This is a genomic window from Hyphomonas beringensis (assembly GCF_000682755.1).
Taxonomy (GTDB): Bacteria; Pseudomonadota; Alphaproteobacteria; order Caulobacterales; family Hyphomonadaceae; genus Hyphomonas; species Hyphomonas beringensis.
On record NZ_AWFF01000027.1, the window covers coordinates 1 to 56,484 of the forward strand.

Here is a 56,484-nt window from a genome sequence, read left to right on the forward strand (position 1 = left end):
GGAAAGAAATCGATCCAGTGAATCGATTTCCCGAGGCAGGCTTGGGGCGCAAGCGTAGGGCAGGCGTCCCTCCCCCTGAAAGGGGCAGGACAGGTGGGGGCCATACCACAATTGCTAATATAAGGCGCGAACCTCAGAGCAAAGGAAATACAATGACAAAGACAACTGGCACCCCGCCCGGAAAACCGGTAAGGCCCGTGCATGCAACCATCGCAGACATACGATACCATCGTCGTTGGAGCGGGGGCGGCGGGGCTGGCTCACGCAGCCATGTCCGGCCGCAATGGCCGGCGCGTTCTGGTGCTGGACCACGCAAAACGCCCGGCTGAGAAAGTTCGCATTTCTGGCGGCGGGCGGTGCAATTTCACCAATCTGGAAACGCGCGCCGACCGCTTCCTCAGCCAGAACCCCCATTTCGCCAAATCCGCCCTGGCGCGCTATACGCCCTGGGACTTTATTTCCCTGATGGCCGCTCACGGCCTCACCTATACCGAAAAGCACAAGGGCCAGCTCTTCTGTGATCAGAAGTCTGGCGCCATTATCCATATGCTGCTGGATGAAGCCGCGAGCGTCCATGCCGAAATTCGCCTGTCTACGGAGGTTTCCGCTGTCCACCATCGCGGCGGCCACTATGAGGTGGAGACATCCGGCGGCCCTGTTCAGGCGACGCGTCTTGTTATGGCAACCGGCGGCCTGTCCATTCCCAAAATGGGCGCGAGCGGCCTTGCCTATGACATCGCCCGCCAATTCGGACATGATATTGTTGAGACCCGCGCCGGCCTTGTGCCCTTCACCTTTTCTGGAGAGCTGGGCGAGAAATTCGCGGCGATCTCTGGCGTTGCCACGCCTGTGCGCGCCAGTGTTTCCGGGGCCAGCTTTGACGAAGACCTGCTGTTCACCCATCGCGGCCTCTCCGGCCCGGCAGCGCTGCAAACCTCATCCTATTGGCAACCGGGGCAGGCCCTCACCCTCAGCCTGCTGACGGAGTCTGACCTTACCGAAACCCTGCGCACCGCGAAACAGACCCGGCCGAAACAGACCCTCGCCAAGGCGCTGGAAGACCTCTTCCCTGCCCGCCTCGCCGCCCTGGTGGCCGGTCTCGTCCCGGTCAGCGCGGACATGCGCCTCGCGGACCTCTCCCATGCCGCGATTGACGATCTCGCCGCCTTCACCCGCGCCTGGACCCTCACGCCCATGGGCACAGAAGGCTATCGCACAGCAGAGGTCACCGTGGGCGGCATCTCAACAGATGGGCTGGACCAACGCACGATGGAGAGCCGCCATGTGCGCGGCCTCTATTTCATCGGCGAATGCGTGGACGTCACCGGCTGGCTGGGCGGCTATAATTTCCAATGGGCCTGGGCCAGTGCCCACGCCGCCGCGCAGGCGGAATAATCAGGGCACCCACCGCGCGCGCAGAACCAGCCAGTCCCGCTTGCGCTGACTGACTAGGTCTGGATGGTCCAGCGCAATCGGCGCACCTTTGGTCGTATCGATCTGCTGCATGGCCTCCGCCAGACGCTGATGGAACAACGCGTCGGCCTCCACGCGGATTGGGAAAGGATGCTCCAGAATGCGGGAATTGTTCGGATTGGTATTGATCTCGTAGACTTCTATCCGGCCATTCACCATGGCAAAGTCAGCCCGGCCAAACTCGACATTGGCGGCGCGGAAATACGCCTCCATAGCGGCGCCATGGCGGTTTTCCTTCACGGCGCTCAATTCGTCCTTGTACAGCTCTTCTGTCGCAACGCCTTCATGCCCGAATTTCGCATGCCAGGTCGCATCATGAACGGACATGGAGGTGACCACCTTACCGCCCACACAATAGGCCGCCAGCTTTCGGAACAGATTCTCTGCCACCGGCTCAGCGCAATATTCGACAAACATCAGATCAGACAGGCAATAGCCCTGATCGGTCAGATCCTGCAGCGCAGCCGCCGCCTCCTCCGCTGTGTTCAGCAGCTCCGTCAGCGTGCCCCGGTGCGCAGCGCGCGTACGCAGGAACACGGGAAATCTGTCCGGCAGCCCATCGCTCGCGGCGTCCCACACCTGAAAACTGTTCAGGCCTTCCGCCTTGAGGTGTTTCAGCATCGCCATCCGCGTCAGACAGGTAGCCGGATCATTCAGCACATTTGCGCCCCCGGCCTGCAAATTGCGGAAAGCCTTCGCAGCCAGTTCCAATTGCCAGAAATCCAGACGGTCGAAGTCCGTAAAAATATAGGTCGCCTTCGGCAATTGCTTCGTGCGCAGCAACCGGTTGTAAGAGATCAGCTCAATGTCCGGCATGCCCGGAACATCTATCAAATCCCGTACGGCGTATTTGTGCGCCCCGGAGGTTACAAAACAGATCATACGTCTCTTTCCCGCTTCCCTCAGGCCGGTTCCGGCAGGATGTCATCATGGCTGCGGAACCATTTCAGGGCGCTCTTGATCTCGTCGATCTGACGTCCGGCTGCCAGCCACATCAGCCCCGCATAAATCGCGACGCCTGCCGTGACCATAACCGCGATGATCGCGGCCGCAGGCCAGTCAGCCGGCAGGACAATCGGCAACAGCATCACGCTTGCGAACATAACAAGCGAGCAGAGAAGGGATCTCCAGCCGACCAGAAACTGGTGCCGCGCCGGATAGCCTGCTGCCCGCTCTACCAGCGTGGCAGACAGAGGCCAGGTCAGGAAGGTCCGCAAGGCAATCATGGCTGCAATTCCCGCCACTCCATAAGGCATCAACACCGGCGCCAGCGCCGCCAGCAGCAGAGTGCCTACAGACAGGATAAGAATCGGTGAGCGGGTGTCGCCCACACCACGCAGAATGGAAATGTTGAACGTGCCCGTCGCATCCCGGATCCCCAGCACCAGCAGGATCTGCAAAGGCAGGACAGCACCCTGCCATTCCTCACCGAACATCAGGGGCACCAGGAAAGGGACAATCGCCGCAAGGCCCAGCGTTGAAGGATAGAGCAAAGTTGTCGTCAGCGTGAACACCCGGTCCAGCAGGTCACGCAGCATCCTGCGATCTGACTGCAGGCGCGCAATCACATTCATGGCGATTTCATTGAACGGTCCCATCAGCATGCCCGTCAGCATGCCGCTGATTGTATGCGCGATAGACAAGAGGCCCACGGCCCGCTCACCCCCAATGATACTCAGCAGAAAACGCGGAATGGCATTGTCTACATAGCCAATCAGGTAAGTGAGGATCGTATCGGTATTGAACGCAAACAGGTCCAGAAAGGCTTGCCGGCTGATGCGGAACCCGGGGCGCCAGCCCGACAACCAGAAAGACCCAACCGTCATGATCATGGTACTGATCGCCATATTGGCGACAAGAGCCCACACACCAAACCCCGCCCAGGCCAGAAAAAGCGCAACCAGCGTAGCGATCATGCCGGCCCCTGCCCCGAGCATAACAACTTTATGCTGGTGCAGGTTTCGCTCCAGAAGAGCGCCGGGAACAGCGCTGATACTGCCGATAACCATAACCAGGCTGAGGGCAGGAAGAATCTCGCCCACTTGCTCTGAACTGACCAGAACCGACAGCGGCCCTGCAAAAACAACGATAGGAATGGCGAACAGCACCGTCAGACCGCTATTCAGCCAGAAGGTCGTATCCAGATGGTCCGGCGACACCTCTTCACGTTGCTGAATGGATTCCGTCAGCGGCGCGCCGACAAAAATACCAACCACACCAAAAATCAAGGCGGCCAGCGCCATCACCCCATAAGGGTCTGGGCCAAGGAACCGCGCCATCAGGGTAAAGCTGACCAGTCCGAACAGCGCAGAGCCCCAAGTATCCGCAAACATCCAGATGGCGCTGCGGACGGCGCGCTTTATGACCGATGGCGATGTCATATCATGCAGACTGGAGGGTGGCAGCCTGCCCCGACATGAAGCCTGTCATGGCGGCCAGCACGTTCTGCCCCGTCCGGGTCAACCGGCCTTCACGGCGCACAATATCGGCGGATTCACGCTGAATGGCTTCCGTCTCACGCAAGGTAGACTCAAGCCTGCGGCGCTCCAGCCAGGAGAAATCTTTGCTCTCCTGCATGCGGCCCAAGACCCAGACCATCCGGGCAGATACGAAAGACGCATGAAAGATCCCTTCCAGCGGGCGCTCTGTACCTCGGATAGGTGACCAGTAGCGCTCGGAGTCAGGGTTCTCGACCAGCATCTCCTCCTGGCAGGCTCCGAACAGGGCGGCATGGCCTTCTTCATGCGCCAGCGTGACAATCAGGTCTGCGAATGAGGCACGGCGCTCCGCGTTAAGCGCAACAGCGCCCCATAAACGGAAACACGTGCCGCCTTCAAAAGTAGCCTGCCCTTTGGCCGGGCCAACAAGAACAAGATCTCGCAGCAGCGTATTCATCTCACCGGAGAGTTCCGGCACGTTTGCATCAATCCAGTTGATGGCTTCGCGCAGTTTCACAATGAAACGCTCTGCCTTGCGCGGGTCCGGCGCGGTCACACCGGCAACACCGGTTTCGGGCGCGCCCATGAATTTCTGAATAATCGCCATCTCGCGCTCGGAATAGTCCGGCCCGAGGATGCGGAGTTTCACACCCTGAGGGGCAGCGGCCTGCTGGAAAATATCTGCAAGCAGGGAAAGACCTGTGTGGGTGTCATCGGCCTGAAGGGCTTCGACGGCTTCATAATATGTCCCAAAAACGGAGGGCGGCAGATTACTGCCAATCGGCAATCTGCTGCGCCAGGCCTGATAGGCGTTCTGCAATCCGGCGTCTGCACCAGAGAGAACTTCCACCAGGTAATTAAGGCTTTTGAACAATCGGTCATGCATGGCCAGATTGGTTTGTGCTGCGGCTTCAGCACTGGGGAGAAACTGGAAGGGTTGCATATCCGGCCTCACAGGAAACTTTGTGTATTGAGTCTTTTGAAAAAAGCATGCCCCGCCCGTTTCCAGGCGGGGCACAAGATTAGTCGCTGCGTATTACCACCAGCCCCAGAAGGACCAGCCGCCGCGGCGCTTCTTACGACCGCCACCTTTGCAACCAACCATCGTGTCGTTTTTCTCGTCACGACGATTGCTGTACCCAAGCAGCATTTCTTTGTTGAGTTTCATTTGAGTACTCCATTGTCCCACCACCATGGTGGTACTCATTTACTTGCATATTCTGTGCAAGTTGAAAGCCTCCAAGTAAAAATATTTATGAATTTATGTGTGTCAGAAGGATACAGCAGACGAATGCAAGTTATTCGCAAGATTCAACCTCACCGGACAGATGAGCCTTGCATCGAAAACTCGCCCCTGAGTAGTAAATCGGAATGTCTGAAACGATGTCCGCCGTCAGTGTGTGAAAACGCGGCTCGGCTCAAATCGTCCGGCACGCACATCGCCCAGGGCGACAGCTTGGCCAGAGCAAATGGCAATCGCCGCCCGGTCATACTCTTCGGCACCCGCCGCCGCTTCGCGCCACTGCTCCACAATGTGAGGCAACAGAACGATCGCGCGGCCCTGCCGAATATCCCGTGCTTCCTCGCGGGAGATGTCGATCTGGGGAATGTCTTCCAGAATGGCATGCACCGGCTGCAACAGGGAGAGCAGCTCTTCCTTGTCATCCGTCTCTTCGATGCGCGACAACGCCACAGCCTGCGGCGCGCCGAACACCCCGACGCGCGTGCGGCGTAGCTGGCTGATATGGCCTTCGCAGCCAAGGTCGAATGCCAGGTCGCGAGCCATGGCCCGCACATAGAATCCCTTGCCGGAGGTGACATGGATCACCGTATGGTCGGCATCCGGCATCCCGATCACGGCGGCTTCATAGACCTGCACCTCGCGGGAGGTGAGTTCGAACTCCTCCCCGTCGCGGGCAAGATCATAGGCGCGCTGGCCGTCCACCTTGATGGCAGAGAATTTCGGCGGCACCTGCTCAATGGTGCCGAGATAGTCTTTGAGAAGGTCTTCCACCTGCTCCCGTGTCGGGCGGGCGTCTGACGTCGCGGTCACCTCGCCTTCTGCATCCTGGCTCGCGGTCGAGACGCCCCAGCAGATGGTGAAGACATATTCCTTTTCAGCGTCCATCGCCCACTGGACCGTCTTCGTGGCTTCCCCGAAAGCAATCGGCAGGATGCCATCCGCCAATGGGTCCAGCGTACCGCCATGGCCGACTTTCTGCGCATTGAATTTTCGCTTGAGAATAGCGACGGCCTGGGTTGAGGTCATGTCCACGGGTTTGAACAGGTTCAGCCACCCGCTGATCGGGTCACCTTTGCGTTTTCTCTGGCGGGCCAATGTAGACTCTCTTTATTTGCGCGGCCCGGCGGTTCGAACGCGGGCGGCGGCGGTCAGTTGGAATAGAACGAAGGCGCGGCCTTACGAAGCGCGCCTGTCTGCGTCAAGCCATCAACGGCAAGCTGGACATCATGAAGCAGTCTTGATGACCTCAGCATCTGACTCGCGCTCGAAAAGCACATCCCGGTCTTCCGCTTCGGCCTCTTGCCCGCGCTCAGGCACCGCCTCTGTCGTCCGCACCCGCTCAGCCGCTTTGGCAGGCCGCTCGGCCTGTGTTGGCAGGCGCAGATTGACGAGGTCCAGGTCCAGATCGAAATCCCCGCGCATGTCGCGGTCGCCTGTGTCCATCTTGTGTCGCACCACGTCGCGGATACGCAGCAGAACATCGCGATTATTGTCGACCAGCGGGATCTGCCGGCCGTCCGCAGCGCCGATCACCAGCCGGAAATAGGATTGCTGCTTCTTCAGACGCATGGAGATCTGAATGGCGCGAATGCCCAGGAACAGCGCCAGCAGCATCAGCCCGCTGCCCACAGCCAGCGCGACCACGCCCGAAGGGCGCTGAGGCGTCAGGCCCCACCAGGCCAGCGCCATCATGCCGAAGAACAGGCAGACGACGAACAGCGTGGCATAGAGGCTTTTTGTGCGGCGATTGGCAGGCGTGTCCCATGGATGGAACTCCACGGACTCAACCGACATGGTCGCAATGCCCTGAATGGCGATTGTATCATCGCCCATCTGCAGGGACGCAGCCGAAATCTCGCCGCGCCGCGCGCCTTCCATATCAAGAGTCTGACGGTCCATTCCGGGAGCCCCTGTTTAATTCATTACAGGGTCGCAACGTTATTCGGGGCTGTCAAATTACAAGCCATCCAGACAGGAGAGGCCGATGCTATTCGGGCTCCAGATCGCGTTTTACGCGCGGATCGGCCAGAAGACGGTCAATCGCGGTCGCCTCATCATAGGATTTGTCTGCAATGAAGTGCAGCTGGGGCGTGAACTTCAGGTCAATTTCCCGGCCAAGACGTCCGCGCAGGAAACTTGCCGCACGGTTCAACGCTTCGGCCAGAGATGTGCGGCCCTTTTCCGTGTCATCGCCCAGCGGCGATACAAACACGTTCGCATGGCGCAAATCCGGAGAGCAGCGCACCTCCCCCACAGTGACGATCACACCGATCAGGTCCGGATCACGCAGATCCTCACGCGCCAGAATGTCAGACACCGCATGGCGCACCAGTTCGCCGGCGCGAAGCTGGCGCTGTGTCGGCATGTTGCCGGAAGGGGAAGATTTACGTGCCATCAGCTGCCTGTCTTCTGCATGAGCTGTTCTGTAAAGGCCTTGCGGGCCGTCTTGTCCTTGTTGAACCACGATGCCGGAATTATGACGGCATCGCCGCCCCGTATCCGGACTGTCGTGTGTCCACGATGCTGTTTCACCTCTTTGACGGCGTCCCAGCTGATCCGGGTTTCAATGCCGCCACGGCGAACCTGTAAAACGTCGTCCAGCAGAGCGATCTCTGCCTCACGTGCCATCTCGTCCTTGCCATCTCCGCTGACGCCATAGGACCAGCGGATGAAGATAAGATACCACGAAATACCGGCAAATGCCGCCACCAGCGCCGAGAGAAACCACTGCCAGTAGGCACTCAGCCCCGCCATGTCCGCTGCGTTGCGGACCATGAGGGAGATGCTGGCCGATATGATCGGGGCTGTGACCCCGGCATAATAGACTGCCGTAGGCCCAACCGTGCCGCCCCGACTGAGACGCGCAAGACGCTTGAGGTCTTTTTCGGCCAGCTGGCCCGAGACTATGACAGGTTCACTCATGAGCGACCCTGTTTAGTCGAGCGTCCTTGCGATTTCCTCAACCTGGAAGCACTCGATCTTGTCGCCGACGCGCATGTCGTCATAGCGCTCGAACGCCATACCGCATTCCATGCCGGAATTGACCTCGTTGACCTCGTCCTTGAAACGCTTGAGCGTTTTCAGCTTGCCTTCATGGATGACGACATCGTCACGCAGCAGGCGAACGCCACAGCCGCGAAGCACTTTGCCTTCGCTGATCCGGCAGCCTGCAACCTTGCCCACTTTCGTGATGTTGAAGACTTCGAGGATCTCGGCATAGCCGATGAAGGTTTCGCGTTTCTCCGGTGCCAGCATGCCCGACAGGGTGGCTTTCACATCGTCGATCAGGTCGTAGATCACGGAATAGTAGCGGATCTCGACGCCTTCCTTCTCTGCCAGATCGCGCGCCTGCTTGTTGGCGCGGACGTTGAAGGCAAAGATCGGTGCGTTGGACGAACGGGCCAGCAGCACGTCGCTTTCGGAAATACCGCCCACAGCGCCATGAATGACACGGGCACGGACTTCCTCGGTCGACAGCTTGTCCAGCGACTGGGAAATCGCCTCGACAGACCCCTGAACATCGCCCTTTACAACCACTGGCAGCTCGGACGTCTCGACAGAGCCATCTTTCAGCTTGCTGAGCAGCTGATCCAGTGAAGCACGCGCCGCAGCGCCCGCCTTGCCGGAAACCTGCCGCTTGGAGCGGATACGGTATTCGGTGACTTCACGGGCACGGGCTTCGGTATCGACAACCACGAAGGAGTCGCCCGGGTCCGGCGCGCCATCCAGGCCGAGCACCTCGACCGGCTGGGCCGGGCCTGCGCCTTTCAGCTGTTGTCCACGCTCGTCAACCAGAGCCCGGACCTTACCCCATTGCGAGCCGGCCACGACGATATCGCCGCGCTCCAGCGTACCGCGCTTGACCAGCACGGTGGCAACCGGGCCGCGGCCCTTGTCCAGTTGGCTTTCGATCACCACGCCATCTGCATGACGCGACGGGTTGGCTTTCAGTTCCAGAAGTTCGGCCTGCAGAGTAATGGCATCCGTCAGCTCGTCCAGACCCTGACCCGTCAGGGCAGAGACTTTCACGGCCTGGGTTTCACCGCCCATGCTTTCGACCTGAACATCATGCTGCAACAGGTCTGTCAGCACCTTGTCGGCATTGGAGTCCGGCAGGTCTGTCTTGTTGACCGCCACGATGATCGGAACACCGGCCGCCTTGGCGTGATTGATGGATTCAATCGTCTGCGGCATCACGGAGTCATCCGCCGCCACGACCAGAATGGCAATGTCGGTCGCCGTCGCACCACGCGCACGCATTGCCGTAAAGGCCGCGTGGCCCGGCGTATCGAGGAAGGTAATCCGGTCACCGGATTTCAGCTTCACCTGATAGGCACCGATATGTTGGGTAATGCCGCCTGCTTCGCCCGCGACCACATCGGTCTTGCGCAGGGCGTCCAGCAGAGAGGTCTTGCCGTGGTCGACATGGCCCATGATCGTGACGATCGGCGGGCGTGACTTCAGATCTTTCGGATCATCATCCTCACCTTCAAGACCGATCTCGACATCGGATTCAGCAACACGTTTCACGGTGTGGCCAAATTCCTCGGCGATCAGTTCGGCCGTGTCAGCGTCGATAATGTCATTGCCGCGCAGCATCTCGCCTTGCTGGATCATGAATTTGACGACGTCTGCGACGCGCTCATTCATCCGCTGGGCCAGATCCTGCAGTGTGATCGTTTCCGGCAGGGTGACTTCGACAGACACTTTCTCGCGCTGCTCGCTACCGCCTGTGCGGCGCTCACGTTCGCGCTCACGGGCACGGCGCAGGGAGGCCAGCGAACGCTGACGGTCTGCATCATCGCCAAGAGCCGAAGAAATGGTCAGCTTGCCACGACGGCGCTCACCACCACCCCCACGAGAAGGACGGTTCTGCGTGTCACGGCGATCACGGTCATCCTTGGATTTACGCTTGCCGCCACTGCGCGCCGGGGCATCATCAACGGCAGGAGCCGCAGCCGCCGGGCTGTCGGCAGGTGCCGCAGATTTGGCGCGGGCTTTCGGGGCACGGTCAACGCGCTCCTTCGCGGCGGCTTCTTCAGCCTTGCGCGCTTCTTCCTCGGCCTTGCGGCGAGCTTCAGCCTCTTCGCGCTCTTTCGCTTCCTGCAGTTTCTTTTCCTGCTCGGAGCGAAGGCGGTCCTGGGCCTCCTTCTCGCGCTGCTCTTCCTTGGCGCGGGCCGCAACTTCGTTCTTGCGTTCCAGCAGGGCCTTCTGACGCGCTTTCAGCTCGTCGACGGTAATGCCCAGCTTCTTCGCGGTCGCAACCAGGCGCGCCTCAAGGGTATCATTCCCCTTTGGCGCGTCCTTGGCAGGTGCGGAGGAGGAGGAGCCGCCAGGGCCTACCGCCCGGCGCTTCTTCGTCTCAACAACCACCTGCTTGGAGCGGCCATGGCTGAAGCTTTGCTTCACCGTACCGGAACTCTTCCGGGAGACGGTGAGCGGTTTGCGCCCGCCTGAATTGCCACCAGTGTCTTTCGTATCGCTCATGCGTTCTTCATACCACGTTTCTTGCCGATGCGCGCCATTGCGCCTCAGCTTTGTTTTCCGCTACCGATCCTGATCCGGGAACCAGTCCAGTTCGGGCCGTGTGCGAAATCCGGCAAGCCGCCGGTAGGCAAGCCGTATAGCTTTCGCAATTGGACCCTTGCGGACGAGACCGTGTATCACACGCTCACGCCCAAACGCCACGCCCAATTCCTCAGAACTGAGCGCACCGGCCATTTCCACGTCGCTATATAATGCTTTTGCAAGGAAATACACCTTTGAGCGGCCATCTTCTGCACCATCGGCCGCCTCAAGCAAAAGTCCGGGACGTTTCTTCTGGAGCGCATCGCGCACCTGATCAAAGCCCAGAACGATTTCGCCGGACTTCTTGGCCATGCCCAGAAGCCCCGTGAAACGCTTCAGCAGAAGCGCCTCGATCTGGTCGATCAGACCGTCAGGCACCTTGACCTGAGTTTTGAAGCCCCGGGCAAACGCCCCTTTGCCAATCGCTGTCTCAAGCGTCTCGCGATCAGCCTTTACCCACACCCCCCGTCCAGGGAGCCGGGATGACACATCCGGCGTCACCACACCCTCAGGTGAGAGGGCAAAGCGCACCATCTCTGTCTGCGGGAGACGTTCCCGCGTCACGGCGCACTGGCGGACAGGGATCTCCCCGTCCGCCATGCTTTGTCCGTCAGTGCCGGTTACCCGCGCATCACTCTTTCGGTGCGGCCTCGTCATCGCCGCCCTCCGCTGACAGGGCTTCGAGATCAAACTCGAGCTCTTCAAGGGCCTCATCGACCGCCTCATCAGAAGCATTGCTGCCAAGATCGCCCAGCGCCAGCAGCGCGCGTTCTTCTTCGGTCAGCTCAGGCACTTCTTCTTCGGCCTTTTCAGCCAGCATCTTCTCGACGGTGTCCGGCTCAACCCAGCCTGCGGCAACGCGGGCCTTCATGACGAACATCTGCGCGTCATCCTTGCGCATCTCGCCCTTCTTCAGAATGCCTTCCACCCAGACCGGCTTGCCGTCCGGGCCCGGCTCACGCCAGCCGGTGATGTCGTCCGGCACCAGGCCTGCAACATCATCCAGCGTCTGCACGCCTTCTTCGCCGAGACGGACAGCAAAGGACGGCGTCATGCCTTCCAGCTCCATCACGGCATCTTCAACGCCCAGCTCCTTGCGCTTGGCATCATTCTCGGCGGCAACGCGGTCCAGATATTCACGGGCACGTTCCTGCAGCTCGGCGGCTACATCCTCGTCAAAGCCTTCAATCGTGATGAAGTCTTCAGAGGCCACATAGGCAATTTCTTCGACCGTCTCGAAGCCTTCAGAGGCGAGCAGCTGAGCCAGCGTTTCGTCCGCATCCAGCGCTTTCATGAACAGGTCGGTACGCTCCTGGAACTCACGCTGATAGCGCTCGGAATCGGCGCTTTCGGTCACGAGGTCGATCTGCCAGCCGGTCAGCTGGGAGGCGAGGCGCACATTCTGTCCGCGGCGGCCAATAGCCAGCGGGAACTGATCGTCCGCCACCACGACTTCCACGCGGCGCTCTTCCTCGTCCAGCACCACTTTCGACACTTCGGCCGGCTGCAGCGCGTTCACGATGAAGGTTGCGTCGTCATAGTTCCACGGAATGATGTCGATCTTCTCACCGGAGAGTTCGCCAACAACCGCCTGGACACGCGCACCGCGCATACCCACACAGGCGCCGACCGGATCAATCGAGCTGTCATTGGAGATCACGCCGATCTTGGCGCGGCTGCCCGCGTCACGGGCACAGGCCTTGATCTCGATCACACCTTCATAGACTTCCGGAACTTCCTGCGCGAACAGCTTGACCATGAAATCAGGCGCAGAGCGGGACAGGAAGATTTGCGGACCCTTGGTCTCGCGGCTGACCTTGTAAAGATAGGCCCGCACACGATCATTCGTCTGGAAGTTCTCGCGCGGAATACCGTCATTGCGGCGGATAATGCCCTCTGCGCGGCCGAGGTCCACGATCACATGGCCATATTCGACGCGCTTAACGACACCGGAGATGATCTCTCCGACGCGATCCTTGTACTCATTGTACTGACGCTCACGCTCGGCATCACGCACCTTCTGCATGATGACCTGCTTGGCGGTCTGGGCAGCCACACGACCGAAATCGAACGGCGGCAGCTCGTCTTTCAGCTCGTCGCCGACCTCAAGGGAGTCGTCGATCTTCTTGGCTTCCGACAGACGCAGCTGTTTGGATTCATCCTCGAACTCATCGTCCGGGACGACTGTCTGGATCCGCCACAGCGTCTGTTCGCCGGTCTGCTCATCGATCTTCGCACGGATGTCGTGCTCCTGGCCGTATTTTGCTTTCGCGGCCTTCTCGATGGCTTCCTGCATAGCCTCGATGACGATTGTCTGATCAATCGCCTTCTCTTCAGCGACCGCCTTGGCGATCTGCAGGATTTCCAGCCTGTTGGCTGAAACGCCGATGGTGTTCATTTGACGTCTCCCGTCTCTTCATTTGACTCGGTGTCTTCATCACTCTCGTCGATTTCAAGGTCGCCGAGGTCGTCTTCATCAGGTTGCGGCGGCAGATTACCGGAGGCACGTGCCGCTTCAATCAGTTCATCCGTCAGGATCAGGCTGGCGCGGCTCATCTCATGAACGTGTGCAACCAGCTCGGTCTCATCGTCCAGTTCCAGATGGGCGCCGTTTTCGTCTTCACCGGTAATGATGCCGGTAAAGCGGCGGCGGCCATCAATCGGGCGTGCCAGCTCCACTTTTGCGGCATGGCCCACCCAGCGGGCAAAGTCCCCTTCCCGCGTCAGCGGGCGGTCAATGCCGGGCGTGGATACTTCCAGCGTATAGGCTTCCTTGATGGGATCATCATCTTCCAGCACCGGCCCCAGAGCGCGTGAGAGCCTGGCGCAATCCTCGACATTGGTCGGGGCGCCGCCGGCTCTTTCCGTCATGATCTGAAGCTGCGGACGCCGCCCGCCCTGAATGCGCAGGCGTACGATTTCCAAGCCAAGGGACTCCGCCACGGGCGTGGCGAGAGCGAGAATGCGACGTTCCTGTTCGGTCAGAGCAATCATGCGTTTGAGGGAGTATTCCGGTAAAGAAAAGCGGCGGCCCCGTTTCCGGAACCGCCGCCGATATGTTTCGACTTGGAATATATATAGCCCCATAGGCGCGGCCTGTCGAGTATGCGTTGCTGTAGATGCAAAAACGGCGGCTCCGCTTGCCGGAACCGCCGTCTAAAATTCTCTCGAGAGAATTCTGTCTTAGAGAACCTTCAGGTCGACAGCCGAGGTTTTGCCACGGCGTTCGTCCTTGTAGAGTTCGTAAGATACTGCCTGATCTTCGGCCAGCGTGCGAAGGCCGGAGCGCTCAACGGCTGAAATGTGAACGAAAACGTCCGAGCCGCCCTCATCAGGTTTGATGAAGCCAAAGCCCTTCTGGTCATTGAACCATTTCACTTTGCCAGTTGCCATTACTTGTAGTCCTTTTACGTTCAATTGAAGCGGCCCGGTCCGGATTTGAACCAAGTCCACCTATCGAAACGGGAGGGAAGAAAGTCATGGCCGCCGGTCTGACGGGGTCTTGATATTCAGACCGACCGAATTCGATGCCGCTATTAATTCACGGGTGCGACATTCCGTCAAGTGACTGCTTTGTGTCAGCTGCGAACGAAATCGAGCCAAACCGGGGCGCAATCGCCCAGTTTCTTGCTTTCATAACGGGTAGTGAGGTGATCTTCCGGCGGCGTTCGCCAGTCATCTGCGCGCTCTGCCTGCCAGTCAAACCCGCCATGCGCCAGAAAGCGCTGCAGGGCCTCATCTGCATAACTCTTTACGTCTGTCGCGAAGCGGACCTGTGCGCCGGGCTTGCAGATGCGGTACAGGACGGACAGGAATTCCGGCTGGATCAGGCGGCGCTTCTGCTGGCGTTTTCTCGGCCACGGATCCGGAAACAGGATAAAGGCGCGGGCAATGCTCTCATCCTTGAGAGAGGCCATGACGGGTCGCGCATCATCCATCACCAGCCTTACATTCTTCAGGCCCTGCCCCTCAATCCCGGTCAACGCCTTCGCCATCCCCTCGATCCAGGGCTCACACCCGATGAAGCCGGTATCAGGATGGAGCCCCGCCTGGCCGACAAGATGTTCGCCGCCGCCAAAGCCGATTTCCAGCCACACATCGCGCGCCTCCCCAAACAGGCCTGCCGGGTCCAGCGACCCATCCGGCGCGTCCGGAACCTGCAATTGCGGCAGCAATGTATCAATCAGCCCCTGCTGTCGGGCAGACAGGCCGCGCCCGCCTATCCGGCCAAATGTCCGCAGGGGGATATGCTTGGGATCATCGTGTCTGTCAGTCATCGCGCCGCCTGATGCCCGAGAGCGGTCTGCGGATCAATCCTCGGCCTGCTTGTCATCAAAGGCGCTCGCCGCCGCCTGCACCGTCGCCAGCAGGGACTTTCGCAGCGAAACATCCTCGATCCGCTGAAACGCAGCAATCAGGTCCAGCACTTCGGATGTCATTATTGGCGCGTGGATGTCGTCCCCGTCTTCGGCCACTTGCAGGGCTTCATGCTGCAGATAGGCATCGGCCCCATCAAAGAAATAAGTGATCGGTATGCCCAGAACGGTCGACATTTCATACAGGCGGCCAGCCGAGACTCGATTGATGCCTTTTTCGTATTTCTGCACCTGTTGGAAAGTCAGGCCCAAAAGGTCGCCAAGCTTTTCCTGAGTCAGATTCAATTCCTTGCGGCGCCAACGAATACGCTGGCCCACCACACGGTCTATCCCGCTCGGAAGTTTGCTGTCCGACATTCCCCATCCAATTCAGATACTGAATAAGATCTAGGTTTACCGCCGCCACGTCAGGAAAGCGAGTCCGACGAAGAGACTAAGCGTCAACCAGAATAGCAACAGGCCAAGCCGTGTCTGGTAAAGCGTTACCGGGGCTGGCGCAGGAAGTTTCCCACGGCCAAAATCCGTATTCCAGCCACTTGGCGCATCTGTAACAGGTGCTGCACGGAACACTTCACGGCCATGGCCATCAACCATGGCCGACGCCCCGCGACTGGCCACGCGCGCCAGCGGCAAACCGGTTTCAATCGCGCGGTAGCGGTTTTGCGCATAATGCTGCGCCGGGCCCATTCCGCCGCCAAACCAGGCATCATTTGAGATCAAAACCAGCCAGTCCGCCCGCGCGCCAAGGTTCGCATTGCGCGGAATGGAGGGGTAGAGCCCTTCATAGCAGATCATCGCGACAAAGGGCGGAATGTCGTCAGCATAGATCACTGCCGGGCCGGGGCCCGGATGGAAGCCGTCGCGCGCCATGCGCTGGATCGCCCCCGGAAGAATGCCGGAAAGCGCCTCGCCAAACGGAATGATCTGTGCCGCCGCCAATTCCCCGAACGGAACAAGGCGGTGCTTGTCATACAGCGCCACAGGACCGGAGCGGATCGCCGTGTCATCGATCACGGTCAGGCTGTTATAATAGTCGCGCGAATTGTCGCCGGTAATCTCGTACCGGGTCGTGCCGACGATCAGCTTGCGCGGCCCAAGATACGCGCCCACAGCGTCCAGCGCATTGGCGTCCTGCAACAGCGTCGTTGGCAGGGCCCCTTCCGGCCAGATAATGATGTCGCCCGGCTCGCCTTCCTGATTGGACAGCAGGCGCAAATATTCGATCAGGATCGGGTCCGGCCCGATTTCCCATTTCTCATCCTGTGGCACGCCGGAATCCATCAGCACCACGGTCTGGTCCGTCATGGCAGAGGGTGTCGCAATGCGTTGCGAGCCCCAGCTCCAGCCCAGCGCCAGCAGGATCACCGCCGCGAAGGATGGCGCGATGCGCAGCATCAATCCTCGCGCATCACGTGTGTCCACCAACGCCGCCGGTGTCGACATCAGGAAGACAGTGACAAGCGTCAGCCAGTAAACCCCGCCCAGGGAGGCCCCTTGCGACAGCGCGCCCCCCGGCACCCAGGTCGTGCCGGGCAAATTCCACGGAAAGCCGCCAAACAAGTGGCCGCGTACATATTCAGCCAGCGCAAAGAAGAAGGCGAAGACAAAGATCCGCGACGGAGACGCAGACCAGAAGGCCCCCGCCATCGCGCCAAACACGCCCCAGATGATCGCCATGCCGCCCGGCAGCAGAACCAGCGGCATCCACAGGAAAATGGCATGCTTTTCCGGCTCCACTAGAAATGGCGCCGCCGTCCAGTGCATGCTGATCAGGAAAAATCCTACGCCAAACGCCCAGCAGCGCAGGAAAACCGCCTTGCCCCATTTGCGATGGCCGCGCGCGCCGTCCAGCATCCAGATCAGGCCCGTGAAGGAAATCACCAGCACGGCGCTGAAATGGAAGGGCGCAAAGGCCACAGCGGAAAACGCGCCCAGCAGAATGCAGGTCGCGACCGCGGCCCAGCCTGTCAGGCGGGCAAACGCCTCGTGCAAGGGTCCAAGTGCCGTGAACCCGTGACTCCGCACCTCATGTGTCATGCATTACTCCTCAGAGGCGGGAGCGGGCTGTTCCGGTGTCCGCAGGCGCACGCGGCGAATTCGCCGTGCATCTGCGTCCATGATTTCAATCTCCACCCCTGTCGGGTGACGCAGAACCTCGCCGCGCACCGGCACCTTGCCCGCAAGGGCAAAGGCCACGCCGCCCAGCGTGTCGAAATCTCCGTCATTATCCTCGATTGAGAGGTCAATGCCCGTTTCCTCGGCAAAATCGTCTATCTCGGTTCGCGCATCCGCTTCCCAGACTCTCTGGCTGCGGCGCACGAACATCGCTTCTTCATCATCGTGTTCGTCTTCGATGTCACCGACGATTTCTTCAACCAGGTCTTCCAGGCTGACCAGTCCGTCAGTCCCGCCATACTCGTCGACCACGAGCCCAAGGTGAATACGCGTCGACTGCATTTTCACAAGAAGATCCGTCAGCTTCATCGAGGGCGGCACATACAGTGCCTCCCTGTGCAGCCGCTCCAGCGGGCGTTTGGCCGGCTCGCCATCCTTGGCCAGTTCGGTCACGACATCCTTGATGTGAATGAAGCCGATCGGGTCATCCAGTGTCTCGCGGAAGACCGGCAGGCGCGAATGCGTCACTTCGGCGAAATATTTCAGCAGGTCCGGAAATTCCGTGCCGACTTCCAGCGCCTTGATCTCGGCGCGCGGCACCATGACGTCTTCCACCCGCATGTCCTGGAACTCGGCCAGGCGCAGGCGCATCTCGTTCGGATTATGCTGTGGGTCGCCCCCATTGGAATTATCCTGAGACGACTCAACAGGCTGAGGCTTTCGGCCAAAACCGAAAAAGCTACGTAATCGGCCGCTTGGCGGCGCTTCAGAAGAGTCAGGGTCGCTCATGGCCTCAGGTGATTCAGTCCGTCAAATATGGATTAGCAATGCCCAGGGATGCAAGCGCCTTTATTTCCAGCGCTTCCATAATCTCGGCCTCTGCCTGTGTTTCGTGGTCATGCCCCATCAGGTGCAGATAACCATGGATCAGCAAATGTGTCAGATGGTCCGGAAGTGACTTTCCCTGCGCCTCTGCATCGGCCAGCGACACGCCATGCGCCACGGCAATGTCGCCCAGCAAGGGGCGGTCCATCACATCTGCCGGAAAGGACAGAACGTCCGTTGGCTTGTCTTTCCCGCGGAACTGGCGGTTCAGCTGATGCAGCGCATGATCATCGGCCAGCATCAGCGAGACAACGCCCTCTGCCAACTCAACCTTGCAGGCGGCCTCGAACGCGGTCTGACAGACCGCTTCCAGATCCGGAATGGCTTGCCAGCTGTCATCCTCCAGGATGAGTTCAAACTCGATCATCGCTGCGCGTTCAGCCCTCGCCCGCCGCCGCATAGGCGTCGATGATGCGGCTGACCAAGCCATGACGCACAACATCCGCTGCCGTCAGCGTGTGGACATTCACGCCCTCGATATCGCCCAGAATCTGCAGCGCGTGCTTCATGCCGGAGGGTTGGTGCCCCGGCAGGTCAACCTGCCCAGGATCGCCCGTGATCACCATGCGGCTGTCACGGCCAAGGCGCGTCAGAACCATTTTCATCTGCGGAATGGTCGTGTTCTGCGCTTCATCCACAATGACGAAGGCATTCTTCAGTGTACGCCCGCGCATGAAAGCCAGTGGCGCGACTTCAATCTCGCCGCGCGCCATGCGCCGTTCCATCTGCTCCTGTCCCATCAGCTCGCGCAGCGAGTCCCAGATCGGCAGCATGTAGGGGTCGACCTTTTCTTCCAGCGTGCCCGGCAGGAAGCCTAGCTTCTCGCCCGCCTCCACAGCAGGACGCGTCACGATCAGGCGCTGGCGCGCGCCGGTCAACAACTCCGAAACGCCCGCCGCAACGGCCAGGAAGGTCTTGCCGGTGCCGGCCGGACCGACGCCGAAAATCATTGCATTGTCCGGGTTCGCCAGAAGATCGATATAACGGGACTGGCCGCGTGTCTGCGGCGTCACCGGCTTCTTCAGCCCCCGGAAGGTGCCAAAGCTCTGCGCCGGTGTCTGCACTGCTTCCAGCGCGCCATCGACATCCATGTCGGTAATGTCCGTGCCCGTCCGCAACCGGCGCTCCAGTTCCGCCAGCACAGCCTCGGCAATCGACACACCTTCTGCCACACCGACCAACAGGACACCGCCGCCCTGGCTTTCCGCCCGCAGGCCGAATTCCTTCAGGCGCGTTTCCAGCAATTGCAGGTGGCGGTGATGCGGCCCGCACAGATCGCGCAGTGTTTCGGCATTGCGGACTTCGTAAATGCGGCTGATCGGAGCCTCAGGTGAGGCAGATGGACGGCGCCTTACGCTCACAGGGCAACCTCTCGGGTACGCACCAGATCTCCACTCAGGGAGTTCAGGCTCGCATCAGTGATCTTTACATCGACAATCTCACCGGTCAGGTTTTCCGGGCCATTGAAGTGAACGGCCTGCATCCAGGGAGAGCGGCCATGGGCCTGGCCTTCGCGGCGGCCACGGCCTGTCACCAGCACGGGCACGGTCTGGCCGATCTTGGATTCATTGAAGGCAATCTGCTGTTCGCGGAGCAGTTTCTGCAGGGCCTGCAAGCGCACATCCTTCACCTCTTCCGGCACCTGGCCGAACATTTCCGCCGCCGGTGTGCCCGGACGCGGAGAATATTTGAAGGAGTATGCAATCGCATAATTCACATCCCGCACCAGTTGCATGGTCGCTTCGAAATCTTCGTCGCTTTCACCGGGGAAGCCCACGATGAAGTCTGACGCCATGGCAATATCTGGCTGGGCAGCGCGCACCTTGCGAATGATCTCCCTGTACTCATCTGCCGTATGGCCACGATTCATGGCCTTCAGAATACGGTCAGAGCCAGACTGAACGGGCAAGTGCAGGAAGGGTTGCATCTGCGGCGTGTCACCATGCGCGGCGATCAAATCATCATCCATGTCGCGCGGATGGCTGGTTGTGTAGCGAATGCGTTCAATGCCGCCAATCTTTGCCAGATGGCGCACCAGCTGGCCCAGCGTCCAGTCGGTTTCATTGGTTAGCGCAGGCGATGCGCCATGGAAGGCGTTGACGTTCTGGCCCAGCAGGGAAATCTCGCGCACGCCTTGTGCGGCCAGCGCCCGCGCCTCCAGGGTAATGTCATCCACGGGGCGCGACAGCTCGGCGCCGCGCGTATAGGGCACAACACAGAAAGTGCAGAACTTGTCACAGCCTTCCTGAACCGACAGGAACGCGGTCGGGCCATCAGCCTCCCGCGTTTTCGGCAGGGCGTCGAATTTTTCCAGCGTATCGAATTCTGTTTCCAGGCGGTCACCGACAGCGCGGCTGGCGCGGGCGATCATTTCCGGCAGCTTGTGATAGGCCTGCGGGCCCAGCACCAGATCCACCGCCGGCTGGCGCCGCATGATCTCTTCGCCTTCCGCCTGCGCAACGCAGCCGGCCACGGCAATCGTCATCTTGCCGCCGGAGCCTTCTTTCATGCGCTTCAGCTGGCCAAGTTCGGAATAGACCTTTTCCGTCGCCTTTTCACGGATATGGCAGGTGTTCAGAACCACCAGATCAGCGTTTTCAGGACTGTCCACCGGGGCATAGCCAAGCGGGCGCAATACGTCTCGCATGCGCTCGGAATCATACACGTTCATCTGGCAGCCATACGTCTTGATGAAGACGCCTTTGGCGGTCTTGGGGGTCTCTGCTGAACTCATTCGGGCGCTTATGCCTGAAAACCCGTCATTCATCCAGAACCTTCATGCCGATTGCCTGCAAACGCAGTTCATCCTGCCCTCTCGCCTGAGACAAACGCTTCACATGTGCCCAAAGCTGGCTAGTGTCGCGCCACGCAATCAAAGGAGCCGGGGAGGCCCATGGAAACCTTAGTTACATTAATTCAAAACATCGCCGGATTTATCTGGGGTGGCAAATGGGGTGACACGGTCATCATCCCGGGAGAGATGGGCCCGCTGGCCATCCTGCTGCTCGGAACCGGCCTTCTCTTGATGATCCGCCTGGGCGGCCGGCCTGTCCGCCGCTTCGTTCCGGCGCTTGTCGAAGTGTGGCAGGGCCGCAAGGCGCAAGGCGAGGACGGGGCAATCACGCCCTGGCAGGCGCTGTCCACTGCGCTGTCCGGTCAGGTGGGCACAGGGAACCTCGCCGGTGTGGCCACCGCCATCGCCATGGGCGGGCCCGGCGCCATCTTCTGGATGTGGGTGACCGCCCTGTTCGGCATGGCCCTCGCTTTCTCGGAAAGCTCGCTGGCCATCAAATACCGTGAGACCGATGAATATGGCCGCATCAATGGCGGTCCGATGTATTACATCAAGAATGGCCTCGGCAAGAAATGGGGCTGGCTGGCCGTTATCTTCTGTATCGGCACGCTGTTCTCCGCCATGGCAACCGGCTCCATGATCCAGGCCAACTCCATTGCCCAGACCGCTGTGGAAACCGCCCGCGGCACATTTGGCCTGTCCATGCCATTCTGGCTTGTCGGCGTTGTGATCGCCGCGCTGGTGTTCGCCGTAATCATTGGCGGCATCAAGTCCATCGGCTCTGTTGCCGGCAAGGTCGTGCCGCTGATGGCGGCGGCCTATGTGGTCTGCGCGCTGATCGTGCTGATCCTCAACGCCTCTGAAATCCCGCATGCCTTTGCGGTCATTTTCAAGTCGGCGTTCGGACTTCAGGAAGTCGTCGGGGGCGCCGCAGGTTACGGAATGATGCAGGCCGTTCGCTTTGGTATAGCGCGCGGCCTTTTTTCTAACGAAGCCGGTCAGGGCTCTGCCCCGATTGCCCACGCCGCTGCGCAGACCAAGAACCCTGTCCAGCAGGGCGAGATCGCAATGATCGGTGTCTTCATCGACACGATCGTGATCTGTACGATGACGGCGCTTGTGATCCTCACCGTCTCAGGTGACTTCAAACGCAACCCGGCCCTCATCGCGGCAAACCAGTGCATCACAGAAGGCCATGCCACCTTGCCGGAAGGCGCCGGTGTGGAAGACCTGTTCCCCTCTGCCTACACAGATGGGCGTGAAGCCATCCTCGCTGAGAAGGGCGAAGATGCACAAGGCTTCCTTCAGGCCTGTCGCGGCGCCGGTCTCAACCTGATGAACGATCTGCCGCCAGGCACGACGCCTGAGGAAGAAGAAGCCTACTTCCAGAAGGCGCTCGCCGCAGCAGCAGACGGGAGCGTCCTCAACGAAGTGCGCTATGTCTATGAGACGGACGCGGAATCTTCCGGCATCACGGCCCGCGCTTACGGCACGGCCCTGCCGGGTGGGGAATGGGTGGTGACAATCGCCCTGTTCTTCTTCGCCTTCACCACAATCATCGGCTGGTCCTATTATGGGGAGCAGGCCGTAACCTATCTGATCGGTGAATGGGCGACGCACCCCTTCCGCTATATCTGGGTTCTGGTCGTGTTTGCCGGAACGCTCGTCACCAATACGGACGCGCTCTGGCTGCTCGGGGATATCGCGAACGCCTCCATGGCCTTCCCGAACCTGATTGCCCTGCTCGCCTTGTCGGGTGTCATCTATGCGATGCACAAAAACAATGGCGATCCGGATGGCGGACACCCGGTGCATGATTATCGGGATGAAGAGCGTCACCCCAAGGAAGACTAGGGACTGACCCGCTACAGAAAAAAGGCCCCGCTTGGCATCTGCCAGGCGGGGCTTTTTCATGGGGCCCTTATGGGGCTGTTTTGCCGATTTTCGGGTCTCTTTTGGGACTGTTTAGGGGCTGTTTTCGGGGCCCTTTTTTACGTCACCAGGTGCCGATGTTCTCCGCGCTGGCCCAGGGCTCTTTCGGCTGAAGCGCATCGCCCTTCTGCAGCAGCTCGACAGAGATGCCATCCGGCGAACGGACAAAGGCCATGCGGCCATCACGCGGCGGCCGGTTGATCGTCACGCCCAGAGACTGCAGGTGCTCCACGGCGCCATAGATATCGTCGACCAGATAGGCCAGATGCCCGAAATTACGGCCGCCGGCATAGTCTTCCGGGTCCCAGTTATAGGTCAGTTCCACCATCGGAATATCGGTCTGCGTCGGGCTGACACCGTCCGGCATGCCGCCCATACGCTCGACATCTTCCGGGGTCGCCAGGAAGACCAGCGTGAAGCGCCCGGCCTCGCTGTCGACACGCGAAACCTCCTTCAGGCCCAGCCCGTCGCAATAGAATTTCAGGGATGCATCAATATCGGCAACGCGCACCATTGTGTGCAAATACTGAATCGTCATGAGTGACCTCCATTCAGGTCGCGGATGACCTGCTTAAGCGTGGGTGGCATGACCGCGTAATAGCGGTGCATGGCGGCGGCCAGCAGGACGATTGCCACCAGCATGAATGCCAGGAAAACGGAAAAGGAATGGATCAGCGTGCCGGTCTCAAAGACAGGGTTCTGGCCGCTCAGCCGCCAGATCAGGCGCCACAGCTCATTGAACAGCGACACGAACGGCGCCAGGAAAAACAGCATGACCGCCCCGCAGACAAAGAAATAGGTCGCCGCCCGCGGCCCTTCGCTGCGAAGGTAAAGGTCTGTGAACTCGGCAACCGAAACATCGGCGGGCAGTTCGCCGTCCGCTTGCTTTGTGGCCAGCACTTCAGGCGCGAAATCGCGGGTCTGCTTCCAGCGCCAGCCGAGGTGAAGCCCCCAGGCGACCAATCCAGCCAGTGCAGCAAAAAAGATAATCATAGATAAGGCCGGGCCCGGTTCCTGCGGCAAAAGCCGTCTGCCCCTCAGCCTGGTCAGGCCGCGTGGGCGCGTTCAAAAGTGAGCATGGCGCGTTTGCGATCCACTCCCCAATGATAATTATGGAGCCGACCGTCAGCTGCAAGGGCGCGGTGACAGGGAATGAACCAGCTGATCGGGTTTGCGCCCACTGCTGCGCCGACTGCGCGGGCCGCTTTCGGGTTACCGCTGGCCTTCGCGAGCGCTCCATAGGTGGCGGTTGTGCCGGCCGGAATCTCCAGCAAGGCCCGCCAGATCTGACGCCGGAAGGGCGTGCCATAAAGGGCAACGGGCAAAACCTCTCCCTGTTCGAACACTTGCCGCGCCAGCTTCAGGGCGGCCGCATCATCGCGGCGGATATCGGCCTGAGGATAGCGCCCGGCAAGATCTGCAAAGGCGTCTGCCTCCCGGCGCCCCTGATGTTCAAACCCCGTCCGGGCCGGAGCACCCTCATCAATGAAGCCAAGAGCCACGAGGCCGCGCGGCGAGATCAGCCAGGCCCCTTCTCCGAACGGCGTCGGGGCCCGGCCGATCAGCAGGTCTGCGCCGCGACCGCCCGCTTTGGCTTCTCCCGGGGTCAGGCCTTCATGGGCGATGAACAAATCATGCAGCCTGCCGGGCCCTGACAAGCCTGCCTCAAGCGAGGCGTCCAGCACGCTGACGCCGTTACGCAACAGGTCGCCTGCCGCGGCATGGGCCAGGGCTGCCTGGAACTGCTTTGGGCTGACACCAGCCCACCGGGTGAATTCGCGCTGAAAATGACTGGGCGACAAATTCATCTGCTGCGCGACAGAGGCCAGATCTGGCCAATCACGCCAGGTATCTCCCAGGTATTTCAAGGCATTGGCCATTCGGTCATAGGCCGCGGCGCGTTCATCAAGAGGGGCAGTCATCTCGGTCATGGGCCCTTATTTGCCGCGCAGAGACGAGCGCGGCCACCCGTTTCTTGCGCTTTGAAGCGGCTATAGAGACTTCCCTGAAACGCAAAAGCCCGGCAAGAGTATTCCGTAAAAGAAGCTGGGAGCGAATTTATGGCTGATGCGCGCAGTATTATTCTGCATGAATACCCGACATCCCCGTTCGCAGAGAAAATACGTCTGGCGCTGCGCCTGAAGAATCTCGCCTATAGCCGGGTCGAGATTCCGGTCATAATGCCCCGACCGGACCTGATGCCGATGACAGGCGGATACCGCCGCACCCCAGTGATGCAGATTGGCGCGGACATCTACTGTGACACGGCCATCATTCTGCGCGAGCTTGAGGCCCGCTTTCCCATGCCGGCCCTGAAACTTCCCGGCCATGAGGGCCTTGCCCAGATGGTGGCAGGCTGGACCGATGGCCGCTGGTTCCAGAGCTCTGTTGCCGTCATCTTCGGCGAAAATGGCGATCAGGTGCCTGACGCCTTCAAGAAAGACCGCGAAGAACTGTCCGGACGCGCCTTCGATACAGATGCCATGAAGGCCGTCGCGCCGATGATGCGCGATCAATGGCGCGCGCGTCTGATGCTGCTGGAAGAGCGGTTGCAAGGCGGTCAGGGCGCGGGCTCTGGCCTCTATCTGATTGGCATGAAACCGGGGTTGGTCGACATCCATGCCTATATGAATGTCTGGTTCATGGAGCAGAATGTCCCGGACTTTCTGGAACAGTGCTTTGAGCGCGCCGATTTGACCAAGGCCTGGTATGAGCGCCTAAAGGAATTCGAAGGTCAGGAGCCCGAGACCATTACCTCCCGCCAGGCACTCGACATTGCACTGCTTGCAGCGCCGCGCCTCGTCGCGGCCACCACACGCAGCGAACCGCAGGGCCTCAGCCCCGGTGAAGACGTGGCTGTTGCGCCGGATGATTACGGACAGGTCTGGGTGGAGGGCGAACTGGTACATGCCGACTCCCAGCGCATTATCCTGCAGCGTACATCGGAAGAAGCCGAAACCGTGCATGTTCACTTCCCACGCGCGGGATATCTGGTGCGCCGCCTCTAGACCAGCCTTGTCAGGCGGCCCCGCCCAGCTAGTCTCACTCTCTGAAGTGCGTAACAAGGGAGCCCGGCAATGGACCGCAGGCTATGTCTCATCACGGGTGCGTCTGCCGGTATCGGCGCGGAGTTTGCCCGACAATACGCAGCCCTCGGCTGGGATCTGGCACTGAGCGCCCGTCGTGAAGACCGCCTGAAGGATCTGGCGGATGAACTGCAGGACAAGCACGGCATCACGGTGATCTGCATTGCGCAGGATCTGGCCCGCGCCAATTCGGCCGACAAGATCATCACCAGCCTGTCCGAACAGGGCCGGCATGTGGACGCGCTGGTCAATAATGCCGGCTATGGCCTGCCGGGCACTTTCTTCAATACAAGCTGGAAGTCACAGGCGGAGTTCATCCGCGTGCTCTACACGGCGCCCATCGAACTGGCGCACAAAGTGTTGCCGGGGATGGCGGAGCGTGGCTATGGACGCATCATCAATGTCGCGTCCCTGGCGGGTTACGCGCCTGGCAGCGCTGGGCACACACTCTATGCCAGCGTGAAATCCGGCATGATCAAATTCTCTGAGAGTCTCAACGCCGAATGCGAGACGCTGGGCCATACAGACATTCACTGCACCGCCCTCTGCCCCGGCTTCACCTATAGCGAATTCCACGATGTGAACGGCACGCGGGATAGCATGAACAAGATGAGCAAGCGCATGTGGATGGAGGCCGGGCCGGTCGTGAAAGCCGGGATCGACGCGGTCAATCGCGGGCAGCCCGTTGTCGTGCCCGGCATGGTCAACAAGACGATTGCTTCGCTGACGCGCATCCTGCCGGAACCGCTGGGCCGCGCCATGGTGGGCGCGCAAAGCAGGCGCTATCGCCGGATAGACTAGTCGCCGGAAGAAGATATCTCGTCGCGGATTCGATCTGCAGTGGGGGTCGTGTCAGATTTGCGCCAATCGGTTGCCCGGCGGCGTGGAACAATACCGCCCTCTTCCCGCTCACGTCCTGCTGAGGATTTGCCAAAGCGCGGGCCATCTTCCTGGCGCGCGACCGTGACGATCGGGCCTTCATAAAAAGCCGCCCAGTATTTCGCGAGCACATCGCGGCGCCCGTCGAGGGAACGCAACTGACGACGCTCGCGCCAGCTGGTCAGCTTGATGCCTTCGGTTTTCACGCGCTTGTCTGCGCCAAGGGTCTGCAGGCAACCGGAATAGCGCCGGGGCGCGCCGCCGGTCAGGTCAAACTGGATTTCGCCAATGCCTTCGGCCTGTTTGCCGGAATCCGCCGGTAGGGTTTCGCGAAACTTGAACTCAAGATGTGGCCAGCTCAGCTGGTAGAATTCGGTCTGTACGCCGCTTTCCACTTCTCCGCTGCGGGTCAGGCTGGTGGAGGACAGGAGGAGACCATTGCGAGAAGGCTTCAGCGAGACAATCGCGATGCGTGGCCCGTTCGGACCGCCGCGCTCAGCCTGGATCCAGCTGCCTTCAATATAAGCGCTTCCCAGCACCAGACGGCGCAGACCGCCCAGTTTGAGGATGGCCGGCAGAACGATCTCTGCCATGACGCCCCACAGGATCACCAGAGTGGCGCACACCCCGGCCAGCATGGCCCACAGACCAACCTTGCCGCTGCCCGCCATGACGTCCGCCGACAGCGTCCGCAGCGCTGGGCCAAATGCCACGACCGCGCCCAGAATGGCGACCGCCGCAATCAGATTGGGGAGGCTGCGAAAACGTTGATAAGGGTTCATAAGAAGCGCCGCTCCATTAAGACATTGCGGGATTTGCCAGCATCTAGCCCCCATGACCCGAAATTTTGGTTAACGCAATGCAAACACGTCCACATCAGTCGCAGCGTCAGGCGAGACGATTTGTTGCAGCGCACAAAAGCCGCATGACTTGTGCGAGGCAGTGCCCTATATCTATGAAAAATATTGCATAGCGGAGGAATACAGCATGGATGCAGTTGCGGCGGACCCAACTCAAAAATCGGTCATCATCCCGGATCTTGTGGCCCTGATCGGCAAGGCCTGTACCGCCATCGATGCCTATGCAGATGCCGCGCGCAGCAATTGCCGCGATGTTCTTGTCAATGAAGACGGCCGCACGGATCGGCGCGCACTGGAAGCCGAGCAACACATGGCGCACGGCCTGTCCTGGGTCGTCACCTATGCCGAAACCCTGAAACAGGTGGCCGACTGGGCAAGCCGCCTGGATGCAGACGGTCATTTTACAGATGTCGAAGCGCTGCTGACGCAGATCCTGTTCGGGGATTATTGCGCGCAGCTGGTCGGCGGCATTCCCATGAACCAGGGCGAGACCATTCGCCCGCACGAACTGGGCACACTGGAAGAAGCAGATACCCTGTTTGCTGATCCTGCTGTCCGTGAACTGATCCTAAAGGGCAAGACTTCCGGCTCGCTCGCCGCCGCGGCAAAGCTGCTGCCCGATGCGTTGAGCCGCAATACGGTTGAGAATACCGGCCTCGACGAAACCATGAGCATGGTGCGCGAGCAGTTTTCGAAATATGCCAGCGACAAGATCAAGCCATACGCCCATGAGTGGCACCTGAAGAACGAATACATCCCGATGGATGTGGTCGACGAAATGGCTGAGCTGGGCGTCTTCGGCCTGACAATTCCGGAAGAGTTCGGCGGCTTCGGCATGGGCAAAACGGCCATGTGTGTTGTGTCTGAAGAGCTGTCGCGCGGCTATATCGGGACAGGCTCCCTCGGCACGCGGTCAGAGATTGCGGCTGAACTGATCCTGATTGGCGGCACGGACGCCCAGAAGGAAAAATGGCTGCCCAAGATTGCCAGCGGTGAAATTCTGCCGACGGCCGTTTTCACCGAACCGAACACAGGATCGGACCTCGGTTCCCTGCGCACCCGCGCGGTAAAGACCGAGGACGGCGAATATTACAGCATCACCGGCAACAAGACCTGGATCACGCACCCTGTGCGCGCAGACCTGATGACGCTGTTGGCGCGGACTGATCCGGCAACGAATAATTTTTCTGGCCTGTCCATGCTGCTGGCCGAGAAACCGCGCGGCGATGATGCAACCCCCTTCCCGGCTGAGGGCATGACCGGCGGCGAGATCGAAGTGCTCGGCTATCGCGGCATGAAGGAATACGAGATCGGCTTTGACGATTTCAAGGTGAAGGCAGAGAACCTGCTGGGCGGCGTGGAAGGCCAGGGCTTCAAGCATTTGATGGCCACATTTGAAAGCGCGCGCATCCAGACGGCGGCCCGCGCCATCGGCGTTGGGCAGAACGCCTTCGAGACAGGCTTGCAATATGCGCTGGACCGCAATCAGTTCGGCAAGCCGATCTTTGAGTTCCCGCGCGTTGCCAACAAGCTGGTCATGATGGCGGCCGAACTGGTCGGCGTTCGTCAGCTCACTTATTATTCTGCGCGCCAGAAAGACGGCGGCAAACGCTGTGACCTGGAGGCAGGCATGGCGAAACTACTGGCCGCTCGCGTGGCCTGGGCTGCAGCGGACAATGCCGTGCAGATCCATGGCGGCAATGGCTTTGCGCTGGAATACCCGGTCAGCCGCATTCTTCAGGATGCTCGTATCCTGAACATCTTCGAAGGTGCAGGCGAAGTGCAGGCCATGGTCATTGCACGGCGACTGGTGGAAGGCGGCAATTAAGCCGCCTTACCCATCCTAATTGTTTGCGGGAAGCTCGACGCGCTCATAGACACGCACCCAATCGACGAGGAACCGGTCCGGCATACGCTTGGCGACCGGCATCTCAGACCACCATTGGTGCGCCGTTGACTCGCGCGTTGAAATTTCACCTGAGAACTTGATCCAGACAGGCGTCTTTGAGACCCCGCCCGCATCACTGCGCCAGACTTCATTGCCGTCGAGGAACCAGACATACTCCGTCTCGCTCCATTCCAGCGCATAGACGTGCCAGCCGGAGCGGATGCCTGGGCGGAATTCCTTGTGGTTCGCCGTCTGATGCGCCTTGCCATAGCCATCCCAATGCAGGGCATGACTGATCATATCCGTCCAACCGAAGCCTTCCATGATATCGATCTCGGTACCATCCTCACCTGAGCCATCTTCATGGTGCACACGGTCTGAGAACAGCCAGAAGGCCACCCACCAGCCCGGATCCTGAGGCAGCTTCATGCGCGCTTCATAGCGGCCAAAGGTCGGCTCGAATTTGCCCTCGGTCGAGACCATGCCGCTGGCATAATCATAAGGATCATCATCCTGGTCGGGATTCCGGTTGTTGATCTTGGTGGCCCGGATTTCCAGTTGGCCGTGCCCTGTCAGGCGGACATTCTCGCGAAGCCACCAGCCATCCGGCCCCTTCTTGTTGGGCTTTCGATTATACTCATGCGAGATCCATTTGTCCGGGTCCGGACGGCCATGACCGGAAAATTCATCCTGGAAGACCAGTTTCCAGCGGGGATCGTGCTCATCAAGAGCAGAGGAACTGTTACCGTCACTCGTACACGCCACCAATGCTGCTGCCGAGAGTGCCCCTGCGCACAGCCAGAGCGGCCACCTCATTGAATCTCGCCTTTCAGCGGATCAATGTCTTGCGGCTCATGCTGAATGATGACCGTGGCGCCGAGCTCCTTTGCGCGCGCTTCAAACGCATCCATCGAAGCAAGCGTCATGGCCTCATCATAATTGAAACGTGGCACACGCTTCAACTCGCGGCTCTCTGACCTGTGATAGAGATCCCCCGCCAGCAAAACAGGGCCAGCCTCCGGCATCATCAGCTGCAGCGATGTATGACCGGGCGTGTGTCCCGGAGTTTCAAAGATCACAACACTGCCATCGCCAAAGACATCATAATCACCGCGGAAGGTTTTCCGCTCCAATGGATTGAACATGGCGAATAGCGCCAATTGGTCAGCTGGCACCTGCGCCTCGCTGCCATCTGACGGGAACATGGCGTTCAGCTCGTCCTCATGTACCAGCCATAGGGCATTCTGAACCTGAGCAGCCTGGCCGATATGATCGAAATGACTGTGCGAGATAGCCAGATAATCAATGTCGTCCGGCGTCAGGCCGAGATCCTTGAGGTGAGATGTGAGCGTCTTGTCGAGCGAGACCGTATAGATCTGCTGTGTTTGCGGGCCCGCCATGGCCAGCATGCCCGGAAGGCCAAGATCCCACAGCATGATGCCATCCGGATGCCGGATCAGGAAACATGTATCGGTGAACGTATCGGTCTGGCCGGCATAGTCGCCTGCGCTCGAAAATGCGTCGAGGTCAGATACGTCGATCTTGCCGCAATCCAGCACATCAACGTGTAGTGCCGCCTCGGCGGATTCATCGGCCTCAGCCGTTTCTGCAACGTCTGCTGCAGCCACATCTTCTGCCGGCTTGGTTTCAGTCTTGCCGCATGCTGCAGCGAGGACCAGCACGGACGCCATTACAGCTGTCGCGAGTCTGCCCATCTTCACCCCCTTCTGGTTTTTCATCAGCCTTCCGAATCCATTTCTGGCAGCAGAATGAGCTTTCGTCTATCACCAGATACGATTCTGTAGAAGCACGACTCCCGTCCGGTATGGCAGGCTCCGCCTGTCTGGCGAACCTTCATCAGAACCGCGTCCTGATCGCAGTCGATCCGCAACTCGACAACATCCTGAAAATGGCCGGAGGTTTCGCCCTTAACCCACAAGGCCTGGCGCGAGCGAGACCAGTAAGTCGCCCGTCCCGTCTCAATCGTGGCTGTCAGCGCGTCAGCATTCATCCAGGCGAGCATCAGCACTTCACCGGTCGAAACATCCTGCGCAATGGCGGCGATCAGGCCGTCCGCATTGAAGCGCGGCCTCAGTTCCAGAACCTCATCCTGGGCACTTCCGGACAGTGGGGGATCATAATCAGTCATGCCTCATCCGGTGTGGCACACCGGCGAAAGAGTCAAGCAGTCACGCTTGCAGGAAGCGCAAAGCTGCGCCACATGATGCTGTATGAGCAGACGCATTGATATTGTCGAAGTCGGCCCGCGTGACGGGCTGCAGAATGACCCCGCCGATTTGACTGTAGATCAGAAGCTGGAATTCATCTCCCGCTTGGAAGAGGCTGGCGTGAAGCGCATGGAATCCGGCAGCTTCGTCAGCCCGAAGGCCGTGCCCAAAATGGCCGATTCCCCTGCCGTCTTCGCAGGCGTCGACCGGTCGCGCTCGACCCGTCACATCGCGCTGGCGCTGAACGAAAAGGGTGTACGCCGCGCCATCGATGCGAAAGCGGATGAAATCAACTTTGTGCTGGTGGCTGGCGAAACCTTTGGCCGCAAGAATCAGGGGATGAGCCCGCAGGAAAGCGCCGACATGCTGGCCCAGTGTGCACCCTTGGCGCTGGAGGCGGGCATTCCCCTGTCCGCCACCATCTCCGTCGCCTTCGGAGACCCGTATGACGGGGATGTTGATATCAAGGTCGTCGGGAATTTGGCCGCGCAGGCGCAGCGCGCCGGTGTCGGCGAACTGGCGCTCGGCGATACAATCGGTGTGGCAACGCCGTGGGATGTGCGCGCGCGCATAGACCGCGTCCGTATGGAAGCGCCGGATGTGTTCCTGCGCATGCACTTCCACGACACACGCGGCGCAGGCCTCGCCAATGTCGCGGCGGCCGTAGACGCCGGCGTCGATGTGATTGATGCCAGCTGCGGCGGCATTGGCGGCTGTCCCTTTGCCCCGGCCGCGACCGGCAATGTGGCAACCGAAGATGTTGTCTATATGCTGGAGCGTGCGGGCTTTGAGACCGGCCTCGATCTGGGCAAGCTGATCGACACCGCGCACTGGCTGGAAACAGCCCTTGGCCACCCGGTCGCCTCATCCCTCAGTAAGGCAGGCGGGTTTCCACCCGCCTAGCAGCCTATTTCTTCGGGCCTCGGACTTCCTGCAGGCTGGTTGTCTTTACGGCGCGGCCGATGTCGACTTTCTTGCCGCGGCCATAGGAGGGCGCGCCGCTGGCTGCGCCAGAGACTGCACTACCGCCCCGGACCGTCTTATCCGTTAGTGGAGGAATGGCCATGGCCTTTGGTTCCGGCCCGTCCTCGTCAAACAGGCTTGCCAGTTGCTCTGTCATGGCGCCGCCCAACTGTTCGGCATCCACAATCGTAACCGCGCGTTTGTAATAACGCGTCACATCATGGCCGATCCCAATGGCGATCAGCTCAATCGGGCTTCTCGTTTCGATCTCTTCGATCACCTGACGCAAATGGCGTTCAAGATAGTTGCCGACATTCACATTCAGCGTAGAATCATCGACCGGCGCGCCATCCGAAATCACCATCAGGATCTTGCGTTGTTCGGGCCGCCCGAGCATGCGATCATGCGCCCACAGCAACGCCTCGCCGTCGATATTCTCCTTGAGCAGACCTTCGCGCATCATCAGGCCGAGATTCTTCCGTGCCCGGCGCCAAGGGGCATCCGCCTGCTTGTAGACGATGTGACGAATATCATTCAGGCGCCCCGGCTGAGCCGGCTTGTTCGCACGCACCCAGTCTTCACGAGACATGCCGCCTTTCCAGGCCTTGGTTGTGAAGCCAAGAATTTCTGTCTTCACGCCGCAGCGCTCCAGCGTGCGCGCCAGAATATCTGCACACAGAGCAGCCACCATGATGGGCCGCCCGCGCATGGAGCCGGAATTGTCCAGCAGCAGTGTGACCACCGTGTCGCGGAATTCTGAATCGTCTTCCTGCTTGAAAGACAGCGGCGCGGTCGGATCCGTAATGACGCGCGTCAAGCGCGCCGTATCCAGCACGCCCTCTTCCAGATCAAAGCTCCAGGACCGGTTCTGCTGCGCCATCAAGCGGCGCTGCAACTTGTTGGCCAGCTTTGATACGGCGCCTTGCAGGCCCTGCAGCTGATGATCCAGATAGGCCCGCAGACGCGTCAGCTCTTCCGGATCGCAAAGATCAGGCGCATTGGAGACTTCATCATGCTCCCGCGTGAATACGGAATAGTTGAAACGGTCGCGATCATCGCCATCCTTGAAGTTCGGGCGTAGCGGCTTGGTGCCTTCTTCCTCATCATCCGGATTATCATCAGCCTCTGCATCAACATCCATGTCGACGCTGACATTGGCCTCCTCGCCGTCCATTTCTTCCGTATCGCCGGCATCCATCTGCTCGGTAGAGGCGCCCATCTGCTCCTCCGGCTCCATATCCCGGTCGCCTTCGGAGTTTTGCTCGCTTTCGTCTTCCTGATCAGCCTCGTCCTGATCTTCGGTCTCGGCGTCTTCACCGTCCACTTCCCCAGCGGTCAGATCCCGGATCATTTCGCGGACAGTCTGGGCAAAGCCCTGCTGGTCGTGCAACTGGGCAATCAGCTTTTCCAAAGCCCCGCCTGTGTCGGCCTCCACCTGGTCGCGCCAGATATCCGCCACGCGCTTGGCACTTTCAGGCAGAGCCCGGCCGGTCAGCTTTTCACGCAACAGGAATTCCAAAGCCGGGGCCAGAACCGCCTCGGCATTTTCCGTGCCCATCGCAAACTCGCCAGACTGGCAGCGATGGTTCAGCACGGCGTCCAGATTGTTTGCGGTGCCACGCATGGCATTGATGCCCAGGCTTTCGATCCGCGCCTGCTCTGCCGCATCGTAGACCTGCCTTGGCAAGTCTCCCTGAGGGCGGTGAACCCGGTGCGCTTCCGGATTGTGGTGCGCCCGGCGCAAAGCGATGGCATCTGCTTCACCGCGAATACGGGCAGCCACTTCCGGCTCGATCTGTTGCGGCGGCGGACGCAGGACAATCGCCTCGCCATTGTCTCCAGCATCATTGCCAAAGCCAACTTCCACGTCCCGGTCGGCGCTCATCGCCTTGGTCGTGGCGGCAAGCGCCTGCTTGAACAATTCCTGGGGGGATGCGTCCTTCGCCATTCAGCGGATCAGGGCCTCGTCGAAAAGTTTCAGGGTGCGGTCAAAGGCCAGGGCGTCGGCCTCGGCATTATAGTCTTCAGAGCCCTGACGGGCGAATCCATGACCGGCGTCATAAATATAGGTCGGCACATCGTGGCGCGCCTCTTTGAAGGCCTCCACCCCGTCCAGCGGGATGAACGGGTCCTGCTTGCCGAAATGCGCGATGGTCGGGCATTTCGGCTCAATATCCTTCGCTTGCGGCAGCAGGCTGCCATAATAGCACGATGCGGCCGAAAGGCCGTCCACCTGGCAGGCCGCATGATATGACATCGACCCACCATAGCAGAATCCCGTAATAAAGACCGGCCCTTCCAGCGCATCAATACAGGCGGCAATGTCTGTCATCGCATTGTCCAGGCCATTTGCGCGGGCATGCCCCGCCCCGGCGGCAAGCGCCTCCTGGTCATGCCCCTCACGGACAAATCCTTTTTCCTGGCGATCAAACATGGACGGCAGCAGAACTTCATAGCCTTCGGCAGCAAACCGGCGTGCGGCGGCCAGCATGAAAGAGTTCAGGCCGAAGATTTCCTGAATCATCACAAGCCCGCCCTTGCGTGCACCTTCTGCAGGAACACGCACCGCATCGAAAACGAAGCCGTCAGAGCCTTCTATCTGTTCCTTGTCCATGATCAGGCCTTTGCGTCAGATCAGGCGACCCTCACCATGAGGGCGCTCTCGGGCAGCTCCTCTGCGAAGCAGCGCTGATACATTTCTGCGACCAGCGGGCGCTCAAGCTCGTCACACTTGTTCAGGAAGGTCATGCGGAAGGCATGGCCCAGATCGCCAAAGATCGCATAGTTTTCCGCCCAGGTGATCACGGTCCGCGGGCTCATCACGGTGGACAGGTCGCCCGCCATGAAGGCGTTCCGGGTCAGATCAGCCAGCGTCACCATCTTGGACAGGGTGTCGTCATCCACGCCCGTGGCCTTGGTCTTCACGATGGCGACTTCGGCATCATGCTCCAGATAGTTCAGCGTTGTCACAATGCTCCAACGGTCCATCTGCCCCTGGTTCAGCTGCTGCGTGCCATGATAGAGGCCGGTCGTATCGCCAAGGCCCACCGTGTTGGTGGTGGCAAAAAGGCGGAAATATGGGTTCGGCGCGATCACGCGGTTCTGGTCCAACAGGGTCAGCTTGCCGCTGGCTTCCAGCACACGCTGGATCACGAACATCACATCCGGACGGCCGGCATCATATTCATCAAAGGTGATCGCCACTGGCCGCTGCAGGGCCCATGGCAGAATGCCTTCGCGGAATTCGGTGATCTGCTTGCCGTCCTTCAGAACAATCGCATCCTTGCCGACCATGTCGATCCGGCTGACATGGGAGTCGAGGTTGACCCGGATCATCGGCCAGTTGAGGCGCGCGGCCACCTGCTCAATGTGGGTGGATTTACCCGTGCCGTGATAGCCCTGCACCATGACGCGGCGGTTGTGCTGAAACCCCGCCAGAATCGCCATCGTGGTCTGCGGATCGAAGCGATAGGCCTCGTCAATCTCAGGCACATACTCGGTACGTGTCTCGAACCCGCGGACCACCATGTCCGTATCGAGGCCAAAAACCTCGCGGACATTGATCTCTACTGTCGGCTCCATGCCATCCAGCACATCGGTATCGCTCATTACGGTCATGATTGTATCTCGGGCTTCGGGAGGTTGTTTCGTTCAGAATGGGTTTTAGCACGGTAAAGGCTCACGCCTAGTGCGACGTAGCGTAAGAAGCTGTTTCGGCAACAGACGCCAGCTGCTACCAGCAATTATTCAGAGGAAGATGGCACTCGCCAGACAATATCCCCGGCAACGACGGTCATTACGGCCTGCGCCTCAAGAATCTCGTCCTCGGGAATAGTCATCAAATCACGGTCGAACACGGTGAAATCTGCCAGTTTGCCGGGCTCAATCGTGCCGAGGTCATCCTCCTGAAACGCTGCATAGGCTGCAGATGACGTGAACAGGGCAAGGGCCTGCTCGCGCGTCAGGGCCTGTTCGGGGTGCCAGCCCTCCCCTGTTTCGCCATTGAGACCCTTGCGTGCAACGGCGGCGTAGAACTCGATCAGTGGCGACCCAACCTCAACCGGCGCGTCGGAACCGCCCGCGACGACGGCACCGCTTTCCAGCAAGCTTTCCCAGGCATAAGCGCCGCCCAAACGGTCCATACCCAGCCGGTCAGGCGCGAATTTCAGGTCTCCGATGGCATGGCTGGGCTGCATGGAGGCAATCAGGCCCAACTGGCCAAGCCGGGCAATGTCTTCCGGGGCGAGAATCTGCGCATGCTCGATCCGCCAGCGCAAGTCCGGGCCGTAACCAAGATCTTCATAAGTATCGAGAATGCGCCGATTGGCGAGGTCTCCGATGGCGTGAATGGCCAGCTGAACCTCATCCTCCTCTGCATCCATCATCAGATTGTGCAGCGCGTTTTCATCCAGGATTTCCAGTCCGCGCGTATCCGGCCGATCCGAATAGGGCTGGATCAGCAAGGCCCCCCGGCTGCCGAGCGCGCCATCCATGTAGATCTTCACGGCGCGGTTCTGGATCGTATCGGTCTCATATTCGTGCGCCTTGGCGATATCGAAGCCATTCTCATTATAGGCATTGTAGAGCCGCAGCGGCATCAGACCTTCATCATCCATGGACTTGAGAAGAACCGCGTGATTGCGGTCTACGCTCATATTGTGAGTGCCGGTCCAGCCGCGCGACACATAGAGCTTCGCGCCAATTTCGTACGCCTCGCGGATATCTGAATCGCTCGGCTCAGCGACCAGCTGCATGACCGGATACATGGCCTCGTCGATCACCATGCCGGTGGCCTTGCCGGTTTCCTCGTCGCGTTCGACCCGCCCACCATCACTGTCGCCAGTAATGTCGTAAATGTCGGCCGCTTTCAGAGCAGCCGTATTGGCGACCAGCGCGTGACCATCGGCGCGCATCAGGATCACCGGATTGTCAGGGCTGACGGGATCAAGGTCGTCCGCCAAGGGCATACGCCCCTCCGGCCAGCCGGTTTCTATCCAGCCGCGGCCAAAGATGATCTCACCAGGTGCCTTATCGGCGACCTCGGCGTCTATCCGGTCGACCAGCTCCGCGACGGACGCCGTGCCTTCAAGATTCAGGGTCAGCTCGCGCTGCCCTATGCCGAGAAGGTGCGAATGGGCATCCGTAAAGCCGGGGAACATGACTGCACCGCCCAGATCCACAAGCGTGACCTCATCCTCACTCCAGTCTTCGGAGCTGGGGGGCGCCGTCGCGATGATGCGGCCATCTTCACCAACAATCACGGCATTAACAGTGGGCTGATCCGCCAGCCCTGTGTAAATTGTGCCGCCCGTAAAGACGGTGACTTTTCCCTGTGCAGGCGCCTCCGGACGGGCAGGATCATGGCAGGCCGCCAGCAAGCCCAAGGCCGCAATGGTCAAAAATGTGCGCATAATGTCCCCCCTGATCTCAGGAGGAGTCTTGTGCCATGCCGTTGCAAGCACGTCCAACTGCAAGACATAGAAAAGCGCGCGAAGCCCAGCCTCGCGCGCTTGTATTCAGTTACCCGAAGGCAAACCGCTTAAGCGGCAGCTTTCTTCGCGATGTCACGCTTGATTTTCAGCGCTTTCGTGGAAAGGCTGTCGTCCTTCGCTTTGGCGAGGAACGCATCAAGGCCGCCCAGCTTATCCACCGTACGCAGGGCCTTGGCGGCGATGCGCAGACGGAAGTCCTGCTCAAGAGCTTCAGAGTGAAGCGTGACCTGAACGAGGTTCGGGCGGAAAAGACGCTTGGTCTTGATCTGGGAGTGGCTCACATTGTGGCCAACCATCGGCTTGGTGCCGGTAAGTTCACATTCGCGGGACATGGCCTCGCTCCGATAGGTGTCAATAATCTCGAAGGCGCGTCGTTACAGGGCAGAGCCCCCTCATGTCAACTGCATGCATCAGGCATTTCGGCAGTTTTACGCTTGCGGGAGACATTCGCTGTCATACTTCTTGAATGCAAACCCCCGCTGAATGAGGCATGATAAGGGCAAGGCTGTTCAGACTGGGTTGGTGATAGCAGGCTATAAGGGGTACTCAACGAACCGCCCCGGAAAGGATTTCGTCCTGATGAAACGCGCATTTCTACTGGCAACTGCTGCGGCCATGACTGCCGCTGGCCTGTCTGTGGCCGATACGGCACCCGCCAGCGACGCGCCTGCCCTGCTGGCAGATATCAAGGCGGGCGAGCCAACACGCATGATCTATGAATTGCGGGCCAAGGCCTATGTGCTGTTCATTCCCGCAACCGGCCGCGCTTCATTCGACGTGGAGATGCGCCCGGACACCTACAACATAAAATCTCGCGTGAAAGTCACCGGCATTGCTGACTGGTTCATCAATTACGACATGCACCTTCAGGCCTCCGGCTATACCCGCGAGAATGAACTGAAGACCTACAATTACGTCTCTCAGAACCGGGACGGTAAAAAGAACCGCCGCGTTGACATGATCATGACATCTGACGGCTTCGAGATGACTGCCAATCCAGCCTTCGGCGATCTGGGAGATCCGCCCGCCACGGCCGAGCAGGCAATCAAGGCGAATGACCCGATCACAGCGCTGATCACTTTCGCGCTGGAGCCTCGTGCGCCTGGTGCTGACCCATGCGGCGGCCCTATCCGCATCTTTGACGGACGCCAGCTGACCTATCTGCACCTGAAGAATGCTGGCACCAAACGGGTGAACACAAAAGTCTGGTCAGGTGAAGCCATCGAATGCCATGTCACCATGGAACGCATTGCCGGCTATGACAAAGACGAAATGAAGGACAATGACAATCTGTCCGCGCTCAACGGTCCGCTACGCATGTGGCTTGCTCCGCTGCCAAATGGCGCCTCAGTACCGATCAAGATCGCTGCAGAAACCGACAAGATCGGCGATGTCACGCTGACGGCGTCCAAATTGCAATTTGAACCGCTGGTCGAGTCCGACAGCAACTGAGGCAGCCTTCAGTCTTCCTTTGGCAGCTTTCTCAGCGCGGCAATCAAATCCGACATATCTTCTGGAAGAGGCGCTTCGAACCGGAGCGTCTCTTTCGTTATGGGGTGTACAAAGCCAAGCAAGGCCGCATGCAGCGCCTGGCGCGGAAAGGCGCGCGCCGCCTTTGTGCCTTCAATATGCGCGTCGCCATGGCCGTATGAACTGATGCCCTTGTGACGGCCATAGACCGGATCACCGATCAGCGGCGCACCAATATGGCTCATATGTACGCGGATCTGGTGTGTCCGGCCTGTTTCCAGCTGGCACTGCACCAGCGCAGCGGCGGGCAGGCGTGTGCCTTTGTCTCGCAGACCAAAGGTCTCGATGGCCCGGTAATGCGTAATCGCATGCCGTCCTACCCCGCTTTCGGGATTGCGCACGACCGCCATTTTCTTGCGGTCGCCCGTCGAGCGGGCAATCGGCTCATCCACCGTCCCCGATAGCGGACGCGGCGCCCCGCGCGTGACAGCCAGGTATTTCCGCTCAATATCATGCGCCTGGAACAGCTCTGAAAGCCCGAGATGCGCCGGTTCCGTCTTTGCCACCACCAGCACACCGGTCGTCAGCTTGTCGATCCTGTGTACGATGCCGGGCCGCTCCACGCCGCCAATGCCGGACAGTTCGCCCTCGCAATGATGCAGCAACGCGTTGACCAGAGTGCCGTCCCAGCTGCCCGGCGCAGGGTGTACCGCCATGCCGGATGGCTTGTTCAGCACTATCAGGTGCGCGTCCTCGAACAGGATATCGAGCGGAATGTCTTCCGCTTCAGGGGTTGCCGGCACTGGGTCCGGCAGGGTGATCGTATAGGTCGCGCCGCCCACAGCCGGCTTTCGCGGATCGGTTTCGGGCGCGCCGTTCACACTCACAGCGCCTTCAAGGATAAGCGCTTTCAGGCGCGACCGCGATAGCGAGTCCGCCTGGCTGGCAAGGAAGCTGTCCAGCCTCTTGCCCTCGTCAGCCGGGGTCGCAGTAATTTTCAAATGTTCCATTGCGGCGCTTATAGACGATTTGCGCGGTGATCGTCATGCTATTGTCAACAGACCGGACTAGGGAGTTCCGGAACACGGGAGATGAACATGACCAAGATTACCCGCCGCGGCCTTCTGGGTGCCGCCGCAACCGGAAGCCTCAGCCTCGCGGCCTGCGCCACCACACCTGTGAGCGCACCGATAAAGACAGAGGCTTATGCAGGCGACATTGAATTCCTTCACGGCGTTGCCTCCGGCGACCCGCTGGCAGATCGCGTCATTGTCTGGACCCGCGTGACCCCCAAGAGCGGCTCAGGCCCCATCCAGGTAAGATACGATGTTTTCGATCCTGCCGCCCCGAACGCTGCTGTTAGTAGCGGTGTCGTCACCACATCCGAGGCGCGCGACTATACAGTGAAGGCCGACGCCAAAGGCCTGCAGCCAGGCAAAGTCTACACCTATGAATTCACGGTCCTCACCTCGAATGGCGAAGTGACGTCTCCTGAGGGACGCATGAAAACAACCGCCCTGTCAGGCGACACGCCTGTGCGTATGGCCGTTATCTCCTGCTCCAACTGGCAGTTCGGATATTTCAATGCGTATGACGCGATTTCCCAGGAAGCCGACCTGGATGCCGTTCTGCACCTCGGCGACTATCTCTATGAGTATGGCATTGATGGCTATGCCAGCCCCGAGGCCATGGCACTCGGCCGCACACATGATCCGATCACGGAAATGGTGACCCTGTCTGATTACCGCACCCGCCACGCCCAGTACAAGACCGACCCAGCCCTGCAGGCCGCTCATGCTGCGGCCCCCTGGATCTGCACATGGGATGATCATGAAAGCGCGAACAATTCCTACCGCACAGGTGCGCAGAACCATAATCCGGAAAATGGTGAGGGTGACTGGAGCGACCGCAAACAGGCTGCCATGCAGGCATATTTCGAATGGCTCCCCCTGCGCGAGCCGGTTCCGGGCGAGGTTACGTCCGCTGTCTGGCGTAGCTTCAATTTCGGGGACGTCGCCACGGTCATCGCGCTTGAGAGCCGCCTGACAGGCCGCTCACCTGACATCAGCTGGTCAGACGCTCTGGCAGGCGCAAGCGATCAGGAAACGATCATGGCGCGTGTTCAGGAAACGATGCAGAAGATCAACAATCCGGAACGCACCATGCTTGGCGCGGAACAGGAAGCTTGGCTAGCAGAGGAACTGGCAGCATCCGTCAAGGCCGGCAAGCGCTGGCAGGTGCTGGCCAATCAGGTCGTCATGGCCCGGACGAAACTGCCAAACATGCAGGAAGTTCTGACACCGGAGCAAATCGCGGCGCAGACGAACCCCTATGTGGCACAAATGGTGCCCTTCTCTGCCCTTGGCCTGCCTTTCAACCCGGATGCCTGGGACGGCTTCCCAGCGGCCCGCGAGCGGCTCTATGAAGGCGCAGCCTCTGCCGGAGCAAGCCTGGTCACGCTGGCTGGCGACACGCATACAGCCTGGGCAAACACACTATATGACGCCGCTGGTGAGCGCCGTGGTGTCGAGTTCGGGTGTACATCCATCACGTCCCCCGGCACAGGCACCTATATCAAGGACATTCCGAACCTCGGCGAATTGTTTGCAGATGCGAATACCGAAGTCGAATGGCATGACCCGTTTGGCCATGGCTACACGCTGGTCACGCTGACCTCCGACAAGGCGCTCGCGGAATACAAGAAGGTCTCTGATATTCTCAGCAAGACCTACACACTCGACACAGTCGCCATGTTCGAGACGGATACGGACACCAACCCTGTTCCGGGTCTCGTTCAAATCAGCTGATCACTATTCCAGAATACCGGCGAGTGCGGAGCGGCCCCCATCCAGCTTCAAAATCTCGCCGGTAATGAAGGCTGCGTTTGGTGACGACAGGAACTGGGCGGAGTCGGCAATCTCATCGGCCAGGGCGGCGCGTCCCAGCGGGGTGCGCCGCACGGTCCAGTTCTCAAGCTTTCCTTCGCGGGGCCGGATCGCGACAATCCCATTCACGCGGACGGATTTCTCGGCAAGCTCAACAGCACCTGCTTTAATGATCCCCAGCACAGCCGATTGCGTGACGGTTTCGGTGAAACGGCCCGGCATGCTGGCAAGCGCCGAATAGGACAGGATAAAAGTGACAGTCCCCTTCTGGCGGATGCGCTCCACGCCTGCCATTGGCAGGTCTTCCTGTTCGTCAATCTGGTCTGCAAACACCTTCAAGGCCAGTGCGGCCCCGCGGCTGGCCTTGGCGAGGGATTTGTCAAACCGCTCAGGCACGAAGTCTGCCAGCGTATCCGGCTCTTCAATCTGGGGGATGACAATCAGATTATCCACCCGGCCAAACGCTTCGACCGCGGCCGTCAGGGCGTTACGCAGGCCGAGACGTGTGTGAAGCTCGCCATGGTGCAACAGCACGTCCTCCGGCATGGCATTGCGGGCAATGCCGATGCGCTCTTCGGACGGGTCTGCGGCCACAACCTTGTGGCCATGTTCATTGAATCGGCGGGCGACCGCATCGCCCACCTCACGGCCAAGGCCGAGTATGACAGTTACTGGATCAGCCATGAATATCAGGCTTCCGTATCGGAGGCGGGTACTTTGCTACGCTGGGTACGCAGATCATCACCGAGAATGGAGAGCCGGTCATTCAGCCTGTGGCTCGCCGCCAGGATTTCTCCCAAAAAACGAACAACCACATACATGAAGCCCAGCACAGCGAAGCTGGCGACAATGCGACTCAAGCCCGTGAAGATATGGCCCTTGAAGATCCAGCCGAGACCGGACAGGACCGCGAATACCGCAGCAATGAAGAAGATAACCGCAAGTATGGCGGTCGCCTGCTTCACGGCGCCGAGGGTCATGGCTCTGTCCTGATCAAATAGCTCACGCATGCAACATCCCTTTGCCCATTACAGATAAGGCTAGAACAAAAAGATGAAGGCTCCGTTGCGGTGTCCTAGCTGGCCTCAAGCCAGTGCAGCTCTTCCTTGATCTTCAGTTTTTTTCGTTTGAGGTCTTTCACTCGGAGGGCATCCGCCGCAGGTCGTTTTTGTTCTTCAGAAATCTTTTCGTCCAGCTTGCGATGCTTGTGTGCGAGCTCACTGATTCTTCCTTGAAGCGACATGTACGGTCTCCTTCTTTGCCGTTAAGAGTTGTGACTTAACAGCAACAGTTAAACACAAGAGCCCTAGCGCGTCACGGGGGAGACAAGTCGGAATCGCGCTTTCTCCCATGAAATCTTCTTAAGTTGCCCGCCGGACGGATTTCCTGCGCGCCTTCTGTGCAAACATGGCCTGATCGGCAGCAGATATAAGGCTTTCCGCCACGAGCCCGGGCTGCCATTCAACGATCCCGCAAGAGGCTCCGATGTGTATTCCGGGCGAGGACTCGCCTGTTTCACGCCGCACCACCAGCTGGTCCACCTCATGGCTGAGCTGTTCAGCCTTGCGGCGGCTGTCTTCTGCCGGGGCCTGCGCCAGAACGATACCAAATTCATCCCCGCCGAGCCGCCCGACAATGTCTGTCTCTCGCGTCAGGCGCAGCAATATTTCTGAAACCCGGATCAGAACCTCATCCCCGGCGGCGTGGCCGAAAGCATCATTGACCTGTTTGAAATTGTCGAGGTCAATATAGATCAGTGACAGCGGCGTCCGGAACCGCGCGGCCAGAGCGATCTCACGCCGTATTTCCCGCTCGAATGCTCGCCGGTTGAAGACCGGGCAAAGCGCGTCATTGTCTGCCAGGGACACAGCCTCATCCAGGGCGTCGCGCAACTGGTCCACGTCCTCCCGCAGGACCAGAACTTCATCGCACAGAGCCTCAAGGGCCGCGCGGGTCCGCAAATCCAAGGCAGCCAGATCCACGCCCAGCACATCCAGCAGGGCGCGCCGCTCATGTGCCTGAGGAGAGTAGAGATCATCTGCCATGGCGTAAGGTTAAGCTTTTCTTGCAGTGAGTTGAAGTCATTCCTGCGCCTTGCCCCATCATTACGGCAGTTGACGCAGCACCCGGCTTACCTATGTTGCGCGCTTTCCAGCGGCGAGGCTTCCATCATGGACACGGATTCCCCCAAGGTCGGCATTATCATGGGCAGCCAGTCTGACTGGCCCGTCATGCAGGCTGCATCCCAAATTCTCGCGGATCTGGGCGTTGCCCACGAAACGCGCATAGTTTCGGCCCACCGTACACCAGACCGCTTGGTGGAATATGCCAAATCAGCCAAGGGCCGCGGCCTGAAGGTCATCATTGCTGGCGCGGGCGGCGCAGCCCACCTGCCGGGTATGACCGCCTCCATGACGCCTCTGCCTGTTCTGGGCGTTCCGGTTCAGTCCAAGGCGCTGTCTGGCATGGACAGCCTGCTGTCCATTGTTCAGATGCCGCGCGGCGTTCCTGTTGGCACACTGGCCATCGGCGAGGCTGGCGCCATGAATGCAGGGCTGATGGCAGCCTCTATTGTGGCGCTGGACGATGAGACGGTCGCCGACAAGCTGGATGCCTTCCGCCAGAAGCAAACCGACAGCGTAGGCGAGACTCCGGTTACATGACGATGATTGTCCCCGGCAGCACGATCGGGATATTGGGGGGCGGCCAGCTCGGCCGCATGCTGGCCGCCGCCGCGAATCAGCTGGGCTTTGACGTTCACATCTATTGCCCGGAAACAGACGCCCCGGCCTCTCGCAGTGCGCGGAAGACGTGGACAGCCGACTATACAGACCGTGACGCCCTGCGAGAGTTTGCGGCATCCTGCGACGTGGTCACTCTGGAATTCGAGAACATCCCGGTCGAAGCCGTGGAACTCATCACGCAGACCGGTGTGCCGCTGCATCCTGGCGCCAAGTCACTCGCTGTGTCTCAGGATAGGGCCGAAGAGAAAGCCTTTCTGAACGGCATCAACATTCCAACGGCTCCCTATGAGCTGATCAACTCGGCCGAAGACATTATAAAGGCGCTGGAAAAACTCGGGACCGAGGGCATTCTGAAGACACGTCGCGACGGCTATGATGGTAAAGGCCAGGCGCGCTTGCAGGATGGCAAGGACGCAGAGAGAGCATGGGCCTCCATTGGGGAGGTCCCCGCAGTTCTGGAAGCGCGCATTCCGTTCGAGCGGGAGATATCCGTTATTGTTGCACGCTCCAGCCGCGGCGAAACAACAAGCTGGGCCCCGCCCCGCAACATCCATGAGAACGGCATTCTTTCGCGCTCCATTGCGCCCTCCGGTCTGGACCTGAAGATCGAGGCTGATGCCCGCGAGCGCGCCGTGCGCCTCATCGATGCGCTGGATCATGTCGGCGTGCTGGCGCTGGAGTTCTTTGTGCTGGAAGATGGTACGCTGCTGGCCAATGAGTTTGCGCCACGCGTGCACAATTCCGGACACTGGACGCCGGAAGCCTGCCAGACAGGGCAGTTCGAACAGCACATTCGCGCAATATGCGGCTGGCCACTGGGTGACACCCGTCGCCTGTTTGATGCAGAGATGTATAATCTGATCGGCGACGCTGGCCTGATCGATCCGGCCGGACTGCAAGCAAACGAAACACTGACGCTGTATGGCAAGCGAGACGCCCGTCCCGGCCGCAAAATGGGGCATGTCACACGCCGCCTGGCGCCCAGAAAGGACTGAGACCATGCTGCTACCTGTTTCGACCTGGCCCGATATTGAATCCTGGCTAAAGAGATCGAAAACCATTGTCGTGCCGATCGGCTCGATGGAGCAGCACGGGCCGAATGGCTTCATCGGCACAGACGCATTGTGTCCCGAAATTATTGCCCGCCATGCAGAAAGCCTCGCGCCGGACGATATGTTGGTCGGCCCGACCTTCTCTGTCGGCTGCGCGCAGCATCATCTCGGCTTTCCGGGAACCATCACTCTGCGCCCATCCACAATGATCGCGGCCATGGCGGACTGGACCGAAAGCCTGATGCGGCATGGCTTTGAACGCATCTACTGGCTGAATGGTCATGGCGGCAACATTGCCACGATTGAAGCCGCCTTCTCCGAGATCCACGCCCGCCGCAGCTTTGATCTGCGCGGCGCAGACAATCGCCCCGGCCTCAAGCTGAAACGCCGCGACTGGTGGGATTTCAAATCCGTCATGACGCTGTGCAACCAGCTCTATCCTGTCGGTCATGGCAGCCACGCCACGGCGTCAGAAGTCTCCGTGACCTATTATGGCTATCCCGACCATACCCGCACGGATGTGGAAATGTCGCCGAAGATTGCGCCGAACGGCAAGATAAGCGACGCGGTTCAATATCGCCGCGACTTCCCGGATGGTCGCATCGGCTCTGACCCGACCCAGTCGAGCGTGGAAGATGGCGAGAAGATTGTGGGAGCGGCAGCCAAGGCTGTTCTGGAAGAGGTCCGCCGCTTTTCCGCCTGACATTACGATTGCATTAGGGCCACTGGCCAGACCGGGTGAACAACGGTATCAGAAGTTTCCCCCGGACAAGGATCGTGACGCGAAGAATGCTGGACATTCAGAAGCTGGTAAAATCCTTTGGCACCAAGCGTGCCGTGCAAGGTCTGTCCTTCACTGTCGAGAAGGGCACAGTGCTGGGCTTCCTTGGGCCAAATGGAGCGGGCAAGTCCACGACCATGCGCATGATCTCAGGCGTTCTGGAGCCGGATTCCGGTGACGCGCTGATTGCAGGCAAGTCTGTCGTCTCACAGCGCCGGGAAGCCCAGGCCGCACTCGGCTATCTTCCCGAAGGCGCGCCGCTCTATGATGACATGACGCCGCCGGAATTCCTGGCTTTCATGGCCGCAGCCCGCAGTCTGCCAAAGTCAGAGCGCAAACCTGCCATTGAGCGGGCTATTGCAGATTCCCGTATTTCCACCGTCTGCGGACAAAGGATTGGTTCTCTCTCAAAAGGCTATCGCCGGCGTGTCGGCCTGGCAGGCGCCATTCTTCATGACCCGCCTGTCCTGCTGCTGGATGAACCTACTGATGGGCTGGACCCAAACCAGAAGCGCGCGGTGCGCGCGCTCATCGCCCGTATGGCGCCGACAAAGGCGATTGTCATCTCCACCCACACGCTGACTGAAGTGCCAGCCATGTGCACGCGCGCCATTGTCATTGACCGTGGCCGGATCGTTGCGGATGAGACGCCGGAAGGCCTGCGCCAGCTGTCATCGGATGGCACACTGGAAGGCGCCTTTACAAAGCTGACGGATCAAGCGGAGGCCGAATCCGCATGAACTATCTGCGCCAACAACTCGGCAGTTTCATGCCAGTCTTCCGCCGGGAAATCGGGGCGTATTATTCAACGCCCATGGCCTATGTTTTCCTGGCCGTGTTCCTTCTCGCCCTCGGCATGTTCACCTGGGAGGCCTCTGGCTTTTTCGATACCGGCACTGCGGACCTGACGCCCTTTTTTGTATGGCATCCCTGGCTATACATGATCTTCCTTCCCGCACTCGCCATGCGCCTCTGGGCGGATGAGACAAGTGCGGGGACGGATGAGCTGTTGCTCTCCCTGCCCCTTGGTATGCCGGGCTTGGTGCTGGGCAAGCTTCTGGCGGCGTGGTCTGTCGCTGGCGTCGGCCTGCTGCTGACGTTCCCGATGTGGATCACCGTGAACTTCCTGGGCGAGCCGGACAATGCCGCAATTATCCTGACCTATTTTGTCAGCTTCCTGATGGCCGGTTCATACCTGTCGATCGGCGCGGCCGTATCGGCCCTGACACGAAGCCAGGTCACCGCCTTTGTCATCAGTGTCGTCATAGCGTTCATCTTCACCGCAGCGGGATGGCCCCTCGTCCTGTCGGGCGTGAAAAGCATTTTCGGAGCGGGCTTTGCGGACCTTGTCGCGCAATTCTCCTTCCTGTCGCATTTCGAAGCAGCCCAACGCGGCGTGCTGGAATTCCGCGCCGTCCTGTTCTTCCTTGGCTTCATGGCCCTGTGGACCATTCTGAATGGCCTTTGGGCCTCACGTCACAGGCTGGGCTAAGACATGCGGGCAAAGCATTATCTCATAGCCGCCACGGCCCTGACGCTGATAATCTTCATCGCCTCCAACCTTTTGGTGCAGAAGGTGTTCACGGGCGTGCGTCTCGATTTCACCGAAAACAATCTCTACACCCTGTCAGACGCCACGAAGTCCACACTCGACAACGTAGCCGAGCCGGTCGAGCTGACCTTCGTTTACACGCGCAGCACCGGGCAGGACTATCCCTCCATCCGCGCCTATGCAGACCGTGTGCGCGAATTGCTGCATGTCTATGAGAGCCAGTCAGGCGGCAAGGTGCGTGTCACCGAAATTGATCCCCTGCCCTTCTCGCCAGCAGAAGACGAGGCCCTTGCTGCGGGGGCCACGGCCGTCGACACGAATGGCAATGATCCGCTCTATTTCGGCATCATTGGGCGCAACTCCATTGATGATCAGCGCGTCATTCCTTTCCTGGCACCTGATCGTGAAGTCACCCTGGAATATGATCTCACGCGCATGGTGGATCGTCTGGATGATCCGGACCCGCCGCGTGTGGGGATTCTATCCTCCCTGCCCGGCATGACCTCGCCCGGCGGTGAAGGCGGATACGCCCTTCTGCGCGATATTGGCAAATCCTTCGAGATTGTCCCCATTGCAGAAACCTTCCAATCCCTGCCGGAAGATCTGGATGTCCTGCTCGTCGCACAACCGCCGGAGCTGACCGAACGCCAAAGCTGGCTGATCGACCAGTTCATCCTGCGGCGGGGGCGGGCCGTGTTCCTCATGGACCCGGCGGCAAAAACCGTCTCAGGGGGCGGCGTTTTCTCAATGGGAGAGCCGCTGACACATGCAACGCTTGGCGCCCTGCCGAACCTGTGGGGTGTTTCCCTGTCCGAGCAGGCTGTTGCGGACGCTGCCAACGCGCTGCCTGTACCCGTGGATGCCGGGAATGGCCGCGTCGAGGAGCTGGCCCATCCCCTCTTCATCGGTATTCCGGCCGGGGACATGAATCAGGATGATCTGATTACAGCGGACCTCAGCCGCAGCATCAATTTCGGCGCACCCGGCGCGTTTGACTCGTCTCAGCTGGGCGACGGGGCTGAATTCACGCCGCTTATCACAACCGGCCCAAGCCCATCCTTCATCGATGCCGACAAGGCCATCACTGAAATGACGCCTCAAGCGGTTCTTCGCGAATACCAGACACAACCCACAGCCCTCGTGCTGGCCGGGCGCCTTTCCGGCAAGCTGACAACCGCCTTCCCGCAAGGGGCGCCCCCTGTTGATACACCGTCCGATCCGGTTCTTGCAGAACTGGCCATGGCCGAGGCGCAAAGCGTGCCTCCACACATCGCCGAAAGCGAAACGGATGCCCAATTGGTTCTGATTGCAGATGTCGATTTCATCTCGGATGATTTCTACATCGTGCCCGGAAACGAGATTGTCGTAGCAGACAATGGCGCGCTGGTGCTCAACGCGCTGGATGCGCTTGCTGGCGGCGGAGAATTGTCGCGACTGCGGTCCCGCGCGCCCAGCCTGCGCCCGATGACACGGATTGATGGTATGCGTGAGAAGGCGGAAGCGATCTATTTCCGCCAGCAAGCCGAACTGGAAACAAACCTCCAGACCGCTCAGGCCAGACTGGAAGAACTGCAGGCCATCGGGTCCACTGACGGTTTTTTTGCCGGGGATCTTGAAGCCGACCTGACCGATGAGGAGCGTGCAGAACTTCTGGGACTGCGCGAGAGCATTGTCGACCTCCGTCAGCGCCTGCGCGAGATCGAGCGCGATTACCGCCGCGACATTGACCAGCTTGAAGGCATGCTGAAGGCCATCAACATCTGGAGCGGGCCCCTGATTGTCGGTCTGATTGGCCTGTTTGTCTGGTATCGTCAGAAGCGGAAGGGCCGGGCATGAGCGAGATCCGCACACGCCAACGCATGCGGCGACTACAGATCATGGCAGGCACCGCCGGGGCTCTGACGCTGCTGACCGTCATTGCCTATTCCATGGGTGGGTCGCGCACGGCCACAACCAGCCGCATGGGCAACCCGGTGATCCCGGACTTCGCCTCTATCCGTGCCCAGGCGAGCGAAATCCGCGTGACGCTGTCAGACGAATCCTATGTTCTGGTCAACACGCTGGATGGCTGGAAAATGGGGACGGAAGATGGCTACCCGATCCGGCCGGACCGTCTGGCGACACTCGCGACAGGCTTGGGCGAGCTGACCTGGGGCGAAGGCCGCACGCGCGATCCCGACAAGCTGAACCGGATTGGCCTGGGAGACCCGCGCGATGGTGGAACTGGCGCCTTGGTTGAGATTATTGACGAAGATGGCAAGACCGAAGCGTCCCTGATTACCGGCCGAAAGGGCGACCATGTCTATGGCCGTCTGCCAGGCGAGGAACAGGCTTTTCAGGTGAAAGGCGATCTTCCCCCACTCTACAATCATGATGCCTGGCTCGATTTTGACATCCTGGAAATCAATTCCGACGCCATTTCCGCCGTGCGAATCTATGATTCCATGGGCGAGAGCCTGTACCTGCAGCGCTCTGTCGGCACCAGTGATCGCAGCTTTGTACCGGGACCGCCCTATCAGGATTTCAAACTGGTGAGCCGGATTGCCGCCTCAACACCCGCTTTGGCGCTGACCCGGTTCGCTCCGATTGGCGTCAAACCCGCGAGCAAGCTCGAGACCCGCCCTGTCGCGCGCCACATCACCGAAACACATGATGGACTGGAAGTGGATGTCTCTGCCTATCGCGAACCCGACGGGTACTTCATCACTCTGCGCGCCATTGAGGCTGGCGAAGGCGCCCAGCGTGGCAGCACCATCAATGACAAGGCCGATGGCTGGGCGTTTCAGTTGTCGGAATATGACTGGAAAGAATTCACGCCGCGCGTCTCTTCTATCGTACGCCCGCCTCTTATGGCTTTAGACAGCGAACAGCCAACGCAACCCTGATCAGGGCTTGACCACCAGCGTCTCCAGCACGGGGCCAAACCCCGCTTCCTGAACGATGATGGCACAGCCGGATTCACAATGCGGCTTGTTCAGTTGAACATCATTGCCAAGCCATGGGCCGAGAGCGGAAACACGGGTGACGGGATGCACCATATTTGTCGTATTCGCCGCGCCAGAGAGATAATCCACGAGCCAGATATCAGTCAGCCCCGGCGCCGTGCCTGATAGCAGGATCTTGTCGCCTTTTACGGTCAACTTCACATCCGTGTCCGGACGCTCAGAAGCCTTTTCAAGCGCCTTTTTGACATAGGAGCGCTTGCTGCCAACACATTGCTCGACACCGTCATAGACAGTCTGGGGCGTATACGGCCCGCGCAGATGGAAGCGGTCGACATAACCACGCTGGCGTTCCTTGGACTCCACCATCGCCATGGGGTCCTTGTCGCCGAGATAGTCCCAGTAATCGACAGACCAGGTCAGGATCAGGACGTCATCATGCTCAGCATCAAGCGCCTTCAGCACTTTGTGCGCCTTCGGGCAGACGCGGCAGTTCTGTGAGGCGAACAGCTCGACAAGCACGGGCTCCTCAGCCGCCGCGACGGGCATCAGGCCAATAAAGGCCAGAATGAGAGAGACCAGAATGCGTTTCATGAGGATCATTTATAAGGCCAGACCTGCTGCTGAAACAGTCACAGGGATGTGAGCGCTGTAAAAAAGCCCCCACAGCACATGCTGCAGGGGCCTTTCAAAATCATGAAACCCTTTGGGATCAGGCTTCTGCACGCGCTAGATTGCGCAGAACGAAGTGCAGGATGCCACCATTGCGGTAGTAATCCATCTCGTTCTCGGTATCGATCCGCACGCGGCATTCGACATTCATCGAAGAGCCATCCGCTTTCGTGATGTTCACATTCATCATCTGACGCGGCTTGATGTCGGAGATACCTTCGATCGTGACCGTCTCATCGCCCTTCAGGCCCAGCTTCTCCCAGCTATCACCTTCCTTGAACTGCAGGGGCAGCACACCCATGCCGATCAAATTGGAGCGGTGAATACGCTCAAAGCTGCCCGCGATCACGGCGCGCACACCCAGAAGGATCGTACCTTTTGCAGCCCAGTCACGGGAAGAGCCCGTACCGTACTGCTCACCTGCGAAGACGACGAGGTCCTTGCCGTCTTCCTGATACTTCATGGCGGCATCATAGATGTCCATCTGCTCGCCGGACGGATAATGGATTGTCACACCGCCTTCGACGCCCGGAACCATCTGGTTCTTAATGCGGATATTCGCGAACGTACCGCGCATCATGACTTCATGGTTCCCGCGGCGCGAACCGTAGGAGTTGAAGTCTGTCGGGGACACCTGGTGCTCCTGCAGGTAGCGACCTGCGGGGCTGGAGGCCTTGATCGAACCGGCCGGGGAAATGTGGTCGGTCGTGATGGAATCACCGAAGAGGCCCATGATGTGAGCGCCATTGATGTCTTCGGTTGGCTCCGGCTCAAGGCCCATGCCTTCGAAATATGGCGGGTTCTGAACATAAGTGGAGCCGGCCGGCCAGCCATAGGTGTCGCCACCGCTGACTTCGATAGCCTGCCAGCGCTCGTCGCCCTTGAACACTTCACCATAGCGGCTGGAGAACATGTCCGGCGTCACGGCAGAGCGCATGACTTCGGCAATCTCTTTGTTCGATGGCCAGATGTCTTTCAGGTAGACCGGCTTGCCGTCCTTGCTGGTGCCCAGCGGATCGGTGCTCAGGTTGATGTGCAGGGAGCCTGCAATCGCATAAGCAACGACCAACGGCGGGGAAGCCAGATAGTTCGCGCGAATATCCTGACCGATACGGCCTTCAAAGTTCCGGTTACCGGACAGAACCGAACAGGCAACCAGGTCGTTCTCGTTGATCGACTTGGAAATCGCCGGCGGCAGCGGGCCGGAGTTACCGATACAAGTGGTGCAGCCATAACCGACCAGGTTGAAGCCCAGAGCGTCCAGATCATCCTGCAGATTTGCTTTGAGCAGGTAGTCCGTCACGACCTGAGAGCCCGGAGCGAGAGACGTTTTCACCCATGGCTTGCGTGTCAGGCCCAGTTCGTTCGCTTTCTTGGCCAACAGGCCAGCGGCGATCAGGACGGACGGGTTGGACGTGTTCGTGCAGGACGTGATCGCTGCGATGACGACAGAGCCGTCATGCAGGTGGAAGTCTTCGCCGTCCACGGCATACGGCGACACGCCATAGTCTTCCGGAGCGGTGTAGACATTGTTGGCGCCTTCGTCGACGAAGCGGCTTTCGCCTTCCGTCTTCGGCGTTGTTTCCGGGTTCTTGCGGCCACCGCGGATTTCGTTCAGCGCATCACGGAATGCGGTATCGGCTTCAGACAGCAGAACGCGGTCTTGCGGGCGCTTCGGACCTGCGAGCGACGGCTTAACGTCGCCAAGGTCAAGCTGCAGCGTATCCGTGAAGACCGGCTCGGCCATGTCAGGACGCCAATAGCCCTGGGCCTTGGCATAGGCTTCGACCAGCTGGACGCGCTCAGGATCGCGGCCTGTGTCGGACAGATAGGAAATGGTTTCTTCATCAACCGGGAAGAAGCCACAGGTCGCACCATATTCCGGCGCCATGTTGGAGATCGTGGCTTCGTCTTCCAGCGTCAGGTTTGCGAGGCCTTCGCCATAGAATTCAACGAACTTGCCGACGACGCCCTTCTTGCGCAGCATTTCCACCACGGTCAGCACGAGGTCTGTTGCCGTCGCGCCTTCAGCCATCTTGCCGGTCAGCTTGAAGCCGATGACTTCCGGGATCAGCATGGAGACCGGCTGGCCCAGCATGGCCGCTTCAGCTTCGATGCCGCCAACACCCCAACCGAGCACGGCCAGGCCATTGATCATGGTTGTGTGAGAGTCGGTACCGACACAGGTATCCGGATAGGCAACGGTTTCGCCGTCTTCATCACGGGTCCAGACCGTCTGGCCCAGATATTCCAGATTCACCTGGTGGCAGATGCCCGTGCCCGGCGGCACAACACGGAAGTTTTCAAAGGCCTTGGAGCCCCAGCGGAGGAATTCATAGCGCTCGCCATTGCGCTCATATTCCTTTTCAACGTTCTGTTCGAACGCGCCCGGACCAGCAAAATAGTCAACCATCACAGAGTGGTCGATGACGAGATCAACTGGAACCTGCGGGTTGATGGCCTGGGCAGAAGCGCCAAGCTTCTTGGAAGCATCGCGCATGGCAGCAAGGTCAACCACGGCTGGAACGCCGGTAAAGTCCTGCATCAGAACGCGGGCCGGGCGGTAGGCGATCTCGTGATCGTCCTTGCCTTTGCTTTCCAGCCAGTTCTTGAATGCCACGATGTCGTCTTTGGTGACCGTACGGCCATCTTCAAAGCGCAACATGTTTTCGAGAAGAACCTTCAGGGACGCCGGGAGACGGGAAACATCACCCAGTCCATTTTCCGCTGCCGCAGCAAGCGAGTAATAGGTGTAAGTCTTGCTTCCTACCTGGAGCGTACGTTTTGATTTAAAGCTGTCGAGGGACGGCATGGGGAGGGAACCTCGCGTCTGGAATTGTCATCTGCGGCGAAGGGCCGCCGCGCTGGTCTGTCTCATATAGCCCCTAATGGATTGAGGCAATTGGGACAAAGGGTCTAAACCAAACATATGATTACCGGTGCGCTCCTTTCTGCGACAGATCTCGGCATGATTCGGGGCGAACGCATTCTTTTCCGGAATGTGTCCCTTGCCGCTCATGCCGGGGAGGCCATTGTGCTGCGCGGTGCAAATGGAGCGGGCAAGACCACCCTTCTGCGCATTCTGGCAGGACTCACCCGCCCCGAAACAGGCAGCGTAGACCGCGCGGCATCTCATCACTGGATTGCCCATCGGGAAGGGCTCAAGCCCCACGAAACCCCACGCACCCATCTTGGCCTATGGGCACGGGCCTGGGGCGCGCCGACAGACCAGATAGACGCAGTCTTGAAGAAAATGGTGCTCATCCGCCCTTCCGACGTCTCAGCACGCCACCTGTCAGCCGGGCAAAGGCGCAGAACCGCTCTGGCACGCCTTCTCTTGCAGGAGCGACCTGTCTGGCTGCTGGATGAACCGCTCACCGCACTGGATGCGGATGGACGGGAATTATTGCTGAGTATGATTTCCGAACACAGGTTGCGTGGCGGAGCCATCATTGCAGCGATACATGGTGATGCGGGCTTTGACTCGTCTCGCGAGGTGACGATTTGAGCGCCTCTCCGATCCTTTCAGCCTTCCGGCAGGCCCTGACGGAAGCCTGGGCTGGCGGCGCAGGTGCACTGATGCCCCTCGGCTTTTTTGCGGGCGCGGCTGTCCTGGTGCCACTCGGCATCGGAACCGACCCGACTACGCTGCGCGCCGTTGGACCAGGCATTCTCTGGGTTGCCCTGGCGCTTGCCAGCCTTGTGACGCTGGAGCGTATTTTCCAAGCAGATGTCGAGGATGGCGCACTGGACCTTTGGCTCCAGACAGGCGCTCCCGCGTCCATGATCGCCGCAGCCAAGGCCTTTGCCCACTGGCTGACCGCCGGCCTGCCGCTTGCGATTCTCTCCCCCATTTTTGCGCTGATGTTCCAGGCCAAGGCAGATACCAGCCTTCTGGCCCATATGGGGCTATACGCCTTGGGCGGACTGGCCTTCTTCTTCTGGGGCGGCGTTGGCGCTGCCCTGTCAGCCACTGTACGCCGCGGCGGATTACTCATCAGTCTGATCGCGCTGCCGCTTTATGTGCCGACCGCCATTTTCGGCGCACTGGCAATGAGCGGAGGCCCCGGCAGTACAGGCGCGCCGCTCTTCCTGGCCGCCTCAACCTTGTTCGCGCTTGCCGTGGCCCCATTTGCCATGGGTGCAGCCTTGCGCTTGGCGGCAGA

56 protein-coding genes (1 of these 56 only partly in view) are annotated in these 56,484 nt (G+C 59.8%); 17 read left to right on the forward strand and 39 right to left on the reverse strand.

Annotated elements, in window-relative coordinates; all coding sequences use genetic code 11:
* Nucleotides 1-201: 201 nt before the first annotated feature.
* Nucleotides 202-1,395, forward strand: coding sequence for a BaiN/RdsA family NAD(P)/FAD-dependent oxidoreductase (locus tag HY29_RS04230; RefSeq protein ID WP_034792927.1), 1,194 nt, complete (start codon nt 202-204; stop codon nt 1,393-1,395).
* Here HY29_RS04230 and HY29_RS04235 read toward each other — a convergent pair whose 3' ends face one another.
* The 20 genes from HY29_RS04235 to miaB form a co-directional block, all read right to left on the reverse strand.
* Nucleotides 1,396-2,355 carry an ATP-grasp domain-containing protein gene (locus HY29_RS04235; RefSeq protein WP_051601124.1) on the reverse strand — a complete coding sequence of 320 codons (960 nt, stop codon included), beginning with the start codon at nt 2,353-2,355 and terminating at the stop codon, nt 1,396-1,398. It abuts the gene before it with no gap.
* Nucleotides 2,356-2,375: 20 nt separating this feature from the next.
* Nucleotides 2,376-3,854: an oligosaccharide flippase family protein gene (locus tag HY29_RS04240; RefSeq protein ID WP_034792929.1), complete on the reverse strand. Its 1,479-nt coding sequence runs from the start codon at nt 3,852-3,854 to the stop codon at nt 2,376-2,378.
* A 1-nt stretch (nt 3,855) separates the two neighbouring features.
* Nucleotides 3,856-4,854 carry an aKG-HExxH-type peptide beta-hydroxylase gene (locus HY29_RS04245; protein ID WP_034792931.1) on the reverse strand — a complete coding sequence of 333 codons (999 nt, stop codon included), beginning with the start codon at nt 4,852-4,854 and terminating at the stop codon, nt 3,856-3,858.
* A 93-nt stretch (nt 4,855-4,947) separates the two neighbouring features.
* On the reverse strand, nt 4,948-5,079 hold the full coding sequence (locus tag HY29_RS19800; RefSeq protein WP_277813010.1) for a hypothetical protein: 132 nt from the start codon (nt 5,077-5,079) through the stop codon (nt 4,948-4,950).
* 225 nt (nt 5,080-5,304) lie between these two features.
* Nucleotides 5,305-6,249 carry a tRNA pseudouridine(55) synthase TruB gene (gene truB / locus HY29_RS04250; protein WP_034792933.1) on the reverse strand — a complete coding sequence of 315 codons (945 nt, stop codon included), beginning with the start codon at nt 6,247-6,249 and terminating at the stop codon, nt 5,305-5,307.
* A 129-nt stretch (nt 6,250-6,378) separates the two neighbouring features.
* A complete protein-coding gene (locus HY29_RS04255) occupies nt 6,379-7,053 on the reverse strand; it encodes a hypothetical protein (RefSeq protein ID WP_034792935.1) in 675 nt (224 codons plus the stop codon).
* Nucleotides 7,054-7,141: 88 nt separating this feature from the next.
* The gene (gene rbfA / locus HY29_RS04260) at nt 7,142-7,549 is read right to left on the reverse strand and encodes a 30S ribosome-binding factor RbfA (RefSeq protein WP_034792938.1); all 408 of its coding nucleotides are present in this window, start codon (nt 7,547-7,549) and stop codon (nt 7,142-7,144) included.
* Nucleotides 7,549-8,076, reverse strand: a complete 528-nt coding sequence (locus HY29_RS04265; protein WP_034792940.1) for a YcxB family protein — start codon at nt 8,074-8,076, stop codon at nt 7,549-7,551. Before HY29_RS04265 ends, rbfA begins: the two co-directional genes overlap by 1 nt.
* Before the next feature lie 12 nt (nt 8,077-8,088).
* On the reverse strand, nt 8,089-10,641 hold the full coding sequence (gene infB, locus HY29_RS04270; protein ID WP_034792942.1) for a translation initiation factor IF-2: 2,553 nt from the start codon (nt 10,639-10,641) through the stop codon (nt 8,089-8,091).
* A gap of 60 nt (nt 10,642-10,701) precedes the next feature.
* Nucleotides 10,702-11,379 (reverse strand): RNA-binding protein, encoded by a 678-nt coding sequence (locus tag HY29_RS04275; RefSeq protein WP_051601125.1) that lies wholly within the window; start codon nt 11,377-11,379, stop codon nt 10,702-10,704.
* A complete protein-coding gene (gene nusA, locus HY29_RS04280) occupies nt 11,354-13,120 on the reverse strand; it encodes a transcription termination factor NusA (RefSeq protein ID WP_034792944.1) in 1,767 nt (588 codons plus the stop codon). Before nusA ends, HY29_RS04275 begins: the two co-directional genes overlap by 26 nt.
* Entirely contained in the window at nt 13,117-13,716 is a 600-nt protein-coding gene (gene rimP / locus HY29_RS04285; RefSeq protein WP_034792946.1) for a ribosome maturation factor RimP, read from the reverse strand. The genes nusA and rimP overlap by 4 nt, the downstream gene beginning before the upstream one ends.
* Nucleotides 13,717-13,905: 189 nt before the next feature.
* Complete coding sequence (locus HY29_RS04290) at nt 13,906-14,115, reverse strand: cold-shock protein (RefSeq protein WP_027839282.1); 210 nt, start codon at nt 14,113-14,115, stop codon at nt 13,906-13,908.
* Between the two features lie 185 nt (nt 14,116-14,300).
* Nucleotides 14,301-14,999, reverse strand: coding sequence for a tRNA (guanosine(46)-N7)-methyltransferase TrmB (gene trmB, locus HY29_RS04295; RefSeq protein WP_034792951.1), 699 nt, complete (start codon nt 14,997-14,999; stop codon nt 14,301-14,303).
* A gap of 33 nt (nt 15,000-15,032) precedes the next feature.
* On the reverse strand, nt 15,033-15,455 hold the full coding sequence (locus HY29_RS04300; RefSeq protein WP_034792953.1) for a helix-turn-helix domain-containing protein: 423 nt from the start codon (nt 15,453-15,455) through the stop codon (nt 15,033-15,035).
* Nucleotides 15,456-15,491: 36 nt separating this feature from the next.
* Nucleotides 15,492-17,135, reverse strand: coding sequence for an apolipoprotein N-acyltransferase (lnt, locus tag HY29_RS04305; RefSeq protein ID WP_034792955.1), 1,644 nt, complete (start codon nt 17,133-17,135; stop codon nt 15,492-15,494).
* A 3-nt stretch (nt 17,136-17,138) separates the two neighbouring features.
* The gene (locus tag HY29_RS04310; RefSeq protein WP_034792957.1) at nt 17,139-18,002 is read right to left on the reverse strand and encodes a transporter associated domain-containing protein; all 864 of its coding nucleotides are present in this window, start codon (nt 18,000-18,002) and stop codon (nt 17,139-17,141) included.
* 13 nt (nt 18,003-18,015) lie between these two features.
* The gene (ybeY, locus tag HY29_RS04315; RefSeq protein ID WP_241765130.1) at nt 18,016-18,528 is read right to left on the reverse strand and encodes an rRNA maturation RNase YbeY; all 513 of its coding nucleotides are present in this window, start codon (nt 18,526-18,528) and stop codon (nt 18,016-18,018) included.
* On the reverse strand, nt 18,476-19,459 hold the full coding sequence (locus HY29_RS04320) for a PhoH family protein (RefSeq protein WP_081811221.1): 984 nt from the start codon (nt 19,457-19,459) through the stop codon (nt 18,476-18,478). The genes ybeY and HY29_RS04320 overlap by 53 nt, the downstream gene beginning before the upstream one ends.
* A complete protein-coding gene (gene miaB, locus HY29_RS04325; protein WP_034792998.1) occupies nt 19,456-20,832 on the reverse strand; it encodes a tRNA (N6-isopentenyl adenosine(37)-C2)-methylthiotransferase MiaB in 1,377 nt (458 codons plus the stop codon). The genes HY29_RS04320 and miaB overlap by 4 nt, the downstream gene beginning before the upstream one ends.
* 159 nt (nt 20,833-20,991) lie before the next feature.
* Here miaB and HY29_RS04330 point away from each other — a divergent pair, with 159 nt between their 5' ends.
* Complete coding sequence (locus HY29_RS04330) at nt 20,992-22,746, forward strand: alanine/glycine:cation symporter family protein (RefSeq protein WP_051601126.1); 1,755 nt, start codon at nt 20,992-20,994, stop codon at nt 22,744-22,746.
* Nucleotides 22,747-22,888: 142 nt separating this feature from the next.
* Here the strand turns inward: HY29_RS04330 and HY29_RS04335 are convergent, their stop codons facing one another.
* Genes HY29_RS04335 through HY29_RS04345 form a run of 3 tightly spaced genes read right to left on the reverse strand, consistent with a single transcriptional unit; the run spans nt 22,889 to nt 24,755 of the window.
* On the reverse strand, nt 22,889-23,356 hold the full coding sequence (locus HY29_RS04335) for a VOC family protein (protein WP_199285821.1): 468 nt from the start codon (nt 23,354-23,356) through the stop codon (nt 22,889-22,891).
* A 2-nt stretch (nt 23,357-23,358) separates the two neighbouring features.
* Nucleotides 23,359-23,817, reverse strand: a complete 459-nt coding sequence (locus tag HY29_RS04340; protein WP_034793004.1) for a hypothetical protein — start codon at nt 23,815-23,817, stop codon at nt 23,359-23,361.
* Between the two features lie 53 nt (nt 23,818-23,870).
* On the reverse strand, nt 23,871-24,755 hold the full coding sequence (locus tag HY29_RS04345; protein ID WP_034793007.1) for a methylated-DNA--[protein]-cysteine S-methyltransferase: 885 nt from the start codon (nt 24,753-24,755) through the stop codon (nt 23,871-23,873).
* Nucleotides 24,756-24,884: 129 nt separating this feature from the next.
* Here HY29_RS04345 and HY29_RS04350 point away from each other — a divergent pair, with 129 nt between their 5' ends.
* On the forward strand, nt 24,885-25,832 hold the full coding sequence (locus HY29_RS04350) for a glutathione S-transferase family protein (RefSeq protein ID WP_034793010.1): 948 nt from the start codon (nt 24,885-24,887) through the stop codon (nt 25,830-25,832).
* A 69-nt stretch (nt 25,833-25,901) separates the two neighbouring features.
* Complete coding sequence (locus HY29_RS04355; protein WP_034793012.1) at nt 25,902-26,711, forward strand: SDR family NAD(P)-dependent oxidoreductase; 810 nt, start codon at nt 25,902-25,904, stop codon at nt 26,709-26,711.
* Here the strand turns inward: HY29_RS04355 and HY29_RS04360 are convergent.
* Nucleotides 26,708-27,571, reverse strand: a complete 864-nt coding sequence (locus tag HY29_RS04360) for a hypothetical protein (RefSeq protein ID WP_034793013.1) — start codon at nt 27,569-27,571, stop codon at nt 26,708-26,710. The two genes, HY29_RS04355 and HY29_RS04360, sit on opposite strands and share 4 nt — an antisense overlap.
* Before the next feature lie 205 nt (nt 27,572-27,776).
* On the opposite strand from HY29_RS04360, the gene HY29_RS04365 reads away from it, so the two are divergent.
* Nucleotides 27,777-29,477, forward strand: coding sequence for an acyl-CoA dehydrogenase family protein (locus tag HY29_RS04365; protein WP_034793255.1), 1,701 nt, complete (start codon nt 27,777-27,779; stop codon nt 29,475-29,477).
* 15 nt (nt 29,478-29,492) lie between these two features.
* Here the strand turns inward: HY29_RS04365 and HY29_RS04370 are convergent, their stop codons facing one another.
* The 3 genes from HY29_RS04370 to hisI are packed head-to-tail and all read right to left on the reverse strand — an operon-like array spanning nt 29,493 to nt 31,686.
* On the reverse strand, nt 29,493-30,353 hold the full coding sequence (locus HY29_RS04370; RefSeq protein ID WP_034793014.1) for a glycoside hydrolase family 16 protein: 861 nt from the start codon (nt 30,351-30,353) through the stop codon (nt 29,493-29,495).
* Nucleotides 30,350-31,252, reverse strand: a complete 903-nt coding sequence (locus tag HY29_RS04375) for an N-acyl homoserine lactonase family protein (RefSeq protein WP_034793258.1) — start codon at nt 31,250-31,252, stop codon at nt 30,350-30,352. The genes HY29_RS04370 and HY29_RS04375 overlap by 4 nt, the downstream gene beginning before the upstream one ends.
* 23 nt (nt 31,253-31,275) lie before the next feature.
* On the reverse strand, nt 31,276-31,686 hold the full coding sequence (gene hisI / locus HY29_RS04380; RefSeq protein WP_034793016.1) for a phosphoribosyl-AMP cyclohydrolase: 411 nt from the start codon (nt 31,684-31,686) through the stop codon (nt 31,276-31,278).
* Between the two features lie 82 nt (nt 31,687-31,768).
* On the opposite strand from hisI, the gene HY29_RS04385 reads away from it, so the two are divergent.
* Nucleotides 31,769-32,668 carry a hydroxymethylglutaryl-CoA lyase gene (locus tag HY29_RS04385; RefSeq protein ID WP_034793018.1) on the forward strand — a complete coding sequence of 300 codons (900 nt, stop codon included), beginning with the start codon at nt 31,769-31,771 and terminating at the stop codon, nt 32,666-32,668.
* Nucleotides 32,669-32,672: 4 nt separating this feature from the next.
* Here the strand turns inward: HY29_RS04385 and cobT are convergent, their stop codons facing one another.
* The 5 genes from cobT to rpmB all read right to left on the reverse strand — a co-directional run bounded on the left by cobT (nt 32,673) and on the right by rpmB (nt 38,552).
* Nucleotides 32,673-34,676, reverse strand: coding sequence for a cobaltochelatase subunit CobT (gene cobT, locus HY29_RS04390; RefSeq protein ID WP_034793020.1), 2,004 nt, complete (start codon nt 34,674-34,676; stop codon nt 32,673-32,675).
* The gene (locus HY29_RS04395; RefSeq protein WP_034793022.1) at nt 34,677-35,342 is read right to left on the reverse strand and encodes a dienelactone hydrolase family protein; all 666 of its coding nucleotides are present in this window, start codon (nt 35,340-35,342) and stop codon (nt 34,677-34,679) included.
* A 20-nt stretch (nt 35,343-35,362) separates the two neighbouring features.
* Nucleotides 35,363-36,346: a cobaltochelatase subunit CobS gene (cobS, locus tag HY29_RS04400; protein ID WP_112062708.1), complete on the reverse strand. Its 984-nt coding sequence runs from the start codon at nt 36,344-36,346 to the stop codon at nt 35,363-35,365.
* Nucleotides 36,347-36,471: 125 nt separating this feature from the next.
* Nucleotides 36,472-38,139, reverse strand: coding sequence for an amidohydrolase (locus HY29_RS04405; protein WP_034793025.1), 1,668 nt, complete (start codon nt 38,137-38,139; stop codon nt 36,472-36,474).
* A gap of 128 nt (nt 38,140-38,267) precedes the next feature.
* Nucleotides 38,268-38,552 (reverse strand): 50S ribosomal protein L28, encoded by a 285-nt coding sequence (gene rpmB / locus HY29_RS04410; RefSeq protein WP_034793026.1) that lies wholly within the window; start codon nt 38,550-38,552, stop codon nt 38,268-38,270.
* Between the two features lie 247 nt (nt 38,553-38,799).
* Here rpmB and HY29_RS04415 point away from each other — a divergent pair, with 247 nt between their 5' ends.
* Nucleotides 38,800-39,672, forward strand: coding sequence for a DUF3108 domain-containing protein (locus tag HY29_RS04415; protein ID WP_034793028.1), 873 nt, complete (start codon nt 38,800-38,802; stop codon nt 39,670-39,672).
* 8 nt (nt 39,673-39,680) lie between these two features.
* Here HY29_RS04415 and HY29_RS04420 read toward each other — a convergent pair whose 3' ends face one another.
* Nucleotides 39,681-40,700, reverse strand: a complete 1,020-nt coding sequence (locus HY29_RS04420) for an RluA family pseudouridine synthase (protein ID WP_034793030.1) — start codon at nt 40,698-40,700, stop codon at nt 39,681-39,683.
* Nucleotides 40,701-40,787: 87 nt separating this feature from the next.
* On the opposite strand from HY29_RS04420, the gene HY29_RS04425 reads away from it, so the two are divergent.
* A complete protein-coding gene (locus HY29_RS04425; RefSeq protein WP_034793261.1) occupies nt 40,788-42,497 on the forward strand; it encodes an alkaline phosphatase D family protein in 1,710 nt (569 codons plus the stop codon).
* A 3-nt stretch (nt 42,498-42,500) separates the two neighbouring features.
* Here HY29_RS04425 and HY29_RS04430 read toward each other — a convergent pair whose 3' ends face one another.
* From HY29_RS04430 to HY29_RS04445, 4 genes are all read right to left on the reverse strand, one after another.
* Nucleotides 42,501-43,259 carry an SDR family NAD(P)-dependent oxidoreductase gene (locus HY29_RS04430; protein WP_034793033.1) on the reverse strand — a complete coding sequence of 253 codons (759 nt, stop codon included), beginning with the start codon at nt 43,257-43,259 and terminating at the stop codon, nt 42,501-42,503.
* 5 nt (nt 43,260-43,264) lie between these two features.
* Nucleotides 43,265-43,585: a hypothetical protein gene (locus tag HY29_RS04435; protein ID WP_155838201.1), complete on the reverse strand. Its 321-nt coding sequence runs from the start codon at nt 43,583-43,585 to the stop codon at nt 43,265-43,267.
* 65 nt (nt 43,586-43,650) lie between these two features.
* The gene (locus HY29_RS04440) at nt 43,651-43,818 is read right to left on the reverse strand and encodes a YdcH family protein (RefSeq protein WP_034793038.1); all 168 of its coding nucleotides are present in this window, start codon (nt 43,816-43,818) and stop codon (nt 43,651-43,653) included.
* Between the two features lie 118 nt (nt 43,819-43,936).
* On the reverse strand, nt 43,937-44,620 hold the full coding sequence (locus HY29_RS04445) for a GGDEF domain-containing protein (RefSeq protein ID WP_051601127.1): 684 nt from the start codon (nt 44,618-44,620) through the stop codon (nt 43,937-43,939).
* 126 nt (nt 44,621-44,746) lie between these two features.
* Between HY29_RS04445 and purE the strand changes: the two genes are divergently transcribed.
* The 7 genes from purE (at nt 44,747) to HY29_RS04480 (ending at nt 51,589) form a co-directional block, all read left to right on the forward strand.
* Entirely contained in the window at nt 44,747-45,238 is a 492-nt protein-coding gene (gene purE / locus HY29_RS04450; protein WP_034793041.1) for a 5-(carboxyamino)imidazole ribonucleotide mutase, read from the forward strand.
* A complete protein-coding gene (locus tag HY29_RS04455; protein WP_034793042.1) occupies nt 45,235-46,314 on the forward strand; it encodes a 5-(carboxyamino)imidazole ribonucleotide synthase in 1,080 nt (359 codons plus the stop codon). The genes purE and HY29_RS04455 overlap by 4 nt, the downstream gene beginning before the upstream one ends.
* A gap of 4 nt (nt 46,315-46,318) precedes the next feature.
* On the forward strand, nt 46,319-47,074 hold the full coding sequence (locus HY29_RS04460; protein WP_034793043.1) for a creatininase family protein: 756 nt from the start codon (nt 46,319-46,321) through the stop codon (nt 47,072-47,074).
* A gap of 86 nt (nt 47,075-47,160) precedes the next feature.
* Nucleotides 47,161-47,892, forward strand: coding sequence for an ABC transporter ATP-binding protein (locus HY29_RS04465; RefSeq protein WP_034793045.1), 732 nt, complete (start codon nt 47,161-47,163; stop codon nt 47,890-47,892).
* Complete coding sequence (locus HY29_RS04470; protein ID WP_199285819.1) at nt 47,889-48,644, forward strand: ABC transporter permease subunit; 756 nt, start codon at nt 47,889-47,891, stop codon at nt 48,642-48,644. The genes HY29_RS04465 and HY29_RS04470 overlap by 4 nt, the downstream gene beginning before the upstream one ends.
* Nucleotides 48,645-48,647: 3 nt before the next feature.
* Entirely contained in the window at nt 48,648-50,540 is a 1,893-nt protein-coding gene (locus tag HY29_RS04475) for a Gldg family protein (protein ID WP_034793047.1), read from the forward strand.
* The gene (locus HY29_RS04480; RefSeq protein ID WP_034793049.1) at nt 50,537-51,589 is read left to right on the forward strand and encodes a DUF4340 domain-containing protein; all 1,053 of its coding nucleotides are present in this window, start codon (nt 50,537-50,539) and stop codon (nt 51,587-51,589) included. Before HY29_RS04475 ends, HY29_RS04480 begins: the two co-directional genes overlap by 4 nt.
* Here the strand turns inward: HY29_RS04480 and HY29_RS18270 are convergent, their stop codons facing one another.
* Entirely contained in the window at nt 51,590-52,249 is a 660-nt protein-coding gene (locus tag HY29_RS18270) for a DUF1223 domain-containing protein (protein WP_051601128.1), read from the reverse strand.
* 109 nt (nt 52,250-52,358) lie between these two features.
* Nucleotides 52,359-55,130: an aconitate hydratase AcnA gene (gene acnA / locus HY29_RS04490; RefSeq protein WP_034793052.1), complete on the reverse strand. Its 2,772-nt coding sequence runs from the start codon at nt 55,128-55,130 to the stop codon at nt 52,359-52,361.
* A 117-nt stretch (nt 55,131-55,247) separates the two neighbouring features.
* Between acnA and ccmA the strand changes: the two genes are divergently transcribed.
* Nucleotides 55,248-55,826, forward strand: coding sequence for a heme ABC exporter ATP-binding protein CcmA (ccmA, locus tag HY29_RS04495; protein WP_034793054.1), 579 nt, complete (start codon nt 55,248-55,250; stop codon nt 55,824-55,826).
* Nucleotides 55,823-56,484: the 5' portion of a heme exporter protein CcmB gene (gene ccmB / locus HY29_RS04500; protein WP_034793056.1), read on the forward strand. The gene runs 4 nt beyond the window's last position; only the first 662 of its 666 coding nucleotides appear in the window; it begins with the start codon at nt 55,823-55,825; its stop codon lies beyond the right edge, outside the window. Before ccmA ends, ccmB begins: the two co-directional genes overlap by 4 nt.

Coding starts and splice junctions, on each gene's coding strand:
- HY29_RS04230 (WP_034792927.1), top strand. CDS start 202: ATGCAACCATCGCAGACATACGATACCATCGTCGTTGGAGCGGGGGCG.
- HY29_RS04235 (WP_051601124.1), bottom strand. CDS start 2,355: ATGATCTGTTTTGTAACCTCCGGGGCGCACAAATACGCCGTACGGGAT.
- HY29_RS04240 (WP_034792929.1), bottom strand. CDS start 3,854: ATGACATCGCCATCGGTCATAAAGCGCGCCGTCCGCAGCGCCATCTGG.
- HY29_RS04245 (WP_034792931.1), bottom strand. CDS start 4,854: ATGCAACCCTTCCAGTTTCTCCCCAGTGCTGAAGCCGCAGCACAAACC.
- HY29_RS19800 (WP_277813010.1), bottom strand. CDS start 5,079: ATGAAACTCAACAAAGAAATGCTGCTTGGGTACAGCAATCGTCGTGAC.
- HY29_RS04255 (WP_034792935.1), bottom strand. CDS start 7,053: ATGGACCGTCAGACTCTTGATATGGAAGGCGCGCGGCGCGGCGAGATT.
- rbfA (WP_034792938.1), bottom strand. CDS start 7,549: ATGGCACGTAAATCTTCCCCTTCCGGCAACATGCCGACACAGCGCCAG.
- HY29_RS04265 (WP_034792940.1), bottom strand. CDS start 8,076: ATGAGTGAACCTGTCATAGTCTCGGGCCAGCTGGCCGAAAAAGACCTC.
- infB (WP_034792942.1), bottom strand. CDS start 10,641: ATGAGCGATACGAAAGACACTGGTGGCAATTCAGGCGGGCGCAAACCG.
- HY29_RS04275 (WP_051601125.1), bottom strand. CDS start 11,379: ATGACGAGGCCGCACCGAAAGAGTGATGCGCGGGTAACCGGCACTGAC.
- nusA (WP_034792944.1), bottom strand. CDS start 13,120: ATGAACACCATCGGCGTTTCAGCCAACAGGCTGGAAATCCTGCAGATC.
- rimP (WP_034792946.1), bottom strand. CDS start 13,716: ATGATTGCTCTGACCGAACAGGAACGTCGCATTCTCGCTCTCGCCACG.
- HY29_RS04290 (WP_027839282.1), bottom strand. CDS start 14,115: ATGGCAACTGGCAAAGTGAAATGGTTCAATGACCAGAAGGGCTTTGGC.
- trmB (WP_034792951.1), bottom strand. CDS start 14,999: ATGACTGACAGACACGATGATCCCAAGCATATCCCCCTGCGGACATTT.
- HY29_RS04300 (WP_034792953.1), bottom strand. CDS start 15,455: ATGTCGGACAGCAAACTTCCGAGCGGGATAGACCGTGTGGTGGGCCAG.
- lnt (WP_034792955.1), bottom strand. CDS start 17,135: ATGACACATGAGGTGCGGAGTCACGGGTTCACGGCACTTGGACCCTTG.
- HY29_RS04310 (WP_034792957.1), bottom strand. CDS start 18,002: ATGAGCGACCCTGACTCTTCTGAAGCGCCGCCAAGCGGCCGATTACGT.
- ybeY (WP_241765130.1), bottom strand. CDS start 18,528: ATGGCTTGGTCAGCCGCATCATCGACGCCTATGCGGCGGCGGGCGAGG.
- miaB (WP_034792998.1), bottom strand. CDS start 20,832: ATGAGTTCAGCAGAGACCCCCAAGACCGCCAAAGGCGTCTTCATCAAG.
- HY29_RS04330 (WP_051601126.1), top strand. CDS start 20,992: ATGGAAACCTTAGTTACATTAATTCAAAACATCGCCGGATTTATCTGG.
- HY29_RS04340 (WP_034793004.1), bottom strand. CDS start 23,817: ATGATTATCTTTTTTGCTGCACTGGCTGGATTGGTCGCCTGGGGGCTT.
- HY29_RS04345 (WP_034793007.1), bottom strand. CDS start 24,755: ATGACCGAGATGACTGCCCCTCTTGATGAACGCGCCGCGGCCTATGAC.
- HY29_RS04350 (WP_034793010.1), top strand. CDS start 24,885: ATGGCTGATGCGCGCAGTATTATTCTGCATGAATACCCGACATCCCCG.
- HY29_RS04355 (WP_034793012.1), top strand. CDS start 25,902: ATGGACCGCAGGCTATGTCTCATCACGGGTGCGTCTGCCGGTATCGGC.
- HY29_RS04360 (WP_034793013.1), bottom strand. CDS start 27,571: ATGAACCCTTATCAACGTTTTCGCAGCCTCCCCAATCTGATTGCGGCG.
- HY29_RS04365 (WP_034793255.1), top strand. CDS start 27,777: ATGGATGCAGTTGCGGCGGACCCAACTCAAAAATCGGTCATCATCCCG.
- HY29_RS04370 (WP_034793014.1), bottom strand. CDS start 30,353: ATGAGGTGGCCGCTCTGGCTGTGCGCAGGGGCACTCTCGGCAGCAGCA.
- HY29_RS04375 (WP_034793258.1), bottom strand. CDS start 31,252: ATGGGCAGACTCGCGACAGCTGTAATGGCGTCCGTGCTGGTCCTCGCT.
- hisI (WP_034793016.1), bottom strand. CDS start 31,686: ATGACTGATTATGATCCCCCACTGTCCGGAAGTGCCCAGGATGAGGTT.
- HY29_RS04385 (WP_034793018.1), top strand. CDS start 31,769: ATGAGCAGACGCATTGATATTGTCGAAGTCGGCCCGCGTGACGGGCTG.
- cobT (WP_034793020.1), bottom strand. CDS start 34,676: ATGGCGAAGGACGCATCCCCCCAGGAATTGTTCAAGCAGGCGCTTGCC.
- HY29_RS04395 (WP_034793022.1), bottom strand. CDS start 35,342: ATGGACAAGGAACAGATAGAAGGCTCTGACGGCTTCGTTTTCGATGCG.
- cobS (WP_112062708.1), bottom strand. CDS start 36,346: ATGACCGTAATGAGCGATACCGATGTGCTGGATGGCATGGAGCCGACA.
- HY29_RS04405 (WP_034793025.1), bottom strand. CDS start 38,139: ATGCGCACATTTTTGACCATTGCGGCCTTGGGCTTGCTGGCGGCCTGC.
- rpmB (WP_034793026.1), bottom strand. CDS start 38,552: ATGTCCCGCGAATGTGAACTTACCGGCACCAAGCCGATGGTTGGCCAC.
- HY29_RS04415 (WP_034793028.1), top strand. CDS start 38,800: ATGAAACGCGCATTTCTACTGGCAACTGCTGCGGCCATGACTGCCGCT.
- HY29_RS04420 (WP_034793030.1), bottom strand. CDS start 40,700: ATGGAACATTTGAAAATTACTGCGACCCCGGCTGACGAGGGCAAGAGG.
- HY29_RS04425 (WP_034793261.1), top strand. CDS start 40,788: ATGACCAAGATTACCCGCCGCGGCCTTCTGGGTGCCGCCGCAACCGGA.
- HY29_RS04430 (WP_034793033.1), bottom strand. CDS start 43,259: ATGGCTGATCCAGTAACTGTCATACTCGGCCTTGGCCGTGAGGTGGGC.
- HY29_RS04435 (WP_155838201.1), bottom strand. CDS start 43,585: ATGCGTGAGCTATTTGATCAGGACAGAGCCATGACCCTCGGCGCCGTG.
- HY29_RS04440 (WP_034793038.1), bottom strand. CDS start 43,818: ATGTCGCTTCAAGGAAGAATCAGTGAGCTCGCACACAAGCATCGCAAG.
- HY29_RS04445 (WP_051601127.1), bottom strand. CDS start 44,620: ATGGCAGATGATCTCTACTCTCCTCAGGCACATGAGCGGCGCGCCCTG.
- purE (WP_034793041.1), top strand. CDS start 44,747: ATGGACACGGATTCCCCCAAGGTCGGCATTATCATGGGCAGCCAGTCT.
- HY29_RS04455 (WP_034793042.1), top strand. CDS start 45,235: ATGACGATGATTGTCCCCGGCAGCACGATCGGGATATTGGGGGGCGGC.
- HY29_RS04460 (WP_034793043.1), top strand. CDS start 46,319: ATGCTGCTACCTGTTTCGACCTGGCCCGATATTGAATCCTGGCTAAAG.
- HY29_RS04465 (WP_034793045.1), top strand. CDS start 47,161: ATGCTGGACATTCAGAAGCTGGTAAAATCCTTTGGCACCAAGCGTGCC.
- HY29_RS04470 (WP_199285819.1), top strand. CDS start 47,889: ATGAACTATCTGCGCCAACAACTCGGCAGTTTCATGCCAGTCTTCCGC.
- HY29_RS04475 (WP_034793047.1), top strand. CDS start 48,648: ATGCGGGCAAAGCATTATCTCATAGCCGCCACGGCCCTGACGCTGATA.
- HY29_RS04480 (WP_034793049.1), top strand. CDS start 50,537: ATGAGCGAGATCCGCACACGCCAACGCATGCGGCGACTACAGATCATG.
- HY29_RS18270 (WP_051601128.1), bottom strand. CDS start 52,249: ATGATCCTCATGAAACGCATTCTGGTCTCTCTCATTCTGGCCTTTATT.
- acnA (WP_034793052.1), bottom strand. CDS start 55,130: ATGCCGTCCCTCGACAGCTTTAAATCAAAACGTACGCTCCAGGTAGGA.
- ccmA (WP_034793054.1), top strand. CDS start 55,248: ATGATTACCGGTGCGCTCCTTTCTGCGACAGATCTCGGCATGATTCGG.